Origin of the sequence: Nonlabens sp. (assembly GCF_051251825.1) — a bacterium.
GTDB lineage: Bacteria > Bacteroidota > Bacteroidia > Flavobacteriales > Flavobacteriaceae > Nonlabens.
In genome coordinates, this window is the sequence record NZ_JBPOGG010000005.1 from 1 (window position 1) to 57,671 (window position 57,671).

57 protein-coding genes (1 of these 57 running past the window's edge) are annotated in these 57,671 nt (G+C 34.6%); 42 read left to right on the plus strand and 15 right to left on the minus strand.

Annotated features, from left to right (window positions below; translation table 11 throughout):
- Positions 1-114: 114 nt before the first annotated feature.
- The 5 genes from ACSHWW_RS07620 to ACSHWW_RS07640 all read right to left on the minus strand — a co-directional run bounded on the left by ACSHWW_RS07620 (position 115) and on the right by ACSHWW_RS07640 (position 4,510).
- Positions 115-279 (minus strand): hypothetical protein, encoded by a 165-nt coding sequence (locus tag ACSHWW_RS07620; RefSeq protein ID WP_435681840.1) that lies wholly within the window; start codon positions 277-279, stop codon positions 115-117.
- Positions 267-968 carry an ABC transporter ATP-binding protein gene (locus tag ACSHWW_RS07625; protein ID WP_435681841.1) on the minus strand — a complete coding sequence of 234 codons (702 nt, stop codon included), beginning with the start codon at positions 966-968 and terminating at the stop codon, positions 267-269. The genes ACSHWW_RS07620 and ACSHWW_RS07625 overlap by 13 nt, the downstream gene beginning before the upstream one ends.
- A 57-nt stretch (positions 969-1,025) precedes the next feature.
- The gene (locus ACSHWW_RS07630; RefSeq protein WP_435681842.1) at positions 1,026-1,796 is read right to left on the minus strand and encodes an O-methyltransferase; all 771 of its coding nucleotides are present in this window, start codon (positions 1,794-1,796) and stop codon (positions 1,026-1,028) included.
- A 230-nt stretch (positions 1,797-2,026) separates the two neighbouring features.
- A complete protein-coding gene (locus tag ACSHWW_RS07635) occupies positions 2,027-2,362 on the minus strand; it encodes a GIY-YIG nuclease family protein (RefSeq protein WP_435681843.1) in 336 nt (111 codons plus the stop codon).
- A gap of 267 nt (positions 2,363-2,629) precedes the next feature.
- Entirely contained in the window at positions 2,630-4,510 is a 1,881-nt protein-coding gene (locus tag ACSHWW_RS07640) for an ABC-F family ATP-binding cassette domain-containing protein (protein ID WP_435681844.1), read from the minus strand.
- 810 nt (positions 4,511-5,320) lie between these two features.
- Between ACSHWW_RS07640 and ACSHWW_RS07645 the strand changes: the two genes are divergently transcribed.
- The 35 genes from ACSHWW_RS07645 to ACSHWW_RS07815 all read left to right on the plus strand — a co-directional run bounded on the left by ACSHWW_RS07645 (position 5,321) and on the right by ACSHWW_RS07815 (position 43,779).
- Complete coding sequence (locus tag ACSHWW_RS07645; RefSeq protein ID WP_435681845.1) at positions 5,321-6,127, plus strand: polysaccharide biosynthesis/export family protein; 807 nt, start codon at positions 5,321-5,323, stop codon at positions 6,125-6,127.
- 1 nt (position 6,128) lies between these two features.
- The gene (locus ACSHWW_RS07650; protein ID WP_435681846.1) at positions 6,129-8,588 is read left to right on the plus strand and encodes a polysaccharide biosynthesis tyrosine autokinase; all 2,460 of its coding nucleotides are present in this window, start codon (positions 6,129-6,131) and stop codon (positions 8,586-8,588) included.
- A 38-nt stretch (positions 8,589-8,626) separates the two neighbouring features.
- A complete protein-coding gene (locus tag ACSHWW_RS07655; RefSeq protein ID WP_435681847.1) occupies positions 8,627-9,484 on the plus strand; it encodes an ABC transporter permease in 858 nt (285 codons plus the stop codon).
- Entirely contained in the window at positions 9,484-10,311 is an 828-nt protein-coding gene (locus ACSHWW_RS07660; RefSeq protein ID WP_435681848.1) for a polysaccharide pyruvyl transferase family protein, read from the plus strand. Before ACSHWW_RS07655 ends, ACSHWW_RS07660 begins: the two co-directional genes overlap by 1 nt.
- Positions 10,308-11,573: an ABC transporter ATP-binding protein gene (locus ACSHWW_RS07665; RefSeq protein WP_435681849.1), complete on the plus strand. Its 1,266-nt coding sequence runs from the start codon at positions 10,308-10,310 to the stop codon at positions 11,571-11,573. The genes ACSHWW_RS07660 and ACSHWW_RS07665 overlap by 4 nt, the downstream gene beginning before the upstream one ends.
- A gap of 9 nt (positions 11,574-11,582) precedes the next feature.
- Entirely contained in the window at positions 11,583-13,250 is a 1,668-nt protein-coding gene (locus tag ACSHWW_RS07670) for an N-acetylneuraminate synthase family protein (protein ID WP_435681850.1), read from the plus strand.
- On the plus strand, positions 13,247-14,281 hold the full coding sequence (locus tag ACSHWW_RS07675; protein ID WP_435681851.1) for an N-acetylneuraminate synthase family protein: 1,035 nt from the start codon (positions 13,247-13,249) through the stop codon (positions 14,279-14,281). The genes ACSHWW_RS07670 and ACSHWW_RS07675 overlap by 4 nt, the downstream gene beginning before the upstream one ends.
- Position 14,282: 1 nt before the next feature.
- Positions 14,283-15,032 (plus strand): crotonobetainyl-CoA--carnitine CoA-transferase, encoded by a 750-nt coding sequence (locus tag ACSHWW_RS07680; RefSeq protein WP_435681852.1) that lies wholly within the window; start codon positions 14,283-14,285, stop codon positions 15,030-15,032.
- Positions 15,033-15,527: a KdsC family phosphatase gene (locus ACSHWW_RS07685; protein WP_435681853.1), complete on the plus strand. Its 495-nt coding sequence runs from the start codon at positions 15,033-15,035 to the stop codon at positions 15,525-15,527.
- 6 nt (positions 15,528-15,533) lie between these two features.
- The gene (locus tag ACSHWW_RS07690; RefSeq protein ID WP_435681854.1) at positions 15,534-16,919 is read left to right on the plus strand and encodes a hypothetical protein; all 1,386 of its coding nucleotides are present in this window, start codon (positions 15,534-15,536) and stop codon (positions 16,917-16,919) included.
- A complete protein-coding gene (locus ACSHWW_RS07695; protein ID WP_435681855.1) occupies positions 16,919-18,097 on the plus strand; it encodes a glycosyltransferase family 4 protein in 1,179 nt (392 codons plus the stop codon). Before ACSHWW_RS07690 ends, ACSHWW_RS07695 begins: the two co-directional genes overlap by 1 nt.
- A 9-nt stretch (positions 18,098-18,106) precedes the next feature.
- Complete coding sequence (locus tag ACSHWW_RS07700) at positions 18,107-18,895, plus strand: glycosyltransferase family 2 protein (RefSeq protein ID WP_435681856.1); 789 nt, start codon at positions 18,107-18,109, stop codon at positions 18,893-18,895.
- The gene (locus ACSHWW_RS07705) at positions 18,888-19,703 is read left to right on the plus strand and encodes a glycosyltransferase (protein ID WP_435681857.1); all 816 of its coding nucleotides are present in this window, start codon (positions 18,888-18,890) and stop codon (positions 19,701-19,703) included. The genes ACSHWW_RS07700 and ACSHWW_RS07705 overlap by 8 nt, the downstream gene beginning before the upstream one ends.
- Positions 19,703-20,539, plus strand: a complete 837-nt coding sequence (locus ACSHWW_RS07710) for a glycosyltransferase family 2 protein (RefSeq protein ID WP_435681858.1) — start codon at positions 19,703-19,705, stop codon at positions 20,537-20,539. Before ACSHWW_RS07705 ends, ACSHWW_RS07710 begins: the two co-directional genes overlap by 1 nt.
- Positions 20,540-20,574: 35 nt before the next feature.
- Positions 20,575-21,483, plus strand: coding sequence for a hypothetical protein (locus ACSHWW_RS07715; protein WP_435681859.1), 909 nt, complete (start codon positions 20,575-20,577; stop codon positions 21,481-21,483).
- A gap of 13 nt (positions 21,484-21,496) precedes the next feature.
- Positions 21,497-22,753 (plus strand): UDP-glycosyltransferase, encoded by a 1,257-nt coding sequence (locus ACSHWW_RS07720; protein ID WP_435681860.1) that lies wholly within the window; start codon positions 21,497-21,499, stop codon positions 22,751-22,753.
- Complete coding sequence (locus ACSHWW_RS07725; RefSeq protein WP_435681861.1) at positions 22,743-23,837, plus strand: glycosyltransferase family 2 protein; 1,095 nt, start codon at positions 22,743-22,745, stop codon at positions 23,835-23,837. The genes ACSHWW_RS07720 and ACSHWW_RS07725 overlap by 11 nt, the downstream gene beginning before the upstream one ends.
- Entirely contained in the window at positions 23,834-24,967 is a 1,134-nt protein-coding gene (locus tag ACSHWW_RS07730; protein ID WP_435681862.1) for a glycosyltransferase family 4 protein, read from the plus strand. Before ACSHWW_RS07725 ends, ACSHWW_RS07730 begins: the two co-directional genes overlap by 4 nt.
- Before the next feature lies 1 nt (position 24,968).
- Positions 24,969-25,916, plus strand: a complete 948-nt coding sequence (locus ACSHWW_RS07735; RefSeq protein WP_435681863.1) for a glycosyltransferase family 10 domain-containing protein — start codon at positions 24,969-24,971, stop codon at positions 25,914-25,916.
- 9 nt (positions 25,917-25,925) lie between these two features.
- Complete coding sequence (locus ACSHWW_RS07740) at positions 25,926-26,684, plus strand: hypothetical protein (protein ID WP_435681864.1); 759 nt, start codon at positions 25,926-25,928, stop codon at positions 26,682-26,684.
- Positions 26,685-26,686: 2 nt separating this feature from the next.
- The gene (locus ACSHWW_RS07745; protein ID WP_435681865.1) at positions 26,687-27,412 is read left to right on the plus strand and encodes a hypothetical protein; all 726 of its coding nucleotides are present in this window, start codon (positions 26,687-26,689) and stop codon (positions 27,410-27,412) included.
- Between the two features lie 119 nt (positions 27,413-27,531).
- A complete protein-coding gene (locus ACSHWW_RS07750; protein ID WP_435681866.1) occupies positions 27,532-28,197 on the plus strand; it encodes a cytidylyltransferase domain-containing protein in 666 nt (221 codons plus the stop codon).
- Positions 28,194-28,976 carry a glycosyltransferase family 2 protein gene (locus ACSHWW_RS07755; protein WP_435681867.1) on the plus strand — a complete coding sequence of 261 codons (783 nt, stop codon included), beginning with the start codon at positions 28,194-28,196 and terminating at the stop codon, positions 28,974-28,976. Before ACSHWW_RS07750 ends, ACSHWW_RS07755 begins: the two co-directional genes overlap by 4 nt.
- Positions 28,977-28,980: 4 nt before the next feature.
- Positions 28,981-30,024: an N-acetylneuraminate synthase family protein gene (locus ACSHWW_RS07760; RefSeq protein ID WP_435681868.1), complete on the plus strand. Its 1,044-nt coding sequence runs from the start codon at positions 28,981-28,983 to the stop codon at positions 30,022-30,024.
- A gap of 3 nt (positions 30,025-30,027) precedes the next feature.
- Positions 30,028-31,158 carry a UDP-N-acetylglucosamine 2-epimerase gene (neuC, locus tag ACSHWW_RS07765; protein ID WP_435681869.1) on the plus strand — a complete coding sequence of 377 codons (1,131 nt, stop codon included), beginning with the start codon at positions 30,028-30,030 and terminating at the stop codon, positions 31,156-31,158.
- Positions 31,151-32,548 carry a UDP-glycosyltransferase gene (locus ACSHWW_RS07770; RefSeq protein WP_435681870.1) on the plus strand — a complete coding sequence of 466 codons (1,398 nt, stop codon included), beginning with the start codon at positions 31,151-31,153 and terminating at the stop codon, positions 32,546-32,548. The genes neuC and ACSHWW_RS07770 overlap by 8 nt, the downstream gene beginning before the upstream one ends.
- On the plus strand, positions 32,518-33,675 hold the full coding sequence (locus ACSHWW_RS07775; protein ID WP_435681871.1) for a glycosyltransferase family 4 protein: 1,158 nt from the start codon (positions 32,518-32,520) through the stop codon (positions 33,673-33,675). The genes ACSHWW_RS07770 and ACSHWW_RS07775 overlap by 31 nt, the downstream gene beginning before the upstream one ends.
- A 2-nt stretch (positions 33,676-33,677) precedes the next feature.
- On the plus strand, positions 33,678-35,147 hold the full coding sequence (locus ACSHWW_RS07780) for a glycosyltransferase family 2 protein (protein WP_435681872.1): 1,470 nt from the start codon (positions 33,678-33,680) through the stop codon (positions 35,145-35,147).
- Complete coding sequence (locus ACSHWW_RS07785; protein ID WP_435681873.1) at positions 35,144-36,175, plus strand: exostosin domain-containing protein; 1,032 nt, start codon at positions 35,144-35,146, stop codon at positions 36,173-36,175. Before ACSHWW_RS07780 ends, ACSHWW_RS07785 begins: the two co-directional genes overlap by 4 nt.
- Before the next feature lies 1 nt (position 36,176).
- Positions 36,177-37,466 (plus strand): glycosyltransferase family 2 protein, encoded by a 1,290-nt coding sequence (locus ACSHWW_RS07790; RefSeq protein WP_435681874.1) that lies wholly within the window; start codon positions 36,177-36,179, stop codon positions 37,464-37,466.
- On the plus strand, positions 37,463-38,911 hold the full coding sequence (locus tag ACSHWW_RS07795) for a glycosyltransferase (RefSeq protein ID WP_435681875.1): 1,449 nt from the start codon (positions 37,463-37,465) through the stop codon (positions 38,909-38,911). Before ACSHWW_RS07790 ends, ACSHWW_RS07795 begins: the two co-directional genes overlap by 4 nt.
- Positions 38,908-39,975: a glycosyltransferase gene (locus tag ACSHWW_RS07800; protein WP_435681876.1), complete on the plus strand. Its 1,068-nt coding sequence runs from the start codon at positions 38,908-38,910 to the stop codon at positions 39,973-39,975. Before ACSHWW_RS07795 ends, ACSHWW_RS07800 begins: the two co-directional genes overlap by 4 nt.
- A complete protein-coding gene (locus ACSHWW_RS07805; protein WP_435681877.1) occupies positions 39,975-41,345 on the plus strand; it encodes an O-antigen ligase family protein in 1,371 nt (456 codons plus the stop codon). Before ACSHWW_RS07800 ends, ACSHWW_RS07805 begins: the two co-directional genes overlap by 1 nt.
- On the plus strand, positions 41,342-42,358 hold the full coding sequence (locus tag ACSHWW_RS07810) for a glycosyltransferase family 4 protein (RefSeq protein WP_435681878.1): 1,017 nt from the start codon (positions 41,342-41,344) through the stop codon (positions 42,356-42,358). Before ACSHWW_RS07805 ends, ACSHWW_RS07810 begins: the two co-directional genes overlap by 4 nt.
- Positions 42,359-42,387: 29 nt before the next feature.
- Entirely contained in the window at positions 42,388-43,779 is a 1,392-nt protein-coding gene (locus tag ACSHWW_RS07815; RefSeq protein WP_435681879.1) for a sugar transferase, read from the plus strand.
- A gap of 228 nt (positions 43,780-44,007) precedes the next feature.
- On the opposite strand, the gene lnt is transcribed toward ACSHWW_RS07815, so the two are convergent.
- Both lnt and ACSHWW_RS07825 read right to left on the minus strand, forming a co-directional pair.
- Complete coding sequence (lnt, locus tag ACSHWW_RS07820) at positions 44,008-45,618, minus strand: apolipoprotein N-acyltransferase (protein ID WP_435681880.1); 1,611 nt, start codon at positions 45,616-45,618, stop codon at positions 44,008-44,010.
- Positions 45,619-45,672: 54 nt separating this feature from the next.
- Complete coding sequence (locus ACSHWW_RS07825) at positions 45,673-46,755, minus strand: PorV/PorQ family protein (RefSeq protein WP_435681881.1); 1,083 nt, start codon at positions 46,753-46,755, stop codon at positions 45,673-45,675.
- A gap of 108 nt (positions 46,756-46,863) precedes the next feature.
- On the opposite strand from ACSHWW_RS07825, the gene ACSHWW_RS07830 reads away from it, so the two are divergent.
- Positions 46,864-47,625 (plus strand): CDP-alcohol phosphatidyltransferase family protein, encoded by a 762-nt coding sequence (locus tag ACSHWW_RS07830; RefSeq protein ID WP_435681882.1) that lies wholly within the window; start codon positions 46,864-46,866, stop codon positions 47,623-47,625.
- Positions 47,626-47,672: 47 nt separating this feature from the next.
- Here ACSHWW_RS07830 and ACSHWW_RS07835 read toward each other — a convergent pair whose 3' ends face one another.
- From ACSHWW_RS07835 to lptB, 3 genes are all read right to left on the minus strand, one after another.
- Positions 47,673-48,062, minus strand: a complete 390-nt coding sequence (locus ACSHWW_RS07835) for a DUF6768 family protein (RefSeq protein ID WP_435681883.1) — start codon at positions 48,060-48,062, stop codon at positions 47,673-47,675.
- Between the two features lie 4 nt (positions 48,063-48,066).
- Positions 48,067-48,591 carry an RNA polymerase sigma factor gene (locus ACSHWW_RS07840; protein WP_435681884.1) on the minus strand — a complete coding sequence of 175 codons (525 nt, stop codon included), beginning with the start codon at positions 48,589-48,591 and terminating at the stop codon, positions 48,067-48,069.
- A gap of 124 nt (positions 48,592-48,715) precedes the next feature.
- Entirely contained in the window at positions 48,716-49,462 is a 747-nt protein-coding gene (gene lptB, locus ACSHWW_RS07845; RefSeq protein WP_435681885.1) for an LPS export ABC transporter ATP-binding protein, read from the minus strand.
- Positions 49,463-49,599: 137 nt separating this feature from the next.
- Here lptB and ACSHWW_RS07850 point away from each other — a divergent pair, with 137 nt between their 5' ends.
- The 6 genes from ACSHWW_RS07850 (at position 49,600) to ACSHWW_RS07875 (ending at position 53,076) form a co-directional block, all read left to right on the plus strand.
- On the plus strand, positions 49,600-49,830 hold the full coding sequence (locus ACSHWW_RS07850; protein ID WP_435681886.1) for a hypothetical protein: 231 nt from the start codon (positions 49,600-49,602) through the stop codon (positions 49,828-49,830).
- A complete protein-coding gene (locus tag ACSHWW_RS07855; protein WP_435681887.1) occupies positions 49,830-50,408 on the plus strand; it encodes a phosphatase PAP2 family protein in 579 nt (192 codons plus the stop codon). The genes ACSHWW_RS07850 and ACSHWW_RS07855 overlap by 1 nt, the downstream gene beginning before the upstream one ends.
- A 58-nt stretch (positions 50,409-50,466) precedes the next feature.
- Complete coding sequence (locus ACSHWW_RS07860; RefSeq protein ID WP_435681888.1) at positions 50,467-50,916, plus strand: OsmC family protein; 450 nt, start codon at positions 50,467-50,469, stop codon at positions 50,914-50,916.
- 94 nt (positions 50,917-51,010) lie between these two features.
- Positions 51,011-51,865 (plus strand): YHYH protein, encoded by an 855-nt coding sequence (locus ACSHWW_RS07865; RefSeq protein ID WP_435681889.1) that lies wholly within the window; start codon positions 51,011-51,013, stop codon positions 51,863-51,865.
- Positions 51,866-51,980: 115 nt separating this feature from the next.
- Entirely contained in the window at positions 51,981-52,433 is a 453-nt protein-coding gene (locus ACSHWW_RS07870) for a toxin-antitoxin system YwqK family antitoxin (RefSeq protein WP_435681890.1), read from the plus strand.
- Positions 52,420-53,076: an SCO family protein gene (locus ACSHWW_RS07875; protein WP_435681891.1), complete on the plus strand. Its 657-nt coding sequence runs from the start codon at positions 52,420-52,422 to the stop codon at positions 53,074-53,076. Before ACSHWW_RS07870 ends, ACSHWW_RS07875 begins: the two co-directional genes overlap by 14 nt.
- A gap of 29 nt (positions 53,077-53,105) precedes the next feature.
- Here ACSHWW_RS07875 and ACSHWW_RS07880 read toward each other — a convergent pair whose 3' ends face one another.
- From ACSHWW_RS07880 to ACSHWW_RS07900, 5 genes are all read right to left on the minus strand, one after another.
- Complete coding sequence (locus tag ACSHWW_RS07880) at positions 53,106-53,729, minus strand: MarC family protein (RefSeq protein WP_435681892.1); 624 nt, start codon at positions 53,727-53,729, stop codon at positions 53,106-53,108.
- A gap of 158 nt (positions 53,730-53,887) precedes the next feature.
- Positions 53,888-56,194 (minus strand): acyl-CoA dehydrogenase family protein, encoded by a 2,307-nt coding sequence (locus ACSHWW_RS07885; protein ID WP_435681893.1) that lies wholly within the window; start codon positions 56,192-56,194, stop codon positions 53,888-53,890.
- 162 nt (positions 56,195-56,356) lie between these two features.
- Positions 56,357-56,662, minus strand: a complete 306-nt coding sequence (locus ACSHWW_RS07890) for a hypothetical protein (protein ID WP_435681894.1) — start codon at positions 56,660-56,662, stop codon at positions 56,357-56,359.
- 105 nt (positions 56,663-56,767) lie between these two features.
- Positions 56,768-57,502 (minus strand): flavodoxin family protein, encoded by a 735-nt coding sequence (locus ACSHWW_RS07895; protein WP_435681895.1) that lies wholly within the window; start codon positions 57,500-57,502, stop codon positions 56,768-56,770.
- Positions 57,503-57,578: 76 nt separating this feature from the next.
- A protein-coding gene (locus ACSHWW_RS07900; protein WP_435681896.1) for a M1 family metallopeptidase crosses the window boundary here: on the minus strand, positions 57,579-57,671 show its end. 1,761 nt of this gene lie beyond the right edge of the window; 93 of the gene's 1,854 nt are visible here — the last part of the coding sequence; its start codon lies beyond the right edge, outside the window; it ends in the stop codon at positions 57,579-57,581.

Below are 57,671 nucleotides of genomic sequence, written 5' to 3' on the forward strand. Positions count from 1 at the left end.
TAAATACTAAATACTAAATACTAAATACTAAATACTAAATACTAAATACTAAATACTAAATACTAAATACTAAATACTAAATACAGGACTGCCTACTGCCTACTAAGAACCTGCCTACTTTTCTTCTCTCTTCCGTTCCTCAAGTCGTGCTTTAAAACTACGTCTATCTTTAGTTCTAGAACGTCCATGGGTTTTGCGATTCCATAAAAGGAACACAAAAAAGGCAATAACTACAGCTCCTATATAAAGCCAGTCGGTGTAATTACTTATTCCTTCCATGGTTTATTACGTACATCAGTTTCTATAATTCCATCTCGTAAACGGATGACTCTATGAGCATGCTCAGCGATTTCTTCTTCGTGAGTTACGAGAATAACGGTATTACCATCGGCATGGATTTTATCAAAAAGTGCCATGATTTCCACACCAGTTTTAGAATCTAGATTTCCGGTAGGCTCATCGGCTAGTATGATGGATGGGTTATTAACTAGCGCTCTTCCTACTGCAACACGCTGGCGCTGTCCACCAGAAAGTTGGTTAGGCTGGTGATCCATACGATCTCCTAGGCCTACACTTTCAAGCACTTCGGTCGCTCGAGCATTACGTTGTTTTTTAGATTTCCCAGCATATACCATCGGTAATGCTACATTATCCAGTGCCGTAGTTCTAGGTAACAGGTTGAAAGTTTGGAAAACAAATCCTATTTCGGTATTTCTAATATTGGCCAGTTGATCATCGCTCAAGCTAGAAACATCAGTACCGTTCAATTTATAAGAACCAGCAGTAGGTGTATCTAGACAACCCAGCAAGTTCATTAAAGTAGATTTACCAGAACCCGATGGTCCCATAAGTGCTACATAATCACCACGTTTGATCTCGAGGTCTATTCCTTTGAGAACTTTTACAACTTCTTGTCCTAGTTTAAAATTACGCACAATACCGCGCACATCAATAACATTATCGCTCATAAGGTAAAAGTATAGAATTAAGCTCCTTTCTCATAGGACGTTTTAAATCTCTTAACGTTACAATTTGATGTAAAAACGTTCCTGCAATTGTTCTTTACGTAAAAATAACAAGCCTAAATCATATAAATCTACACTTGCCGTAACCTGTGAATGATGACATAATTGATCCCATGCCGCAGTCATATCGCCAGACCAGTAAATATCATCTAGGACAAAAACAGTGTTATTATGAGCAAATCTCAAACAGCTCTCAAAATAGGCTAGGGTAGCAGCACCATCGTGGTGTCCATCGATGTAAATCAAGTCATAACTGCTATCATGATCAGCCAGAAAATCTGTAAACTTTGAACAAATACTAATAATATTTTTTAATCCCAAATCGTTAAAGGATTGAACGGCAAATTGCTGTACTTCAGGACTTCCTTCCACGGTTGTGATATGAACATCGGGTTTTGAAATCGCCATCGCTTGCGTAGCAATTCCCAGAGAAGTTCCCAACTCCAGCACCTGTTGCACCTTAAAATAGGAGCACAATCGCATAAGTAAAGCTGCTGATTTTTGATCACTAGAATTGTGCTTGAGAATATCACTGACTTTGCGCACGTTTGATTTAAAAACTCTGCTGCCAGCACCATAATCTTTTATGTTAAGGATCGTGTGATTGTATTGTAAGCTTTCGCGAAAGCGTAACATTTCACCATACTGCTCATAATGATCTTTATCTCTTAAACATTTTTTCTCCAGTGTAAATACAAACGGCGAGTGAATCCCATGTAAATGAAAGGATTTGAGACTGTGTTTTATGTAATGTTTGAGTTGGTGGAGCAACTTGTTGGTTTATGGTTTGTTGTTTGTGGTTTGTTGTTTATTTGAACCTCAATGTCAGTTCGAGCGCAGTCGAGGACAGGTTGACAATCGCAAAGCTAATTTAAAAACAATGAAGCAGTGATCTATCGTGGTGTTGTAGCTGAAATTTTTTCTTGACAATTTAACTTCTCCAATGTCAGTTCGAGCGCAGTTTGCCTTTTCCAGCAGGCAGGTCGAGAACAGTTTATATTCTACAAAACTAGTTTAAAATCTGGACCATATTTATAATGCGTCCAATTTCTGCATTCTGCCAAAATAACTAGCATATCAAAATCACCTGTTGCTAAGGCTCTTTTCTTTTTTGAACTCCACTTTTTAATTTTCTTTTCAAAGTAAATTGCCTGTAATACATCGTTAAAACATTCTGAGAAAATGAGTTTCACAGGTCTTCTAGTTGATGTGTAAGTATGTTCTTTAGTTCCTTTTTGATGTTCAATGAATCTTCTTTCTAAGTCGTTTGTGATACCTGTGTAAATAGAATTATCTGAACATTCTAATAAGTAAACATAGTATTGGTAAGAAAACATAACTACAAGTTAATAAAAACTATTTAGATTCTCAATTGTTCTCGACCTGCCTTTGCCGGCAGGCAGGCTGCGCTCGAACTGACATATCGGTTTTGAGTAAGTTAAGAGTTTTAAATTGTTCTCGACCTGCCTTTGCTAGTAGGCAGGCTGCGCTCGAACTGACAAGATTGTTAAAAGGGTTAGAGTAATTCTAAACTGTTCTCGACCTGCCTTTGCCGGCAGGCAGGCTGCGCTCGAACTGACATTCAATTTCAAGTTCAATTTCTATTACCCAATAGCCTCAGTAAGTTCCAGCCACTCCATTTCTTTTTCTTCTAGATCAGCTTTTACTTGATCGAGTTTGATGGAGTTTGCGGCGAGTTCTTCTGGTGTGAGTGTGGTGTCTAGAAATGATTCTTGGAGTTTAGCACGCTGCTCTTCAAGTTTTTTAATATTGTTTTCTAGTCTGGAAATTTCTTTCTGCTGCTCGCGAGTAGGTCCTGCAGCTGCAACTTTTTTCTTTTCTACGGGTTTTGGTGCGATTACCTTTTCGCCTTGAGCGGTATCATCCTTATCAAGTGCAAGGTCTGTATTTCCTACATAAGCGCGGAAATCACTGTAGTTTCCAGGGAAATCTGTAACGGTTCCTGACTGGTTGAACACAAATAAATGATCCACAATCTTATCCATAAAATAACGGTCGTGACTCACTACGATCAGACAACCTGGGAAATCCATAAGGAAATTCTCGAGAATATTCAAAGTAGGAATATCAAGGTCGTTTGTAGGTTCATCAAGAATTAAAAAATTAGGATTCTGAATCAAAACGGTACACAAATACAATCGCTTGCGCTCGCCACCACTGAGTTTTTCTACAAAATCATGCTTCTTTTTGCTATCAAACATAAATCGCTCCAGCAGCTGACTCGCACTGATGATTTTACCTTTATTCAGCGGTATGTACTCTCCATATTCTTTAATCACATCAATCACCTTCTGACCTGGTTTGATGTCGATTCCGTTTTGCGTGTAGTAACCTATTTTAACGGTTTCACCAGTGACTACTTTTCCAGAGTCTGGCTGCAAATTACCGGTTAACATATTGAGGAATGTTGATTTCCCAGTTCCGTTTTTACCTATGATTCCTATACGTTCTCCTTTAATGAAATTATAAGAGAAGTTATCGATAAGGTTTTTACCTGGGAACGATTTTGAGATTTTATGAAGTTCTACGACTTTAGTTCCTAGACGTTCCATGTTAATCTCTAGCTCTACTTTATGGTCTTTACGACGGTTGTGAGCAGCTTCTTTAATCTGGTAAAAATCGTCGATACGAGATTTAGACTTAGTCGTACGCGCTTTAGGCTGACGACGCATCCATTGCAATTCTTTTTTATAGAGCTGTTGTGCCTTTTCTTGAGTGGTTTGCTCAATCTCTAGACGTTCCTCTTTTTTCTCAACATAGTAAGAATAGTTTCCTTTATAGGTATAAAGTTTACCGTTATCCAGTTCTATAATCTCATTACACACACGATCTAGGAAATAACGGTCGTGCGTTACCATGAGAATGGTATAATTTTCTTGCTTGAAATATTCTTCTAACCATTCAATCATTTCAAGATCCAGGTGGTTAGTAGGCTCATCCATAATGAGCAATTGAGGATCTGAGATTAGCGCGATCGCCATTGCAATACGTTTCTTCTGTCCACCACTGAGGTTAGCTACTTTTTGAGAAAGGTCGTCGAGTTTAAGTTTAGAAAGAATTTGCTTGTACTTGGTTTCAAAATCCCAAGCATTGGCAGCGTCCATCGCGTCAAAAGCCGCCTGGTACTTATCTGCATCTTCCATGTTTTGCAAGGCTTTCTCGTAGTTTGCAATAATTCTTATGGTAGGAATGTCTGAATCCAGAATAACTTCTTCAATCGTAGAATTAGGATTCAAGTCTGGTTCTTGTAGTAAAAATGCCATGCGCAAATCATTACGTCTATTCACGCTTCCTGTATTAGGTGGTTCTTTACCTATTATAATATCGAGTAAAGACGTTTTACCGAATCCGTTTTTTGCAACAAAACCTATTTTCTGACCTTCATTTATCCCAAGCGAGATATTATCAAACAACACACGTTCCCCAAAGCTACGAGAGACGTTTTCAACAGATATATAGTTCATGAATTCCTAAGTTTTAAGAGATTGCAATGATACGAGTTTTTAAGGTGAGTTAAAGGTTCTAGGTTGATGGTTTAAAGTCGTAGGTGTTTGATTTTTTAATCTCTTTTCACTTCGTGAAAATTTGATTTTGGATTGTCTAATTTTTTATTGGAGATTCAAGACTTCAGACTAAGAATTCAAATTTCGTTAATCGTTAATCGTTAATCGTTAATCGTTAATCGTTAATCGTTTATCGTTAATCGTTAATCAATGTTTGATATTTAAGCAAACAGGCTGCGCTCGAGCTGACATCGGAGTTGTAAACTAGAGGAAGAAAGCAAATCTCATGACTCAAAAACTCAAATTGGTATTCCATGTATAGTCAAGACTGTTGACTAATTTTCAAGTTCTAAAACATAAAACTCCTTCCCTTGAAGGAAGGCTGGGATGGGTGTTTCAAGAATGACTTTTTAAATCTCAAAGCGTTAATCGTTAATCAGTTTCGATATTCAACAGATAAAACCGTTCTCGACCTGCCTCTGCCGGCAGACAGACTCTCGCTCGAACCGACATAAAAAATCATTTCCTAATATGTAAGATTCCCACCTAAATCTAAACTTAAACTTAAATTGAAACTTAAATTGAAACTGCTCTCGAACTGACATTGTAACTGCGACTGAAAACTGAGACTGCAACTGAACACTGCGACTCAATACTGCGACTGAAAACTAGCAATCCATTCATTTCAACGAGTAGCTCATAGAATAGGTTCTACTAAATAGGCATTTTCACTAGATAACTTTATATTTACCGCTTATTCTAATTTAGTATATGCGTTCCCTAATAGGTTTATTAATAGTGATACTGGTTCTTATGGTAAGTTCCTGTATTCCTACCCGTAAAATCACATATTTACAGGAGTCAGATTCTGTTAAGAATGATTCCTTAATTACCATTCAAAAAGTACAGCCACCTTATAGATTACAAATCAATGATATTTTGAGCATACAAATCAAAGCTCCTTATGATCCTCAGCTGGTATCGATGTTTAACGTTTCAGCAAATAGTAACGGAAATGCAAGTATTCAACAAGCTGGCGGACTTTATTTTAGTGGATACACCATTGATCAACATGGTGATATAAGAGTACCACAATTAGGGAAAATTAAAGCACTAGGGTTAACACTTGAAGAATTAAGAGAACTCATTGAAAAAAGATTGCTATCCGAGTATTTTAAAGAAAATGCAGACTTATTTGTTACTGTGCGCCTTGGTGGCTTGCGATATGTAATGGCTGGAGAAGTAAGTGGTAAAGGAGAACAAACAATTTATAGGGATCAAGTGTCCATAGTTGAAGCCATAGCAAATGGTGGTGGTGTACCTATAACTGGTGATTTGACTAATGTGAGAATCGTCAGGCAATATCCTGATGGTGTTAAAGTACATCACCTAGATCTTACACAACTTGAAGTGATTTACTCACCATACTACTATATTCAACCTAACGATATGATTGTAGTAGATCCTTTACCACAGAAATCTCTGGGGACAGGTACAACTGGGCTGGCATCTTTTACAACTATAATTTCCGTTGTGACCACCTTGGTGACTACCGTATTATTCTTTACACGTTTATAAGATGGAAGAAGAAAGAGAAATTAATTCCTTATCTGGGATATTTGATATCAGACAGTTTTTTACAAAACTGATCAAATTGTGGTGGTTATTCATTCTTTGTCTAGGAATAGGCTTGGGTTATGCTCATTATAAAAACCAATTTATTCAAACGGTTTATAGTGCTAACTCCTTGATAAGTATTAAAGATAATTCAAATCCATTATTTACTAGTAATACTAGTTTAACCTTCAATTGGGGTGGAACAACTGATAAAGTGACAACAGCAATTGTACAGTTCAAGTCTCGCACGCACGCAGAGCAAGTTGTGGATGAGTTGCAGTATTATATCAATTACGTAAAAGAAGGTGATTATTATAATACTGATGCCTATAAGAAAACACCGTTCTTTATCTATGCAGATACGAGTTCAGCACAACTTTATGGGAAAAATATAAGAATTAAAGTTCTAGATCAAGAGCGTTTTGAGCTTTTTACAGATTTTTCTAGCTCAACAGCGAGCGGTTATGATTACGCTAGTAAAAAACCAGTGCCTGTTAATGTGCCGCAAGGACCTTGGAAAAAGCAATTCAAATTTGGCGATAAAATAGATTTACCATTTCTTAAAGTAGTCATTGACAAAAGAGGTGAGCAAATAAAGAAGGGAGAATGGCTTTTTAATTTTGGAAATTATTGGGGAACTGTAAATCGTTACAAAGCGATTTCCATAAGACAGGAGCCAAAAGGATCTTCAATATTACTGCTTAGTTTATCTGGTAAAAACAAACAGCGACTTATAGATTATATCAACACCAGTTCCGTCATTCTAGAAAGAGGTGAGCTGGAGCGCAAGAATAAATATGCGGTCAGTACCATTCAATACATTGATAGTTCACTAATCGTTCAAGAAAAGATGTTGAAAAAGTCTGAGAAAGATTTAGACGACTTCAGAGATAAATCTCAAATGCTCGATGCAACTGTCCAAAATTCGGATTTTAATAAAAAGCTCACTGAATTTGAAATTCAAAAACGCGGTATTCAAAACAAATTAAATTATTACGATAATTTAAAAAGCTACTTACAAAATAAAACGGACTATACCGCTATTCAAGCACCATCAGTAGTTGGTATAGGAGAAGGAAGTATATCTGCGGCAGTTGCTCGCTTAATTACATTGAGTGAGGAACGTAAAAAAAGAGAGTTTGCTATGCGTGCAGATGCTCCTGTGTTTCGTGAAATAGATCGAGATATTAATGCTGTAAAACAAGTGATATATGAAAATATCACCAGCTCTAAATCACTTTTAAGTCAAGAAATTAATGATCTCTATGGTCAAATTAATAAAGTGGAAGCACAAATTAAAAAATTACCAAAAGAGCAACAAGAATTTCTCAAAATCCAGAGACAGTTTGATGTGAATCAAAACACCTATAATATCTTCATGGCCAAGAAAGCCGAAGCTGAACTCATCAAAGCTGCAAATGTATCAGACGTTTATGTAATAGATGAGGCTAAAGATACCGGTGGCGGTGGTGCTAGTAAGGACTTGAATATCAACTATCTAATGGCGCTGCTTGTAGGGATCGCTATTCCTATAACAGTAGCATTCATACTCACACTACTTGATTTTTATGTCCATTCTCCTAAGGATATTGAAAAATTGTCTAAAATACCACTCATAGGTGTAATAGGTAAAATGGATCACCCTACTAATTTGATTGTTAAGGATAAGCCTAAATCTACCATTGCAGAATCCTTCAGAGGAATACGGTCCAGTTTACATTTTATTTATGATCAAGATTCCTTAGATGGATCTCGTACTATAATGGTAACCAGTAGTGTAAGTGGAGAAGGTAAAACCTTTACTAGTATCAACCTTGCAACTGTTTTTGCTTTGAGTGGAAAACGTACCTTACTGGTAGGAATGGATTTGAGGAAACCTAAAATATTTGACGATTTTGGAATCGATAATGATTTAGGGGTTTCTAATTACCTCGTAAATGATTGTAATTTAAATGAAATTATACGTTCTGCGGGAATGGAAAATTTAGATATAGCATTGTCAGGTCCAGTACCACCTAATCCTAGTGAGTTGATCATGTCCAGGAGAGCAGGAGAAATGATTGAGCAATTTAAAAAAGACTATGACTACATCATTCTAGACACGCCACCACTAGGACTAGTGGCTGATGCGCTCGAGATTGCTAAGTATGCCGACGCCTCTTTGTACATGGTGCGTCAGGGATATACTAAGAAAGGAATGCTTGATGTAGTGAATGAAAAATATAATCGTGAAGAGATTAAGAACCTTAGTTTTGTATTTAACTACTTTAATGAGCGTGGTAAATATGGTTATGGTTATGGCTACGGTTATGGTTATGGCTATGGAGCTTATGGAAATGGGTATCATGAAAATGACATGAAAGACGGTTTTTTAACACGAGTTAAAAAAATTATCAAGGCAATTCTCATCCCTAATAAATAGTTTAATTCCGCTTTTGCGAAAGCGTTTAATAAGAGATAATGGCTCAAAAACAAGAATGGCTTTATGAAATAAAACCTAAGGGCAAACTAATAGATTTGAATTTAGTCGAGATATGGAGCTATAGAGATTTACTTGTTCTTTTTATAAAAAGAGATATCGTTACTGTTTATAAGCAAACCATTCTAGGGCCATTATGGTTTTTAATTCAACCACTTTTTACGAGTGTGGTTTTTACTCTGGTATTTAATGAAGTGGCAGGAATAGACAATGGTGCGATTCCTAACTTTTTATTCAACTTAACCGGTTTAACGCTGTGGAGTTACTTCAAGGAATCGTTGAACGCGACCAGTAATACTTTTAAGTCAAATGCTGGACTCTTCGGTAAAGTGTATTTTCCACGATTTATCGCGCCAGCATCTAAGGTGCTGTCGGGACTTTTTAAATTTGGAATACAATTATTAATCTTGATTATTTTTTATGTCTATTATGCTGTTAATGGCATGGAAGTGCGCCCATCATTTTACCTTATTTTATTGCCAATAGTTATACTCAATGTCATTTTATTGGCTATGGGAATAGGAATGATTCTATCTGCCTTTACCACTAAATATAGAGATTTATCTATTCTTATAGGTTTTGGGTTAAATCTTGTGATGTATTTAAGTGCTGTCATGTACTCTATGGAGGCCGCTCAAGATAAATTAAAGGATTATTATTGGGCAGTAGAGTGGAATCCGCTAGCGCATATTATAGAGAGTTATCGTACGATATGGTTTGATAATCTTGAGATTCACTGGACTGGAATTTATGTAGGGCTTGGACTAGGACTGATGTTGTTTTTTATAGGTCTTGTTGTTTTTAATAAGACCGAAAAAACCTTTATAGATACCGTATAATGGGAAAAACGATACGTTTATACTGGTGGAGCGAGATTTATATCCAGAAAAAGGATTATGAAAACTATGGTGATTTATTAGGGAAATATCTGGTAGAAAAAATAGCAGGTAAAAAAGTAATATGGCAACGTGCTCACAAGTTTTACTTGAAAAATTACTGGAAACCGCTATATGTGACTATAGGTAGTATTCTAGAACATATTGGGTCGCATTGCACCGTTTGGGGTAGTGGCATTATCTCTAGAAAGGCACAAGTGGCTAGTGGAACATTTTTGGCGGTGAGAGGTCCGCTTTCGCGCAAGCGTATTCAAGAACTAGGTTACGATTGTCCGGCAGTTTATGGAGATCCTGCTTTACTGCTGCCATTACATTATCGTCCACGAGTAGAAAAAAAATATCAACTAGGAATCGTGCCACATATCAATGATTATGAACATGTGCTGGAATGGTATAAGGATCATGATCGCATAAAAATCATTAACTTTAAAACCAATGATGTAGAGCATACGACAAACGAGATTTTATCTTGTAAACATATTTTATCTTCATCTTTACACGGAATTATAGTAGCGCATGCATATCAAATTCCGGCGGTGCAAGTACAATTCTCTGACCGTATTTATGGTGATGGAGTGAAATATCACGATTATTTAATGTCTGTAGGACTTGATCCTTATGATCCAGAATTTATGAATGAATCCCTAGAGATTGAAATTTGTATAGAAAAAGTAACCCGTCACGAGCAGCGATTGCCACAAGCTGCCGCGATTCTAGAAATACAAGAAAATTTAATGCAAGTATGTCCTTTTAAATCTACCGACTCATGAGCGATGATGATATCATTTTAAAAGCAGAAAACATTTCTAAACAGTACCGTCTGGGACTGGTAGGAACTGGTACTATCGCACATGATTTAAACAGAATGTGGCACAGAGTGCGAGGCAAGGAAGATCCATATTTACAAATAGGAGCGATAAACGACCGAAGCGCCACAGCAAGTTCTGACTATGTATGGGCATTGAGAGATATTAACTTTGAGGTTAAACGTGGCGAAATTCTAGGAATTATAGGCAAAAATGGAGCAGGAAAATCTACACTTCTTAAAATTTTATCTCGAGTAACTAGCCCTACTACAGGATTTATTAAAACCAAAGGTCGCATTGCGAGTTTACTAGAAGTAGGAACCGGCATGCATCCAGAACTTACTGGTAGAGAAAATATTTTTCTCAACGGCGCCATACTGGGAATGACCAAAGATGAAATCACCAGTAAGATAGATGAGATCGTAGAATTCTCGGGTTGTCAAATGTATATAGACACACCGGTTAAACGTTACTCGAGCGGTATGCGTGTGCGATTAGGATTTGCCGTAGCGGCGTTTCTAGAACCCGATATTTTGGTAGTAGATGAGGTGCTTGCTGTCGGTGATGCTGAGTTCCAGAAAAAGGCTATTGGAAAAATGCAAGATATTTCAAATACGGGTGGAAGGACTGTGCTATTTGTGAGTCATGATATGGCAGCCATAAACAGATTATGTCCTAGATGTATTTTATTGAAGAACGGTTCAATTGTTGCTCATGATATAACCAGTAATGTGTTAGATCAATATTTAGCTGATAATACCGAAGGATTTAAAGTTCAGGTGCAACCGGAAAACTTAGTTGATAAAGATCTAAAATTAATTAGTGTATCTCTAAATCTAGAGAATGGAACTTTAGTAAAGGGTATTCATGATGTGTACACCGACTTTTATATTAATTTCAGAATCAAATGTGAGAAGGTCATTAGAAAACCTTTGATATCGTTTCACTTTAAAAATAGTAGAGATGAGTTTGTGATATTTTCAGATATTAATGATAATAATAGTAATGTTTTACCTGAGAAACCTGGATATTATAATTACTCTATTAAAATAGAGCAACCATTACTCAAACCAGACAGATATTACTTGTACGTAGGAATCGTTAATAATGATACTGGTCAAACAAATCATTTTCCAAGTTTGCTGAATTTTGAGTTGCAAGATTCTAAAAATGTTCGATCAAAAAGGGCTGGTTATATTTATAAAAAATTTAAATGGAATTCTTAAAGTTTGTGTATGAAAATAATAGCTGAAAGTGCTTTTAATCATCAAGGTTCATTAACTTATTTGAAAAATCTTGCTAATGAAGCAAGGAAATCAGGTGCTGATTTTTTTACTTGTCAAGTAATGAACGTGGAGGCATTTTGCACTCAAGATTATTCTAAATATACCTTATATAAAGAAACTGAATTTAGTAAGAAAGAATGGATTGAGTTATTTGATTATTGTAATGATATATCTTTAGATGTTATTCCGTGTGTTTTAGATGAAGAATCTTTTTCCTTATGCTATTCATACGGTTATAGACTGATAAAAATTCATGCTACAGACATTACTAATAAACCATTATTAGAAGAGATTGCTCAAAAAAGTGATTGTAGAGTAATTCTTGAAACTCAATGTGCTACACTTCTTGAAGTTAAATTAGGTATCAATATTTTAGGAGAAGATAAAGTAGAAGCATTATTTTCTGGCTATAGTAATTATCCATCTGAGGTAGAAGAATTAAACTTAAATGTATTAGATACATTTAAAAATGATTTTGGTTTTCATGTAGGGTTTGCAGACCATACTATTGATACTCAAAACGTACCTTTAATGCTGCTAGCTAAAGGATGTAGATATATTGAAAAGCATATCACATTGTCTAGAAATCATAGGAATTTTGACTGGCAAGTATCTTTGTATCCACATGAGTTTGCTTCAATGGTGCATACCATCAGACAATATGAATTGGCATTAGGTAATGGAGTAAAACATCCCACAGAAAATGAAAAGGCCTTCAGGAATATCATGTACAAAAAGGTAGTTCCAAATTCAAACACTTTGAAGAGGTCAGATAAAGGTCAGCATTTTATAGAAAATAAAATTAACACATTTGATCAAAATAATATTGTTGTAGCAGTCATTGCAAGGTTAAAGTCACAACGATTGAAAAATAAGGTCCTCTTACCTTTTGGTGGTGATAAAATGATTGTGAGCTTATATCAGAGGTTATCGCTGGCTAATAAAATAAAGAAAGTATTTCTTACTACTAGTAACTTGAATGAGGATAAACCTTTGGTGAATTTATTTCAAGAAAAAAATCTTAAGGTATTTGAAGGTCATCCTATTTCTGTTATTGATAGGATGCTCGATTTAGCAATGGAAGAACAAGCTTCTGCTATTTTTAGAGTTACCGGAGATAACCCTTTTACAGATCCACAATTATTAGACGAGATGGTCGAGTTGCTTCACTTACATGATTTGGACTATGTTAAAGTTAATGGAGTACCTTTTGGAGTAGGAGCAGAACTTTTTTCAACTAAATATTTGTGGAATTTATATCTACAATTAGATGACACTATGACTTCTGAGTATTTGTCTTGGTATGTTCTGAATGATGAAGATATAAGAATGGGTGCTATTGACGTAGAAATGAATAACGAATCTGAATTGGTTAACCTATCGGTTGATTATGAAGAAGATTATTTAAGATGTTTGAATCTTTTAAATAACATAGGGAAAAAGAATTTGAATGAAGTCACGTTAAAAGATATCGACGATAATCTTGAAAATTGTGACAAAGTAGATGTCGAAAAGGAAATAAAATTACCTAAAGGTCAAAAAATTAAAATGAAGGAGTATATTAAATCTTTTAAAGAGAAAAACTGCATTGCGCGAAAAATATATATTATCAAATGACCTATGTAATTGGTGAGATTGGACAGAATCATAATGGATCAACAGACTTAGCTAAAGTTATAATTGATCTTATTACTAAACCTAGAAAAGAAGGTTATTTTGATATTCCCTTTAAAGGAATGGATGCTATTAAATTAACAAAAAGAGATTTAAAATATGAATTGTCTGATTCACAAATGAACAGACCTTATAATAACCCAAATAGTTTTGGAAAAACATATGGTGAACATAGAGATTTTCTTGAATTAAATGATGAAGAGCATTTTGAGATCTACTTACACGCTAAGAGTAAAGGCTTAGATTTTGTAGAAACCCTTTGCGCACCTTCTTGCCTCTCTATGCTTAAATTCTTTACACCAGATAAATTAAAAGTAGCGAGTAGAGATCTAACTAATTTGCCATTACTCGAAGCTTTAGCGGAAACTAAGTTGCCAATAATATTATCCACTGGTATGGCTGGTAAGAAAGAGTTGGATGACGCTCTTGAAGTTCTTACAAAATTTCATGAGGATATTGCAATTTTACACTGTGTTTCTGAATACCCTACTCAACCTAAGAATACTAATCTCAATACAATTCCTTATTTAAAAAAATTATATCCTCAATATACGATTGGTTATTCAGATCACACAATTGGTATCACAGCGCCAGTAGTAGCAATGTCTCTCGGTGCCGAGATAATTGAAAAGCATATAACCTTAGATAGAGGGATGAAAGGAACTGATCAAGCTGGATCCTTAGGGCCAGAAGGCGTTTACCGAATGATGCGAGACATAAGAATTATAGAAGAATCGATGGGAGAAGAGAAAATCTTCATTGCCGATAGTGTTAAAACTGCTAGAGAAAAATTAGAACGCTCGATTGCATCAAATAAAAAGCTACTTAAAGGTCATGTAATTACTGAAGATGATATTCATCTTTTATCTCCAGGAAATGGTATTAAATGGACTAATCGCGAAGAAATTATAGGTAAAACCTTATTGACGGACATGCCATCAAACGAGATTTTACTAATGGAAAATCTTAAATAATATGGCAATTAAAACTAAAACCTTAGCTTCTAATTCAGAGTTGCAAAAAAGAGAAGAATTTCAACGATTGTATGAGCAATGTCCCATTCCTATTAATGAAAGATTATCAAATCTTGGACTTTTTGTAAAAAGGCAAGACTTTACAAAACAATTATTCTTGAATGACCTCTATAGTAAAATAAAAGATGTTCATGGAGTAATAATGGAATTTGGTGTAAGATGGGGACAAAATTTAGTAACATTGAACAATTTGAGAGGAATTCATGAGCCATATAACTATAGCAGAAAAATCATTGGATTTGATACTTTTGAGGGTTTTGATAGCATAGATATAAAAGATGGTAATCATGAAATAATAGAAAAAGGTGCTTTTGGAGTATCTGAATTTTATGAAGACTACTTAAATAAAATACTTGCTTATCACGAAACTGAAAGTCCGCTTTCACAAATCCAAAAGAATTCAATTGTAAAAGGAAATGCAATTGAAACTTTAGCTAATTATTTACAGCAACACCCAGAAACAATTATCGCATTTGCATATTTTGATTTTGACATTTATCAACCTACAAAAGAATGCCTGCATTTGATAAAACCATATTTGACTAAGGGTAGTATAATTGGTTTTGATGAACTTGTTGATCCAAATTTTCCTGGAGAAACCATTGCTTTACGCGAAGTATTTGGCACGCATAATTATGCAATTAAAAGAAGCCCTTTTAGTGGTATTCAATCATATTTAATCTTTGAATAAATGAAATTACCGAAATTAGTTTTGACAGATATTGACGGTGTATGGACTGATGGAGGGATGTACTACGATCAAACAGGAAATGAATTTAAAAAATTTAATACTTCTGATAGTGCAGGAGTACTATTTTGTAAAAGACTAAATATTCCTGTAGGGATTATAACAGGAGAGAATACGAACATAGTCGCTAAACGAGCAGAAAAATTAAATATAAGCATATTACATCAAGGTATAGGAGATAAATTACCAGTAGCCTTACAAATCTGTAAAGATTTAAATATTCAAATTAGTGATGTAGCTTACATAGGAGATGATTTAGGTGATATCAGTTTATTAAGAGAAGCAGGTGTTAGTGCCAGTCCTGCTAATGCACCTGATTATATTAAAAAAATCACACATTTTACAACCCAAAAGGCAGGTGGAGAAGGTGCGTTTAGAGAGTTTGTTGAGACCATTTTAGGTAATGACAGAATTACCAATTTACTTACTCATTTTTAGTGTATAATGTTCAAAAACAGATCGGAATATATTGGTATTGTAGAGCAAATCAATAATTCAGTTATAGATATATTTGATTCTTTCTTTGGCATTAACATTGAATTTATTTTGAAAATTCAATTAAGTTATCAGCTTCATTTAGCCTATGCAAAAGGTAGTTTTCCTAATTTTAATGACTATAGACCTTTATATTTAAATAAATATGGAAGTGTATCAAGTTATTTTTATATCCTCAAATCCCTTTTTATTTTATCGTTAAAAATTTTTTACTTTAAGTTTTTTGTAAAGTTCTCTAAAAAACACATAGTTTTTGTCGGTAATACTACTCACAACACTTTATTGAATGATGAATGTCAAAATTTATACTTAAGTGCTTTTACAGAGAAATATTCGCCAAAAGATAGATTGTTACTTTACTTGGATGCGAAAAATAATAACGAGTTTAGTGATTTTTATTTGGATTTATTTATAGAATGGTATAAAATACTTTATTCTCTCAAATATTCATTTTCAAAAAAATCATTAAAGTTTTTTAAAAAATATGGTGATAGTATAAACTCGCACCTTCAATCTCATGTCGGTAAATCATTTAAGGGAATTGATGTTTTTTTAGCAGATCAAGTCGTTGAATATTTAGTACATAAAAATGCTTATCGACAATTATTATTGAAACTTAAACCATCGATTGTTCAAGGCTATTGTTTTTATGAAAATAGGATTAATGCAATGATCAGTGCTGCAAATTCATTAAATATAAAAACAATTGAATATCAACATAGTGCAATTTCTAATTCCCATTTTGCCTATTCAAAATGGGAAAGAGTAGATGAGCTATATTTACATTTTCCATCATACTTTTATGTATGGAATAAAAGTGATCTATTATTGATAAATGACAATTTTGTAGGAGTTTGTCATAAACCTCAAGGAAAAATAGTTGGGATTAAACATTTAGCACCGCTTCCAACTTTAGGAGAAAAAAAGCGAAACAAATTGTTGATTTGTTTACAGGGTATCTGGATGCCTCAATGGTTAGAGGATTTTATAATTAAAGATGATAATCATCAATGGTTCATACGTCTTCATCCCAGGTATCCTAATGATAAGACACAATTAAATAAGTTGGATAAGCTAAATAAAAAAAACCTATATATACATGAAGCAAATACTTCAGTTTTAGAAGAGTTGTTAAAGCAATCAATTGGTTTAATTACTTGTTTTTCAGGAACTGCTTTAGAAGCTTATAATTTAGGAATCGAAGTTTTAATTTATGGAGAGGAAGGCAAATCCGCTTTCAATAAATTTATTGAAGATGGACAATTTACTTACGTTTTTAACGAAAGGATTTTGGAAAATAAATTAAACCTATTAAAACCTTTAATAACCACTTAATGAAAATTTTATTTTTCACACATTATAGTTCACTCTACGGAGCTAACAGGTCGTTGATAGATATAATTGAAGGGTTAGAGAAATTTGGCGTTATTTCCACTGTAGTCATGCCTAATGGTGGAGATTTAACAAATGCTTTACTAAAAAAAAACATTCCATTTATAATTCATCACTTTAAGCCTTGGATCTTTATCGATGACGTCAAGCCAAATTCTTTGAAGTCAAAAATGATTCATTGTTGGGAAAAGCAGGAAAATAGAATTAAAATACAGAAATATAATAAGCAACAACTGTTAAATCTCAAAAGTAATATTTTAAAAGAAGAAGATTTTGATGTTGTTTATTCAAATACCTCTGTTTTTGACTTTGGATTCAATTATTCAGAATTAATTGATTCCAGACACGTTTGGCATCTTAGAGAAACTCCTCAACAATATCAATTTAAATGGATATATAAAAATAGTAGAATTACTAAATCTTTTAATGATTCTGATTTAATTATTTCAGTTTCCAATTATGTCAGAGAAAATTTCGTTAATAGTTTGGGCTTAAAGGACATCATTGTTGAATACAATTCAGTAATGAGCAAAGATCGCCTCTATTCTTTAGAAGCTTTAAGATCGAATATTAAAACTGAAAAAAGTAATTTTCTGACTTTTGGTTTAGTAGGTTTAATACATCCAAATAAAGGGCAAATAGAGGCTATAAAGGCTCTAAAAATTGTCGTAGAGAAATTCCCTTCATGTAAATTGTTAATTATAGGTGGTGGAGATGTGGATGAACTTTCAACGTTAGTACAGTCCTTAAACTTGGATAATAATGTAAGTATCATTGGAGAAGTAAATGATCCTTTTGAGTACTATTTAGAGATGGATGCTTATTTAATGTGTTCTAAAAAAGAAGGTCTCGGCAGAGTAACTTTGGAAGCAATGTCTGTTAGTTTACCTATTATCGCTTTTAATGATGGTGGTACAGCTGAAATTATCAAAGAAAATTATAATGGTTTGTTCTATCAAAATGGACATATTGAGTTAGCAGATAAAATGATTACCTTAATTACAAATAAAAATCTTCGGAAAAAATTAGGTGAAAATGGTAGAACATACTTTGAGGATAATTTTATTAATGAAATTTATGTTCACAAAATTCATAATCACTTATCTAAGTTGATAAATTAGATTCAAAGCATGTCTTTTTATACTATCTCAATCTTAACGATTAATTATAATGATGTATCAGGTCTTGAACGCACTATAAAAAGTGTTCAAAATCAATCAATTGCTCTCAAAGATCATATAATCATAGACGGCGGCAGTAATGATGGAAGTAAAGAATTAATTGAGAAACATAAAAGTTGCTTTAGTTACTGGATAAGTGAACCTGATAATGGAGTTTATGACGCCATGAATAAAGGTATTGAAAAAGCAAACGGAGATTATTTGCTTTTTTTAAATAGTGGAGATCATTTTAAAGATGATCATAGTTTATCAAAATTAGTCGCAGTTATAGATGAAACTGATCCAGTTGAATTAATTTATGGAAATATAGAGGTTGTAGCAGATCGTACTTGGATTAAAAAATATCCAGCTATACTTCATTTAGATTATTTTATTAAAGATAGTTTACCGCATCCTGCAACGCTTATTAGAAAAGATTGTTTTAATAACCAGCTTTATGATACTTCGTTAGATATAGTTGCAGACTGGAAGTTCTTCTTGTTAGGAATAGGTAAACAATCACTTAAATACCGTTATGTAGATGAAGTCATTAGTGTTTTTTACTACGACGGCATTAGCAGCCAACAGCATGCGCAAATTAGTAAAGAGCGTGCAAAAGTAATTCGTCAATATTTTCCTAATAAACTTAAATTACATTATTCATATTACCCTAGTAAGCTAAAAAAGAATTTCAGTCTTGCCAAAAAGAAAATGAATTCATTGATTAAAAAAATTAAAAATATAATAATAGATGGTTAAAGTTTCAGTAATCGTACCGTGCTATAATCAAGGTGAATTCCTTGACGAGTGCCTGCAGTCTGTTTTAAACCAAAGTTATGAAGATTGGGAATGCATTATCGTAAATGACGGTAGTACTGATAACTCTGAGGATATTCTTAGAAGATGGATACAAAATGATTCTAGGTTTTCCTTAATGTCCATAGAGAATGCTGGCGTGAGTAATGCTCGTAATCAGGGAATTACAAAAGCAAAAGGTGAATATATTTTACCACTCGATGCCGATGATTACATTCATGAAAATTATTTAGAAAGCGCATTTGATATTTTTAATACTTCTCCTTCATGTAAAGTAGTTTATGGAGCTGTTATGATGGTAGGTGAGAAGAATAAAAAATGGGAATTACCTGAATTCAGCATGAAGGAACTTGCTATTTCTAATATAATTCCTGTCAGTGGAATTTACAGAAAAGAAGAATGGCAACGAATAGGAGGATATGATGTTAAATTGGATAAAGGACTTGAGGATTGGGAGTTTTGGATTCATTTATTAAAAGATGATCCGGTTGTCAAATTCATTGATGAAATAAGTCTTTATTATCGCATCAAACCAGAGTCTCGCAATACTGGAGTGAATCAATTATTACAGGCCGAAATACAGTCTTATGTGTTTAATAAACATGCAAACTATTATATGAAGACCTTTGGTAGTTACCATGAATTATTAAAGAAGTTGAAGTATCAAGAAATGGAGTTGACCGGTTTTAAAAATAGTTTGAATTATAAGATTTTCAAATCGATAAGAAAGATTAAACAGCTATTTAAGTAATGGTTTCCATCATCATAGTTAATTATAATACACCTGATCTTGTTGCTCAAGCAGTTTCTTCCGTTTATAAGTATTTGGATTTGCAGTTATTTGAAGTGATCGTGGTGGATAACGCGAGTACAAAGGGTTCTATAGAAAATGCAATGGCTGCTTTTCCTGAAGTGATCTTAATAAAAAGTGAGGAGAATTTAGGCTTTGGTAGAGCAAATAATTTAGGATATCAACATGCTCAAGGTACATATATCCTATTACTCAACTCTGATGCTTATTTGGTTGACAGCAGCAGTATTCCTATGATGATGGACTATCTAGAGAAGCATGAACATGTGGGAATAGTAGGTCCTAACTTCATAAAAAAAGATGGTTCCCAAAATTATGCTTATGGTAATCTACTAGAGAAGCGCAAAATATGGAGCGATTTAGGGATTAATAAATTATCAATTGAAGAATCACGAATCTATGCGACCTATAAAGTATGTGATAAAGAAGCTTCAAAAGAGGTAGGTTATCTAGCTGCAGCTGGAATTCTTATTAAATCAACTGTAATTAAAGAGCTAGGATTGTTTGATCCTCATATTTTTTTATACTACGAAGATATGGAGCTGGGATGGAGATATTCCCAGCATAATTACAGTAGTGTTTTAATTCCAGAGGCTACCATTGTGCATTTAGGTGGTGGATCAGGTTCTTCTATTTCTCAAGAATTACAACAAAAAATATCAGATAGTAAATCATATTATATTAAAAAGAGATTTGGTGCTTTCTTTCTTTTAAAAGTTAAGTTGGTATCTTTCTTTTTGAAGGGTTATAAAAGGCTTAAAAGAAGAGTTTCATAAGTTGTATTTTTGAATCATAATCTATCATCGATAATTTGAAAAAAGTCCTATTATTTTCTTCTCTGTGTAAAGAAAAATCTATTCTTGAAATAGCTGTGCCTACATGGCTCACTCAAGAATGTGAAAATTTGCAACTAGACCTACTTTTTTATGATGATAATAAATCAGTAGAAGCTAGTGAGTACATTTCTAATTTAGCTCAAGAAAATAAAAGAGTTAATTTACTTGATGGTTTGTTTAAAGATGAGTCTGATTATAAAAATCATAATTGGACTTTTCATGCAGTAGATCGTATCATTACTATAAAAAATCAAGCTATTCAATATGCAATAGAAAATGAATATGATGCCTTGTTTTTAGTGGATGCCGATCTGGCGCTTCATCCACAAACTTTACAACATTTAGAATCCTTGAATAAAGATTTTGTTTTTGAAATCTTTTGGACTGTTTTTACAGATCAATTGTTTGCAAAACCCAATTGTTGGGATGTACATCCCTGGGATTATTTTAATACCGACTCCATTTTAAAGCTTAAAAAAGCAGGTACTTATGAAGTAGGAGCTGGTGGAGCTTGTACATTGATTTCACGTAACGCAATGTTAAAAGGTCTGTCCTTTGACCGTATAAATAATATGCCTTATAAAGGTGAGGACAGGCATATATGTAGTAGAGCGTCAGTCCTAGGAATTAAGATCTTTGTAGATACTCATCTTCCTGCGTTTCATATATTCAATAATTCACTGCTTGATCAAGCAAATCAATGGGTTCAAGAAAAATGTTCACCTCAATTTTTTAATGATTGGTTAGATGAAAAATGGGAAGAACACGTTTATAATTATTTAAAGCCTTCACAAAATATTACGCACAAAAATAATTTTCATAAAATGAAAATGGCACTTTATAAAGCAAAAAGAGCCTATATTAACTACATGAGATATTATTAAGATGGTCTTTAAAATGAATAAACCTTTTAAATTATTAATAGTAGCAGATACCTTAGACGTGGAGAAAAGCAGCGGTGCTAAAGGTAGAATAGCACTTATTAAAGGTTTTCTGGAACTAGGCTATCAACTTAAGGTGCTACATTATTCAAGGAAAGAGGTCGAAATTCAAGGCGTTTCATGTTTTTCCATACCTGAGAAAAAAAATACTGGATCTTATTTTAAAGCTAAGCTTCAATTGTTATATCAACGATTGTCTAAACACAATATCAACCATAGAATAGAAGCAAGAAAAGGTTTTTCATATACTCATGATTATGATGTTGCGAGTATTCAACACACCATTAAACAAGAAGCTCCAGAAAATTACGATTACATCGTTGCGTTGAGTTATGCAAGCAGTTTTAGAGCTCATAAGGCTATATTGCAATTACCAGAATGGCATCACAAATTTCTACCTTATATACATGATCCTTATCCTATGCATAGTTATCCTAGACCATATGATTGGGTAGAGCCTGGACACCAAAAAAAGCGTGACTTTTTTATAGCCTTATTTACAGCAGCCAGATCTATTATATATCCTAGTAAATTATTAGGAGATTGGATGGAGAGCTATTACCATAGTGGTAAAGGAAAAGCAGTCATTATACCTCATTTAATTTCACAGGACTTAAAAGATACTGGTATATTTCCAGCATACTTTGATCCATCATTATTTAATCTATTACATGCCGGTTCTCTAATGAGCGCTCGTAATCCTATTGCATTAATAAAAGCATTTTCTAGATTTATAAAAGCTAATCCTGAGGCTCAAAAAGATGCTCGTATGGTTATGGTAAGTGAAGATTCAGTATTCCATAAAGAAATGAAACAACTCGCTCAAGACACACCTCAAATTATTTTAAGCCCATCCAAAGAACCTTTTCAAAAAACCTTTAACATGCAGCAAAAAGCTGCAGTAAACGTAGTTCTAGAAGCTAAGGGTCCTGCGAGTCCATTTTTACCAGGCAAAGTGCCACATTGCGTTGCAGCAAATAAACCTATATTATTATTGGGACCATATTATAGCGAGACTAAACGTATATTAGGTAAAGATTACCCTTACTGGAGTGAAATAGATGATATAGACCAAATATGTGAAATGATTGAAGAGTTGTACCAAAAATGGCGACATCAAGATCAAAAACTATATTTGAATAGACCAGATGTTGAATCTTATTTAAGTGCTGCATCTGTAGTAAAAGCTTTTGAAATCATTCATGAATCATAATTCATTAACCATTATAATCCCTAATCGCAATCGCGATTTGAAACTGGTTCAAAAAAGCTTGAATTCTGTTTACGGTCAATTAGATGACCAGGTTCAATTGTATCTTGTCGATTACGGTAGTGAGCTGTCTTACCAACAAGAATTAGAAAAGCTGTTACAGTCCTTTCCTAGCATTACTCTTATTTTATGTCCTACGCAGCTGCAATTGTGGAGTAAATCAAGAAGTATCAACATAGTCCTTCAACAAGCAGAGACGACCCATTTTATGGTTTGCGATATGGACATGATATGGCATCCTCAATTTATCAAAGAACAGCTCTCTGGATTTTCAATAGAGCAATCCCTTTATTACAGTGTGGGAATCATGACCAAAGATGAAAGTGCTAAGGAACAATCATTTGACGAGTATGATATCAAATTCAAGACAGATGAAGATGCAACAGGAATAACTGTTTTTCCTACTCAACAACTTAAATCTATTAACGGATTTGACGAATTTTATCACGGTTGGGGCAGTGAAGATACTGATGTACATGTACGTTTAAAGAATACGGGATATCCAGTTACATTTTATGATAAGCAAGTTTATTTTAAACACCAATGGCATCCTAAAACATATAGGAGTAAAGAAAGTGTATTGCCTTTCCATGCCTACTTAGAACGCATCAATCATAGTTATTTTACTAGAGTTGGAAATTCTAATAAAACAAAGGCTAACGGCGTAAAACCTTGGGGACTACCTTTTGATTTAAATGCTTATGGAAACCTTGATATTCCTACTGAATCTATTAATTTATTTGCTACCTTAAATGATATTAAGGCTTTTACTCATTTTTTGAGTACAAATATTTTATCTCAAGTGATTCATCTCAAGGTTACTGCTCATCCTGAATTTAAAAGCATAAAAAGCATAGCAAAAAAAGCAGCTGGTAAAAAAACGCCTTTATTTATCACTATGGAACAGGCAAATGAAATGCTTCTGGAGGCTATTATTTTGAATCATCACGAGGCACCGCACAAATATAGTTTTGATAGAGATTCTGGGATTATAGATTTATATATTCATATTAACTCGGGTTCATGAAGATAATGATGGTCTCCATGAACTCTATACATTTCCGCCGCTGGTCTGACCAATTGCGGGAAAGTGGCCATGAAGTCTTTTGGTTTGATATTAAAGATCAAGGTTACGCGCCGTCTATGAGCTGGATGACTCAAATCACGGGATGGAAAAAAGGTTTTCTTAAAAAGAGAGGCCGCACTTTTTTAAAAAATAGACTTCCTAAATTATATAATGCACTAGTTCATAAATACGATACTTCTGTGGAACACGCTTTCGCGAAAGCGTTACAAGAAATACAGCCTGATTTAGTACATAGTTTTGCGTTATACGTATCCTGTACGCCTATTTTAAATATAATGAATGCGCACCCAAACGTTTCTTGGGTTTATTCATCTTGGGGCAGTGACTTGTTTTATTACCGAAATGAGCCCAGTTATTTAATAGATATTAAAGAAGTATTACCAAGACTGAATTACATGTTTGCAGATTGTAAGCGTGATCAACATATTGCCGATGAGTTAGGTTTTACTGGAAAGCATTTGGGAGTTATTCCTGGTGGTGGTGGATTTGATTTATCGTTATTTGAAAAGTATAAAACTCCATATAAGAAACGTAACATTATCGCCGTAAAAGGAAATCAAAATCGATCGGGTAGAGCAGTTCCCGTTTTAAAAGCTCTAGAATTATTGCATGAAGACTTACAAGACTATAAAATTATCGTTTTTGGTGCTGAAAATTTAGAGGTATTTGAATTTCAAAAGAACACTGAATTAGATATTCAAGTTTTAGGTTTAATGGAGTATGATCGTATTATTCAATTGCTGTGTACTAGTTTAATATATATCGGGAATTCTAATAGTGATGGAATGCCTAATACGTTGCTTGAAGCCATATGCGCTGGTGCTTTTCCTGTGCAGTCCAATCCTGGTAATGCTACTGCCGAAATTATTAAACATGGTGAAAACGGTTTACTTATAGACGACTGTGAAAATATCGAACAAATCAAAGATGTGATTACATTTTTTTTACAATCAGATTCCTTAGGAAAGAATGGTATTGCTTTTAACGATGTTCATATAGTACCACAATTGTCTAGAACGACAGTTCAGGATAAGGTTCTAGAAACTTATAATTCTATAAAAGAAAAGTAGTATGATTAAAGTCTTTGCCACTAAAAATATGCATTACACACCGTTCAATGGTTTTCACAAGTCGGATCTTCCATTTCTCAAAGAAAGCGGTGTTGAGATGGTTCAGGAACCTAAAATGGCAGATGTTATTGTTTCACAACAAGTGAAACAGTTAAAACCTTATTTTAGAAAATATTTCAATACCAAGAAATATTTGATTTGGACATTAGAACCTAGGTATAATATTCACCCTACTTCTATTAAAAAGGTATATTTAGGTCTTATGAAAATTAATATCATGAATGTTTACACAGGAGATGTATTTGCAAGTCCGTTGAGTTTTCATGCAGGAAAGATTGATCGCTCATTAAGACCTATAAGTGAAGAGTTTACTTTTTCAAATAAAACATTAGTAGGTCTTATGTCATTTTATAAAGGTCTCAATACTGAAGAAATATGGTATAAAGGCGAAGATGTAGATCTCATTAAAAAAAGGACTGCTATCGCCTTGTACGGACATGAAAAAGGGTTGATGCATGTTTACGGTAAAGGTTGGCCTGAAAAAATGTCTCGCGAGGACAGTAGAGACGGCGATTGGGTGAATACAAAAACGGGTATTTTAGAACCGTATCATTTTAATCTTGCTTTTGAAAATACAGTCGCTCCACGATATACGACTGAAAAAATATGGGATAGTATTGCAAATTATTGCTTACCCATTTATTATGGGGCAGGAACTAATATTTATGATCTTTTTCCTGAGAATTCATTTATTGATTACTCTAAGATGAATAATCCAGAAAAACTTTTCAATTTTATTCAAGATATGAGTGAAGCAGAGTTTATAAGGAGAATGAATAAATGCATTAAAGTTTATAATAAAATAAGCGATTTAAGTATTGAAGAAAAGCTGAGGTATAGAAAAAAGAGTTTAAATTCAATCATAATGAAACTTCACCAAATTAATTAAATCTCATCAATGAAGCATTTGCTTAAGAAAATAATAGGAGTTAAAAACTTAAATAGTCTCAGACGTTTCAAAAAGCGGCACTCTAAGCCTAGTAAGTCTATTCATTTTTTAACTAAAAAAAAGCATAGAAGAACCTTAGTAGACATTGCTAATTATTATGGAACAGATAAAGTCGATAAAGTACACCAATTTAAAAACAAGAGTTACATTGATATTTATGATAGTTACTTTAAAGATAAAAGAGATGATGAAATCTCGTTTCTTGAAATAGGTGTAAAAGAGGGCTATAGTCTTGAAACATGGAATTCTTATTTTACTAACGGTAAAATAAAGGGTCTAGATATAGATCCTAGATGTAAAAAATTTGAAAAAAAAGGTATTGAAATAGCTATAGGAAGTCAAATTGATATTGATTTTTTGAAAAAGGCTTTTATAGATATACCTGAGTTTGACGTTATACTAGATGATGGTGCTCATGTAAACCATATGATTAAAAAAACTTTCAACTATCTATTTTATGATCGCCTCAAATCAGGTGGAATGTATATCATAGAAGATTTAGGATGTAGCTATTCAAAGTTGCAAACAGAACATAATGTAAAGGAATCTTGGCCAGGGATGAAATATAACGGTAATGAAACTTTAGATAATGACCGTTCTGAAATGGATACATTCTTCAATCAATTAATTTATGATTTAGATCACTTAAAAGGTGAAGTATTTTCAATTCATTTTTACTCGCGTATTTGTATTATAACTAAATGCTAATTATGAAAAAGATAATTGCGTTTAGTTTGTATGGTCATCAAGAAATTTATTGTAATGGAGCATTGGAAAACGTTATGATTGCTAAAGATTTATTTCCTGATTGGATTTGTAGATTTTATATTGACAACACTGTACCTGAAGAATGTATCAATAGTTTAAAACAGCTTGGATCTGAAATTGAAATTAGAACCAACAATGTTGGTATATCTGGAATGTTCTGGCGCTTCGAACCGCTTTTTGAAACAAATACAATAATGTTGTCAAGAGACGCAGACTCCAGATTAAGTTTGAGAGAAAAAGAAGCAGTAGAAGAGTGGTTGCAAAGTGGAAAGAGCTTTCATATCATTAGAGATCACCCTATGCATGCTGCAAAAATTATGGGAGGAATGTTTGGAAGTAGAAACTCATTGAAATTACGTAAGGCTTTAAAAGTTTTTCAAGGTTTTCAAAGAACAGCAAATTATGGTGATGATCAGCATTTTCTTTCTCGCGTTATATATCCTATAATTAAGAATGATGTTTTAATTCATTCATCTGGAATTAAATATGATAATGAAATTATTAATAAAATTCAATTAGCGAAAAATAACAACAACTTTATTGGTCAGAGCTATAGAGGTTTAACCTCTAATCCTCAGGATCCCGATATTTCGAAACATTTAAAGTCCACTAAAAAAGAACGATTTCAAGTTTTTTATTATCGATTGCTTATGGCCTTGAAGAGTTAAAGTCTTAAATTGAATTTGAAAGAAAAATTAACATTCACTTAATTTTCAATGATAATATAAAATGGTTAAAGCTTATAAGTTAGATACGTTACTTAAATTTGAAAATACCAATTAATATTATGAAGTCAGTCATTATAATCCCTGCTCGTGGTGGCTCAAAAAGGCTGCCCGGGAAAAACTTGAAACTATTAGAAGGGAAACCACTGATTGATTACTCGATTGAATATGCTTTGGAAAATAGAGGGTTAGTTGATGAAATTGTAGTAAGTAGTGATGATGAAGCTATACTTTCACATGCGCAATCTATGGGTGTAAATATTCATGTGAGGAATTCAGATCTAGCTACAGACTTTGCGACAACAGCGAGTGTTCTTAAAAATGTTGTAGAAGAGTCAGCATTTAACTATGATAACGTCATTTTACTGCAGCCCACAAATCCTTTTAGGCCAGCCCAATTACTTGACGATTCTTTGGAACTATTTAATAACTCAAATGCCAGTAGTTTTTTTACGGTAAGTACTCTTCATGACAAACTTGGAACAATTACGGATGATAATTTCAAACCAGCAAATTATAAATTTGGAGAAAGATCTCAAGACTTAAATCCGCTCTATTATGAGAACGGTCTGCTGTATATTACTAAGTCAGAATCGATCTTAAAAGGAGAAATAATGACTGAAGATAATATCGTTCAGGTGATTGATCATTTAGTAGCTCAAGTTGATATCGATACGCTTGTTGATTTTGAATTTGCAGCCTTTGTGCATAAAAAATGGATTAAATGATTCGATATAGTATAGTCATAAGAGTGAAAAATGAATTCAGTGCGCTGGAGCTATTACTTAAAGTACTCGTTAAGCAGTATATAAATGATATTAAAGAAATTATTATAGTAGATAATAATTCTACTGACGGTAGTCGTGAACTAGCAGCTGATTATGGATGTGTGATTGTACCTATTCATAAGTTTACTTATGGTAAAGCGATCAATAATGGAATCCAAGTTAGTCAATCAGATCATATAATATTATTAAGCGCTCACAGTATTCCCATAGGAGATTCTTTTTTTAAAAGTCTATCAAAACAAATCTCTAACAATGAGAAAATAGGAGCGGCTCGTTTTATCAATAGCGCTACAAATTATAAAAGAGCTTTATCAAACGATTTTAAAATAAAAAATCCCTTGACACAAGGACTAACAGCATCTTGCGCTTATGTTTATAAAGGAGCATGGAATGAAATTAAGTTTGATGAGCAGATCATCGCTTGTGAGGATAAGTTGTGGTCTAACGAGATAATGAATGCTGGATATCAAATTGTTGAAATAACGGAGACCTTTTTCTATTCTATAAAACGTTCAGAAAAAGCGATCTTAAATAGAATGCGTAATGAAGAAATAGCTTCACATCAAATGTTGCAGACTAAGCCTATATCGATAACAAGAGCATTCCTTATTTTTGTAAAAAATAGTACCGTAGGTTTATTGAGAGTGATTATACATCACATCAAGTTTCATTACATGAAATTTAAAAATCAACGATTCATCAATAAATATCTCAAATAGTACAATGAATCACCCTTATATAGAAATTTCAGGACGTAAAATAGGCAAGGATTATGCACCTTTAGTTATCGCAGAGCTAGGAATTAATCATGAAGGCAGTCTTAAAGCCGCAATGGAAATGGTAGATGCTGCTGCTAGAGCTGGTGTTGAGGTATTAAAGCATCAAACCCATATTGTAGAGGACGAGATGACTGGGGCTGCAAAAAAAGTAATTCCTGGAAATGCAGATGTATCTATTTATGAAATTATGGAACGTTGCGCACTGAATGAAAAAGATGAGCGTGCTTTAAAAAAATATGTAGAAGAGAAAGGAATGATTTTTATTTCTACTCCATTTTCTAGAGCTGCCGCAAATCGATTACAGTCTATGGATGTTGCTGCATATAAAATAGGCAGCGGTGAGTGTAATAATTATCCCTTATTAGAGCATATTGCTAGTTTTAATAAACCAGTAATTCTAAGCACAGGAATGAATACCATAGAAAGTGTATCCAAGGCTGTTGCTATATTTAAAAAAAATGACGTGCCACTTGCCATTTTACATACCACTAACTTATATCCCACACCGGCACATTTAGTACGTTATGGTGCGATGATGGAAATGCATCAAGCCTTCCCAAATTTAGTCTTTGGACTATCTGATCATACTACTTCAAATCTAGCTTGTTTAGGAGCTGTAGCATTAGGTGCCTCCATACTAGAAAGACACTTCACAGATCACATGCTGCGCACAGGTCCAGACATCATTTGTTCTATGGATGAGAAAGAAACAAAAGATTTAATAGAAGCAAGTGCAATAATGCAACAAATGAGAGGTGGAACCAAGGAACCAGCTCTGGAAGAAAAAGTAACCATAGATTTTGCCTTTGCTACTGTTTGCTCCATTAAACCTATTAAAAAAGGAGAAACGTTTACTAAGGAAAATATTTGGGTAAAAAGACCTGGAACAGGTGAGATTCTTGCTGAATTTTATGATGACATATTAGGTAAAATTGCCACACGAGATATTCAGAATGATCAACAATTATTTAAAAAAGACGTGTCTTAAATAATGCGTGATATAAAAAAAATAACTTTTGTAACTGGAACTAGAGCTGATTTTGGTAAGATAAAATCACTAATCAGTTCACTTGAAGCGCATTCTCAATTTGAATGTTATCTATTTGTTACAGGAATGCATTTAATGCCCAAGTATGGAGAAACTGTTATTGAAATAGAGCGTTCTGGTTTTGGTAACATTTTTAAATTTGAAAATTTTACGTCAGAGGAAACAATGGATCTAACTCTGGCAAAAACGATTAACGGTTTTAGTCACTATGTGAAGGACTTACAGCCCGACCTTATTATCGTCCACGGTGATCGTGTTGAAGCACTTGCTGGTGCAACTGTAGGCGCTTTAAATAACATACTCGTCGCACATATAGAAGGTGGTGAGTTAAGTGGCACTATTGATGAACTAATAAGACATAGTGTCTCTAAATTGTCTCATATCCACTATGTGTCTAATTCTAGAGCAAAGGAACGTCTTATTCAAATGGGAGAATTACCAGCGTCTATTGAAGTAATCGGTTCACCAGACGTAGATATTATGTTCTCTGACCAGCTACCTTCTATTGAAGAGGTTAAGACTTACTATGATATCGCTTTTGATACATTTGCCATATGTATGTTTCACCCTATAACTACTGAGATTGAATTATTAAAAACTCAAATAGACGCTTTATATGACGCGCTTGTTCAATCGGGTAAAAACTATTTAGTCATTTATCCAAATAATGATCATGGCTCCAGCGTCATATTAGAGAGCATGAAGAGATTAGATGGCAATTTAAAATTTAGAATTATTCCATCGTTGAGGTTTGAATATTTTCTTGTCGCTCTTAAAAATGCAGAATTTATAATAGGAAATAGCAGTGCTGGTGTGAGGGAAGCTCCATATTATGGTGTTCCTACGATTAATATAGGGACGAGACAGCTTAATAGAGTTACCAGTGATGAGATTATTAATATAGGCTCAACAACTCAAGAAATTGTGAATGCGATTCTTAATGTAAACTACAATCAGATGGGAATAGATACCCAATTTGGTGCTGGAGATAGTGCATCATTGTTCATGAACTCTTTAGAACATTCAAATTTATGGAGCATTAATCACCAAAAGCAATTTGTAGATAATGAATAAAAAAGTTTTTATTCTATTACCAGATGGTGTAGGATTGCGCAATTTTGCTCTCACTCAATTTAAAGAAGTAGGAGAACAGCATGGTTTTAATATCACCTACTGGAACAATACAAATTTTTCCATTGAAAGTGAGCTGGGCTACCCAGAACTCAAAATAAATAGCACGCGCATTCATCCTAAAACGCCTGTGATAAGTCACGCACGAAAACGCGTAGAGTTGGCTATATCACACAAGCGCACTCAAGATGAAGTATATTCCACTTACAGATTTCCCTTAAAATGGAATTCGTTGAAAAACATCGCTAAAAGTGCTTTTGTAAAATTCCATGAAACCTATAGCGCATCTCCTAAAGGATGGCAACGCCTCATGGATCAAATGAATGCCGCAGAGCGATCCACACAGCGCTATCAAGAAGTAAAAGCACAATTAGAAGAACATCAACCTGATCTCATTTTTTGCACCACACAACGAGCTACCCAAGCTATAGCTCCATTACTAGCGGCACAGGATTTAGGGATTAAAACTGCCTGCTGGATTTACAGCTGGGATAATTTACCTAAAGGTATGACCACGGTAGAAACACACTTTTACTTTGTTTGGTCTGAATTGATGAAAGCTCAATTATTAGAATATTATCCTAAAACCAGAGAAAATCAAATCTTTGTTACAGGAACACCGCAATTTGAGCCTCATTATGATGGTTCTTTATTGCATTCGCGAAAGCGTTTTTGTGAACAGTATGGTTTAAAAGAACAAACTAAGTACATCTGTTTCTCTGGTGATGATGTGACGACTTCACCTTTAGATCATCTGTATTTGCGAGATCTAGCTCAGGCAGTAGATCGACTTAATGCAGGTTCTAGTGATTACGGAATTATCTTTAGACGAGTGCCTACTGACCTAAGTGCCAGATATGATGATGTTTTAAAGGAATTTAAACATCTTATAATCCCTATAGAGCCTCTGTGGATTTCTAAAGGAAATAACTGGAATCAAGTACAACCTACACGAGAAGATATGGCAATATTTTCAAATGTTTGCGAGCATTCCATTATGGTTTGCAATATAGGAAGCAGCACAATATTTGATTTTATCATACATAATAAGTTGTGCCTTTATTTTAACTATGAGCAAGAACTAGTCCTTGCCGGAAAAGTAAAAGGAATTAAGCAATGTTATGATTATGTGCATTTTAAGAGTATGCCACAAAATGCAGTGTGCTGGATAAATTCAGTTCAAGAAATAGAAAATAAGATTTTAGCAACAATAAAAGATGTGAATCATCAATCAGAAATCACTAAAAAATGGTACAGAATTATTAATAAACCAGAATCTCCTGAGAACGCTAGCGAGCGTATTTGGAATGGACTGAAAAAGATCTTGTCATAATGCACATCGCTTTCCTTACACCAGAGTATCCACATGAAAAAGTGCGTCATAGCGCCGGGATAGGAACGAGTATAAAAAATCTTGCTACAGCTCTGGTTGAAGAAGGTCACCAGGTTACCTTATTTATTTATGGACAGCAGCAACATCAAATTTTTACTGATAAAAAGATTCAATTTCACCTTATTCAACATAAAAAATACCATTTAGGTGGCTTTTATTTATATAGAAAATTTGTTCAAGGTTACATTAATAATAACTGTCAGAATATTGATATTTTAGAAGCGCCTGACTGGACAGGAATTACTGCATTCTGTAATTATAAAACACCTCTAGTAATTAGATTACATGGAAGCGATACTTATTTTTGTCATCTAGAAAATAGACCACAAAAGAAGAAAAACTTTTTATTTGAAAAATGGGCATTAAAAAGTGCACAAGCTATTACAAGCGTAAGTAATTATACTGCAGAGGTAACCAAAGAATTGTTTCAACTCAATACATCTATTACCACTATTCCTAATTTTATAGAACTAGACCATTTTCAAAAAGATAGCTCAGTCTCCACAGAGAATTATATATTGAACTTTGGATCCGTAATTAGAAAAAAAGGTGTGATAGCACTGGCAAAGGCTTTTGATCAACTTGCCTCTCATAATTCTAAGATCAGATTAATGTATCTAGGAAAGGACGTTAAGGATATCACGACGGGTAAGATGACCAGTGAATTGATTAAAAAACAATTGAGCGACGAGCACTTTGAAAGAGTTACCTTTATTGACCAAGTTCCATATTCAAAGGTGCAAGAGTATATTAATAAAGCGCTAGTTGTTTGTTTACCTAGTTATGCCGAAGCATTTCCCATGACTTGGTTAGAAGCGATGGCTCTAGAAAAACCTCTTATCACTAGCGATATAGGTTGGGCAAAAGAACTAATGGTCCATGAATCTACTGGTTTAATGGTGCACCCAGATCAAACTAGTGAATTTGTTCAAGCCCTAGATAGAATGATAAATGATCGAGAATTTGCGGTTCAATGTGGTACACAAGCTCGTAAGCATTTAGAAGCTCATTTTTCCAAAACTCAAATCATAGAAAAGAATTTAGCGTTTTACAAGAGTAGTATCTAAGTATGATCCATTTAAAATATAAAAATGAAAAAGTAACCAGCACTTCATATTTTGATGAGCCTCTAATTAACGCAATTCAAAAAACGGCAAGACAACATCCTGAAGATTACATCATCGTATCAAAAGAAGGTTTAGATATATCTGTTTTTAAAGAAAAAATAAAAGAAATCTTAAATCCTTACACGATTATTTCCTCTTCAAAGATGATTTCTAAGGATTTAGGATATATTGAGGATGGTCCGTTTATCAATATTTCTATTGAAAATATCTACCCTACTTGGATAAAAAGTAATACCGTAGTTTGTCTTAGCTCTAGAATTATTAACCAAGTTAAAAATCAAATTTCACCTCACAGCTCTTTTTTCTACTGGATAAATTCTATAGCCAAATTATCTAGGCCATTAGGTGTATTGAATTATCAAATTCCTTTTACAACTCTTAAGGAAGATCAATTCAACACATCTGAATTGTATCGTTTTGTAAAGCAACATTATAAAACACGCTGGATTTTTCTCCTCTTGATAAGTCATAGTTGGTATGAAAAACGTTTTCCTATTTACGCTTTCGCGAAAGCGTTATTCTTCAAAAGACGCAGTTTAAAACTGGATGTGCCAGCTTTACAAGAACAGAAAATCGCAAATCATTTAGATTCTTTTCAATACGACGTAGTGATTCCTACCATGGGAAGATCCACTTATCTAAAAGACGTTTTAGAAGATTTAAATCACCAAAACATTAAGCCACAAACAGTCATAATTGTAGAGCAAAATAACGATGAAAATTCTGTAAGTGATTTAGATTATTTGCAAACTGAATCTTATAAGTTTAAGGTGATTCATGAATTTACTCATATTGCTGGAGCTTGCAGAGCACGTAATGAAGCGATATCCTTAACCACTTCACCATGGGTACTACTATTTGATGATGATGTACGTATTCAATCAAATTTTACTGTGTTAGTAAAAGAATTTATTGAAAAAACTAAGGCAAAATGCATCACATTTGCTTGCATACAAAAAGGAGAAGTTGAGCTTATGCAAGCTTTTAAACAGTGGGAATCTTTTGGTTCAGGTTGCTCTATTGTTCATAGAGACATTATTGAGCAATGTAAATTTGATATGGCACTAGAACACGGTTACGGAGAAGATGTGGATTATGGTATGCAAATACGCAACGCTGGATATGATATCCTATATGCACCTCAAATTCAAATCTTACATTTAAAAGCACCAGTAGGTGGTTTTAGAAAACCTCATGTTTTTCCATGGCAAAAAGAAGAAATACAGCCTAAACCTTCACCACAAATCATGTATCATCGCAAGAAGAATTATTCTCAACATCAGTTGCTGGGTTATAAAATGATACAGTTCTTTAAGACCTATGGAGTTTTTGGGACTAAAAATCCATGGAAGCATTTTAAGAGATATCAAGCGGCGTGGAATGAGAGTGAAAAATGGGCTAGTCAATTATGATAAAGCTATACACATATAAAGAATTACTCATTCCAGAGAATAGAACAGCGGTATTTCCACTACTTTTTGATTTATACTATTATGAGAATGCGCATCCTTCAGTGACGCAATACTATCAGTTAGTAGATGAACCTAGCGAGGCTCATGTTTTTATTTTTCCTGTGAACTATTTCACGATAAAACAAAAAGGCTATTTAGAGCTTTTTAAAGCTGCATATCAACTAGCAGTATCACAAGGTAAAAAGTTGATGGTGTACACTGGTGGTGATTATGGAAAAACTTTTAAGGATGACAATATTATTACTTGGCGTAATGCAGGATTTAAATCTAGTAACCATCATCAAACGATTATCATCCCGTCGTTTATAAAGGATCCTATAGAACGTGATGACGTGAATTTTAACATTCATCTATATAAAACACAACCACAAATTTCTTTTACGGGATTTGCCACTAACAGTTGGAAAGAGAAATTAAGAATTCTACTATCTACGGCAAAGGGTAACTTGAAAAGAGCGCAGGGAAGAAACCGTAGTGATAAACAGTCTTTCTATAATGCAGCACGAAAAAGATTTACATTTTTAAATGAGTTAGAGAATAACTCAAAAATAAATACAGATTTTATCTATAGAGAGAAATATCGTGCAGGCGCTGTCACTTTTGAACAACGTGAACAAACCACCGCAGAGTTTTTTAAAAATTTAAATGATTCTCCATATACCTTTTGTTTACGTGGTGCTGGTAATTTTTCAGTACGTTTTTATGAATCTCTTGCCTTAGGACGTATTCCAGTACTTATTGATACTGATGTAGTTTTACCTTTAGAAGATTTGATTGATTGGGATCAACATATATGTCGTGTTTTACCTCATGAAAATCTAGAAGAAAAATTATGGAATTTTCATAAAAGTCTAAAACCAGATCAATTTGAAGAACTACAAAAATCAAATAGAAGGCTTTATGAAGATTACTTAGTCAGACACGCCTTTTTTTGTAAGTTGCATGATTCATTAAAAGCACTATTGTAATTTGAAACTTTCGCTCATCATTTGTACTTACATGCGGCCAGAACCATTACGCAGGTTACTGGAGTCAGTCCTATCACAAACTCAAGTACCTGATGAGGTATTAATCATCGATGGGTCTACTGACGATGATACACAATTGATGCTAGAAAAAATCACTTCTAGGTTTGAACAAAATGCAAGGTCTGAGGCTCTCGAAGACGGTTTTTTAAGTTCAGAATTCAAAGTTCAGAGTTTAGAGTTGAGTGGAGAAATGTCAAATCCTAACGCTCCATCAAATGCCAGTTCGAGCGAAGCCTGCCTGCAGGCAAAGGCAGGTCGAGAACGATTTATAGATAATTCCAATTCAAGTTCCAATCCAAATGCGAGGTCTGAGGCACTCGAAGACCGACTTTCAAGTTCGATTTCAAGTTCAAATGAAACCTACCCTTTAGGGTTAGGGAAAGGTTTCGATTCAACCTCAATCATTTCCTATCACAAAGTTCCACCAGAACATCGCGGTCTTACCAAGCAACGCAATTACGGAATAGAACGAGTGCAAGAGGATATGGAAATTGTCGCATTTCTAGATGATGATACAATCCTTCAAGAAAATTACTTTAAAAATTTAATTCAAGCATTTAAAGATTTACCTGATGCTGCAGGCATAGGAGGAATAGCAACTAATGAAAATAGATGGCAGCTCAAAACCCAAAAACAATACGATAAAAATAATTTTTATCAATTTGAAGAATATGTTGTAAAAGAATCATCACGAAATGTATTACGTAATAAACTCAAACTCGCATCAAATGAGCTACCTGGAGTTATGCCTAAATATTCTCATGGGCGTACATTTTCCTATCCCATTACTGGAAAAAACTATCCTGTAGATTTGATTGTAGGTATGAGTATGGCCTTTAGAAAAAATGTAGTAGATCAAATCAAGTTTTCTAAATATTTTGAAGGTTATGGATTATATGAAGATGCAGATTTTTCATTGAGAGCTCTTAGATTTGGACAAAATTATCTTGCCACAAGTGTATTGCTAGAACACCATCACGATGCTGCAGGAAGACCTAATAAATATAATTATGGTAAAATGGTTGTACGCAATGGCTGGTATGTATGGCGATTAAAATATCCTGATCCATCTCTTAAAAACAATTTCAAATGGTATCAAATTACCATTTTACTTACTACTATAAGATTTCTCAATATCTTTACTACAGCCCAGCGCAAAGAAGCTCTCACTGAGTTCTTAGGTAGAGCTGCTGGAATAATTAGTTTATGGTTCAATAAGCCTAAATTATGAAGTTCATCGTTATAACAGATGCTCATTTAGTTGTTCAAAAGGGTCAAAAAGTTGCTTATGCACCTTACGTTCGTGAGATGGATTTGTGGATGTCTCATTTAGATGACGTAACTTTTGTCTGTCCTGATAGAATCAATGGCACTCTTTTATCACTACCATTTAAAAAGCAGGAATTTCATCAAATAGGTTTAAGGAGACTTGAGTTTCATACTTTTTTATCGGCTCTAATTTCCTTTTTTACTATTCCTTATCAAGCCATTGTTTTGTGGAACGCTATGCGCAAGGCAGACCATATCCATTTAAGGTGTCCAGGGAATTTAGCATTGCTAGCAAGCCTTGTACAAATCACGCTTCCGCGAAAGCGTAAAACTGTAAAATATGCCGGTAATTTCAGTCCTAGTGCATCACAACCACTATCATATCGCTGGCAGAAGAAAATTTTATCCAACACTGTACTAACTAAAAATATAGATGTTTTAGTCTATGGAGAGTGGCCCAACCAAACTAAAAATATCAAGCCGTTTTTTACCGCTACATATTCTGAAAAAGAAAAAGGAAGATTTGAAAAAGAATTTAAAGAACCGTACCAATTTATTTTTGTGGGAACACTATCTCAAAACAAGAATCCGAAATTGCTGGTGGAATTAGTAAAGCAGTTAATTAAAAACGGAATTCTGTGTCAAGCACACTTTTACGGTGATGGTCCCATGATGGAAGAGCTTAAAGAACAAAGTTCAGAGTTGATAGTTCAAAGTGAGAATTTATCGCCTAATAGATTGTTAGATAATGAAAAAGTTTCCCCTTTGGGGAAATGTCCGCAGGACAATGGGGTATTTTCTTTTTACGGCAACCAGCCCAGCGAAGTCGTCAAACAAGCCTATAAAAAAGCACATTTCTCTTTTCTGGCTTCTCAAAGTGAAGGCTGGCCTAAAGCTGTTGCAGAGTCCATGTGGTATGGCTGCATTCCCATCGCAACACCAGTAAGCTGTGTCCCGTGGATGGTAGGAATAGGTGAAAGTTTAAGGTTTAATGTTCAAGGTTCCACATCAACTGCGAGGTCTGAGGCTCGCGAAGACCGATTTTCAAGTTCCGCTTTAAGTTCAAAGTTCAGAGTTCAGAGTTCAGAGTTGAGAGGAGAAATCTCAAATTCAAGTTCAAGTTCAAATTCCAACCAAAATGCGAGGTCTGAGGCACTCGAAGACCGACATTCAAGTTCAAGTTCAAGTGAAACCTACTCTTTAGGGCTAGGGAAAGGTTTTGATTCTAATGACATAGGATCACGAGGGATCATTTTTAAAGAGGTGCATCAAACGACGCAACTCATTAAAGAACTCATTGAGCAACAAGAAAAAATGACCTTAATGTCACAAAATGCTCAAGACTGGTCACAAGAATACACGCTCGATAAATTTGAAAGGGAAATAGTTAAATTGCTCCAATCATGAGAGTAATCCAAATCATAGATAGTCTAGATGCTGGTGGAGCAGAACGCATGGCGGTACAAATTGCAAACGAGCTACACGCTGCTGGACACGAATCCCATTTGTGTACTACAAGAAAAGAAGGATTACTTAAAGAAACGATTCATGATGCTGTAGGTTATATATTTTTAGAGAAAAAAGGCAAGTTTGGCATTAAAGCTATGACCAAATTAAAAACCTATATCGTCAAGAATAATATTGAAATCATTCATGCACATAGTACTTCTTTTTTCACAGCAAGTGTTATTAAATGGTGGCTACCTGACTTAAAATTAATATGGCACGATCACTACGGTAATGCTGAAGAAGTAGAACAACGCAGCGCTAGAGTCCTTAAAAAATGTTCGAGATTCTTTAACGGAATCATCAGTGTGAATGAGAAGTTGCAAGATTGGTCGATTCGTAATTTAAAACCGATTCAAGTGGAATATTTCAGAAATTTTGTATCTGCTCCACAAAATCAAGATTTGTTAAAACCACTACCAGGAGAAAACGGTAAACGTATAGTTCATTTGGCAAATTTAAGACCTCAAAAAGATCATGTAACTCTTTTAAAAGCTTTTGAAATTGTAAAGAAACAGATACCAGATTGGAATTTACTTTTAGTAGGAATGGATTTTAAAGATGATTATGCTGAACGAGTGAAGCAAGAGATTATCGACAGGAAGTTAGAGGAACAGGTATTTTTATTAGGTTCAAGAAATGACACGACCGCTATTTTGCAAGATTGTGATATAGCTATACTTTCTTCAAAGTCAGAAGGTCTTCCCGTAGCTTTATTAGAGTATGGAATGGCAGCCTTACCAGTCATAGCTACAGATGTAGGTGCATGTCGTGAAGTTTTAAATAATCACGGTAAAATAGTCGTAGCGCAAGATCCAACTGACCTAGCTGCTCAGATACTTTCTTATATGGAGAATCTTGACGATGCAAAAGTAGCAGGACTTTCGTTTCAACAACATGTAATGACTACCTTTGGAGCCGCTACTTATATAAAGAAACTAGAGCTGTTTTATAGTTCCCTGTAATGATTCAATTTGAGAAGTTACCATATCCATTATTAATTGCTGGTCATATCATATTGACCATCTTTATGATAGCGCTACCTTTTTTAATTCCGCTGTTTTTTTATGCTGCTATTGGTTACTTCGGTCTTAGAGTATTATTGCAAAAAGATACTGGGCAAGAGGCTTTACTTGCTTGTGCATACTTGGTTACTCTAGAGGTTTTTTTAAGAATGAATAAAGCGCTTATATTTTATGAAATGATGAAATACCTTGTCATTGTTTTCATGATGTTAGGTATCATACTTCGCGGCTTTTCATTAAAATCTATTCCTTATGTATTTTACTTGCTACTACTCGTTCCTAGTATTATAGTAGCTGCAGGAAACATTCCTTTAGGAGAAAGTTTACGTAAAGCGGTTGCCTTTAATTTAAGCGGTCCGGTAACTCTGGGAATTACCGCAATCTATTGCTATCAAAGGCCTATTAATACTAAACGGCTCGATGAAATTTTGAAACTTGCGGTAGGGCCTATTGTTATGATTACCATTTATTTATTTTTAGTAACACCAGACATAAGAGATATTGTTACAAATACAGCATCTAATTTTGCTACTTCGGGTGGATATGGACCTAATCAAGTAGCTACGGTGTTGGGAATAGGTATGTTTATCACTTTTGTGCGATTTTTAAGAGTCAAAAATCTGGCTATTAATGTACTTGATATTGTGTTGTTTTTAGGGATGACTTACCGAGCTTGGGTAACTTTTTCTAGAGGTGGAGTTTACACTGCATTCCTTATGATTATTGCTGTGATAGGTACTTTATTTTTATTAAAAAGGAGTGAGTTTAAAGTGTCATTTATTCCTAAATTAGGAGTTATTGCTCTAGGATTAATGCTTGCATGGGGTTATACTTCTCTAGTAACAAATGGTTTAATAGATAAGCGTTATGCAAATGAAGACGCAGCAGGAAGAGCAAAAGAAGATCTTTCTACTGGTAGGACAGAGTTAATTACAATCGAGTTAGAGGCTTTTCTTGAAAATCCTATTGCGGGAATAGGAGCAGGACAAGTAAAGTATTATCGAGAAAAAAAAGATGGGATTGTTGCCGCCTCTCATAATGAAACAAGTAGGTTATTGTCAGAACATGGCACCATTGGGATAATTTCTCTTTTTGTGTTGATTTTGACACCTTTGTTTTATAGACTTTTCCATAGAGGTAATATTTATTTCTACGCTTTTTTAATATTTTGGATAGCAACTATTAACCATAGTGCGATGCGTATTGCAGCTCCAGCTTTTTTCTATGGCATGGCGTTGCTTTATGTAAGACCAGAGGCCAAAAAGAAACTAATTCCACAAGGTAACTCACAAAAAATCATAGCGACGTGAGCAAGAACATACTCTACATCGGGAATAAACTTGCTGGTAAAGGTCGTACGGTAACTACTATAGATGTGCTCGGCCCATTATTGAAAAAGGAAGGATTCCAGTTGCGTTATGCATCCTCAGTGCAAAATGTCAGTGCACGTATGTTACATATGTTGCGAGTGACTTTTTTAAGTAGAAACTGGGCTCATTTTGTGCTTATTGATACTTATTCTACCCGTAATTTTTGGTACTCGATTACTATAGGAAGACTTTGTAAGTCTCTTAAAATTAAATATATACCTATTTTGCATGGTGGTAACCTTCCGGAACGTGTTACTAAAAATCCTAAAGCGATTAAAGCGTTTATAGAAAACGCTCATCAAGTGGTGAGTCCGAGTGATTACTTGATACACGCTTTCGCGAAAGCAGGATACCAACAACTCATCAAAATACCGAATCATATCGATATTAACCAATATGACTTTAAACATAGAGCCGTGTTGCAACCCAAATTGTTATGGGTAAGATCATTTGATAAAATCTACAATCCCGAGATGGCGATTGATGTCCTAGAAATTTTATCAAAAAAGTATCCCGAAGCAAAATTATGCATGGTAGGACCAGACAAAGATGGATCGATGAACACCTGTATTTCACTGGCAGCACAAAAGAATTTAAACGTAGAATTTACTGGATTACTCGATAAAGAGGACTGGATTGCTATGAGTACCGACTATGATATTTTTATCAATACGTCTCACTTTGACAATCTACCGGTCAGTATTATTGAGGCAATGGCATTAGGATTACCTGTAATCTCTACAAACGTGGGCGGAATCCCTTATTTAATTGATAATGAATTGAATGGATTGCTTCTTGAACCTTATCAAGCTGAACGAGCAGCAGACTTAATTGATGACTTAATCCAACAAAGAATCAACTCAGAGAAAATGGCTCATCAAGCTAGAAATACTGCACTAGAATTTGATTGGAATAAAGTAAAACAGTCTTGGCTTCAATTATTACACTGGTAATCTTATCTTTATAGTCCCTAAAATGAATCATGTCCCAACCAGGTTCCATACACTTTGAAATATCAGAGCGCAAGATTTTATTGCGCATTATTGATGTAGCTATAGTTCTAGGTGCTTTACATTTAGTAGGAGTTGTTTTTGATTTTGATTATTTTAAAATTAATGAAGAGCATTGGTCATGGATTATTGTTTTAGGTAGTTATCTTTTGTTTTTTGCGACCGTTTTTGAACTGTATCATTTACAACGAGCCAGTCGTGTAACAGCAACCTTGAGAGGTGTAGTCTTCACGAGTTCGTTAACCTCGCTATTTTATTTGTTAACACCATTTTTCACGCCATCACTACCCGAGAATAGATTGCAAATTCTCTATTTCTATCTTGCAATCACGCTGTCATTACTAATATGGCGAGCGATTTATTTGAAGTTATTTTCCAGTTCAAGATTTTACAAAAACATCTTAATCATTGCCGATGCTACTGACGCCGCTCAGGTGGCTAATACATTGCAAGAAGCAGATCCTAATTATAAAATTGCAGGATATATTAACACCGATATAGAATTACAAATAGGTCACGATGATCGTATAAATGTTTTAACCATTCAAGAGGCAAAAGACCGACTTGAAGGTCAGGAAGTGAGCGAAATAGTAATCGCATCTTCTCATGTAGAAGGTATAACACCGGAACTTTACGACTGGCTTATTGAGCTTGTTGAGAATGGATTTTCAGTAAGAGAGTACACTCAGATTTATGAAGAGATTACAAATCGTGTTCCTGTACAATATGTAGGTAAGGATTTTTATAAATACTTCCCATTTGCGCGTAATAATAATAATAAGTTGTACATGGTATATCATCGCTGTTTTGATATTCTGTTTTCCGTTCTGGGGATTCTTATTGGAATTATTATAGTACCATTTATTTTTCTAGGAAACCTTATTGGGAATCGAGGTTCACTTTTTTATAAGCAACGACGAGTAGGGAAAAATCGCAAGCACTTTCAGATTTATAAGTTCCGTACGATGGTTAAGAATGCAGAGGCTTATGGAGCGCAGTTTGCTTCAAAAAACGATAGTAGAATTACACCTTTTGGTAAGTTCTTAAGAAAAACGAGGCTTGATGAATTTCCCCAATTTTACAATATTTTAAAAGGCGAAATGAGTATTATCGGACCGCGACCAGAACGACCTATTTTTGTAAAAGAACTATCTAAGAAAATCCCTTTTTATGAAACTCGTCACGTTGTAAAACCTGGACTTACTGGTTGGGCACAAGTAAAAACTAAATACGGCGAGACAGAAGCTGATAGTTTGAGAAAACTTCAATACGATTTGTATTATATCAAACACCGTAGTGTATTCCTGGATCTGAGAATTGTAGTGAAAACATTGAGTACGATTATCTTCTTTAAAGGACAATAGACTCAGTAGGCAGTCTTTGAGTCGGCAGTAGGCAGTCTGAAACTGAACTCGAAACTGAACTAGAATTTTAATCTAAATAAATAGAAGAACCTCAAAACCGCTAATAGATATTCAATTAATTTAACTTCGGCCTCACTGGAGAGGACTGAGGTGAGACTTTTAGTAGAAATTTTTCGATTATCCACTAATTAAAGACTGAAGACTGAGGACTAAAAAACTAAAGACTAATTAAAGAGAACGTTTCTTCCTGCGTCTTGCAAACCCAAATAAAAACGTAAAAACACCCATAAACATAGCGATACGAGCGATATAATTCCCATGCAGTGTATAGAAGGTTATGTCACTACGCTTTCTCACCATACCTTTAATGATGCCTTGCTTTTCATATCCAAGTGACTGAACAATGTCGCCTTGATGATTGATGATGGCGCTTATTCCAGTGTTAGCACTTCTAGTAATCCATCTTCTATTTTCAATGGCACGCAATCGAGCGAGACTTAAATGCTGTTTGTGACCTTGTGTATTTCCCCACCAGGCGTCATTAGTAATTATGGTTAGAAAGTCCGCACCGTTTTTAACGTAATCAGTAACATATTCTCCATAAACAGATTCATAGCAAATGATAGGTGCAACTCGTGTTCCATTTGATGAGGTGAACACGCTGCGTTCTTCTTGTGTAGTTTTGGTGGCATTTGTTCCACCTAAATCAATCATCGCGTCTCCTAAAATAGGTTCTAGAATTCCTTTATATGGGAAGTTTTCAATTCCCACGACCAGTTTTGATTTATGATACAGCTCTATAGAACCACGCTGATTAAAAAACATAGCGCTATTAAAATCATTATAATAAGTCACTCCATCTTTTGCAAGATTGGTTTGAATAGTTGCTCTTTCCTTATTTTTAAATACATCAAGTAATGATATTCCACCTAGATAACTCACATTAGGATAAGCCGCAAAATTACTTCGCAGCGTTCTTAAAGTAGGATGATAACCTACCTGACTCAGCCTCAAATTATCTGCAATCACTGTTTCTGGTGTGATAACAAATTGTGTGTTTTGAGTAAGTTCTGGCAGTGCTAACTCTGTAATGAGTTCAACTACTTTGTCATTAGTCGTGGTGTATTTTTCCTCGTAAGGATCTATGTTAGGTTGCACGATGACAACTTCAGTGCCGCCGCCTTTGTACAGCTCGAAATAGGTCGCTTCAATTACTAATGAAACTAATATGGGAACTAGTATGATAATTACTGGAAGAATCGCTTTTATGAGCACTGTTTTTATGGTGAAACCTTTTTCGCGTAAGCTAGAAACCGCATAAAAAATAACAATATTTAATATCCAAATCCACAGCGCACCGCCAAAGGTTCCCGTGTATTCATACCATTGAATCCAACTCGTATATTCACTAAATCCATTACCTAGATTAAGCCATGGCCAAGAGAAATCCCAGTGCAAGTGTAAGTATTCAAAGCTGATCCATAAACAAACAAGAAAAGTAAACGCTGCGCCTTGAGAAACTTTGCGAGCAAACCTGTGATAGCATAGAAATACCAGAGCCATTAATAAACTATTCACTAGAACGGCAAACCACATCCCAAATGCTGTAGAATAATACAGCCAACCAGTAGTCGCAAGATTCCATATGAAAAAGGTCAAATAAGCATGCCCTAAAACGCGCCATCCTTTGTTCCTTATAGTAGAGTCACGTAATTTCTTTTCGGCAAAAAGTAGTGGGACAAAAGCTCCAAATAATAGTAAAGGCAAACCATAAGTAGGCCATCCTAACCACAGTAAAATACCTGATATTATTGCTAAAAGAATGTTGCTATACTTCATAAGAAATCTAAGATGCTAAGGTATTAATCTTGATTTGATTATGAAACTTCATGGTTATCTTGAAAATGTAGAAAGGTCTACTTTAATGGAAAAAATATTTGAGTAAAGTGCTTCGCTAGAATCTCCTATATCAGTGAGTGCATAATCTACGGCGATTCCTTTGTACTTAAATCCTATACCTATATTGGGTTGGAAATTTACGTTATCACTACCGTCGAGTTGTTGCACATTTTGAAAATTTCCCATTCCAGCTCTTACAAATACCAGATCTGTAAATCCATATTGCAACCCTAAGGCTGGAGTGGCACTCACAGAACTACTAGATATGATATCATTGGTTTGTATAAAACGCATGTTCAAATCAACCTCGGCAGTAAGAACGTGGTCGTAATGAAATGTAAATGTGCGTGCGAGACCTAGCTGTAATTTGGGCAATGTAATTTCGGTAGTTTCTGGTAGGTCTTGATTTTGATTAGCCACGGCTCCTTGAACTTCGGCATATTTATCTTCATCGATAGTCCAGGTGTTATAGGTGGTTGTAATATCTCTCGCCATAATTCCTATTTCCCAATCTCCACGTTTTAATTGCGCTCCTACATCAAACCCAAAACCCCATGAATTTGCAAATTCTCCTATAACACGTCTAATCACTTTTACGTTTGCTCCATACGTGAATCCGTCCAGTTGCGCTTCGCGAGCATAAGAAAGTGTAAAGGCCCAGTCAGCGGTTGAGAAAGTAGAAATACGATCGTAATTAATATTTCCTTGTTGATCGATGAGTTGCGTGGTGTTTAAAATATCATCTACTGAAAAACGGATAACTGAAAATCCAAAAGCACTAAAATCATCTATAGGCATCGCAAACGCACCATAATTATACTGTGCGATGTTTGCAAAATAATTGGCATGCATCACACTTATTTCTCGTTCCTTAACTCTCATGAGCCCAGCAGGATTCCAGTATCCAGCGTTTACATCGTTAGTGCTTGCGACCACGGCGTTGCTCATTCCTAGTGCTGCGGCATCGACTCCTATGTTAAGGAATTCGTTAGAGTAGGCTCTGGAGGTTTGTGAATACGCTTTCGCGAAAGCGAGAACACAACACAACACAATAATAAAATGCACTTTTCTGATCATAAGCAATAGAGCTGCAAATATCTAGGTTTCTCACTAAATAACTAGCAAATGCGCAGGATATTGCATAGGAATTCCAACAAGTAGCGTAGAAATCTGCATATTTGTATCATGAAGAAATGGATTCCTAATTTAATAACGATGCTTAACCTGCTAAGTGGTTGCATCGCTGTAGTTTATGCTTTTAAAGATGAATTGATTCTGGCAGGAATATTTGTAGCGCTAGGAATACTATTTGATTTCTTTGATGGACTGGCCGCTCGTTTACTCAATGTAAGTGGCGAACTAGGGAAACAGCTCGATTCACTAGCAGACATGGTTACCAGTGGAGTAGTGCCAGGTATAGTTATGTGCCAGCTCCTGGCAGATGCTACTGGTCATTCCTCAAATTTCTTTACCGTAGATGCTGATCTGGGCTGGAGTAGTGCTACCAGTTTATTCAAGGAAATTACCTTTTTAGGCTTTTTAATCACCGCTGCAAGCGCCTACAGACTTGCTAAGTTTAACATAGATACTAGACAAACCGATTCCTTTATAGGAGTTCCTACTCCAGCAAATGCTATTTTAATCATTTCTCTGGGAATTATTGCGCAGATTACTCATAACGATTTGATATTTAGTATATTGAGTAATCCGTACATCTTAATAGGTATAACACTTTTAAGTTGTTATTTATTAAATGCTGAATTGCCTTTATTTGCCTTAAAGTTTAAGAGCTTTGGCTGGAAGACAAATGAGATCCGATGGATTTTTATAGTCCTGTGTGTTGTTATGATTATAACTCTTAAAATCTATGCGGTTCCTTGTATTATTGTTCTTTATGTGTTGATGAGCGTGTTCAATAATGTGATGAATAAGTCTAAAGTTACTTAGTCTTTTGTTTTGTAAGGGCAGACATAAGTCTGCCCGTATAAGTTAATTTATTTCTCTGCTAATTTGCTAGCCAGAGATGATACCTGAAGTTCTAGTCTTTTTATTTCTCGGGTGACTACGTTTCTATGCATGTGCATCCACATGTGGATTTTAATAACGCTCATGGTGATGAATGCAATTAATATAATTCCTAAGTAAATAATTAGATTGTTTGTATTTTCTTCATCAAAAGTTTGAATGATACAGTAAATAAGAACTCCAAAAACAAGAGCATTAAAGATATTCATTGCTAGAACGAGCCAGCTGTTTTTACCTTTATATAATCCTTTGATCATTCCGAAGAGATTCTGTTCCTCTAATCCATCATAAAATTTAGCTTCTTCCTCATTTAAAGTTTCTTTAATAAGTTGATCTATGTCTTCCATTTTAGTCTTCATAATATTATTTTTTAATGATTTGTTTTAATTCTTCTCGTGCGTTGAATAATCTAGACTTTACTGTTCCAGTTGATATTTCTAGAATTTCGCCTATTTCTTTTACACTGTGTTGCTCTAAATAGAAAAGGCGTATCACATGCTGTTTTTCTATAGATAGTTGATAAATAGCTTGTAATAACCTCTGTTTATGTTCTGGCAATTCATCATCTACATTGTCTGAAGATTTTTCAGAGGCTGTAGCCCATTCTAAAGATTTCTGTTTTTCTAGATTGGTTCTATGTAGAAGATCTATAGATTTAGAATACACAATTTTTAAAGCCCAATATTTGAATTTACTAGGTTGTTGAAGTGTATGTAATTTATTGATGATGACCACCCAACTTTCTTGAGCTATATCTTTAGCAACATCAGGATCCTTTACGATCCAGTATGCTTTTTCACAAAAGGTTTGATGCCATCTTTTTACCAGCAGTGGTAAAACCTTTTTATCGCCGTTTAGATATTTCTCTATTATGGTGGAGTCAGTCACATTTAGTTTTTAATCATCTATCAAGATAGACTACATACTAAAGACGGACAAATTGTAAAAAGGTTCATTTATTTAAAAAGAATTTGAAAATAAATGATAGTAAAAAGTTAATTTCAAGAATGAATTAATCCACAAACAACTTCTTTTTACGTAGTTCAAAGTTCTGACCCAAGTACACACGACGTACTACTTCATCCTCAGCAAGTTCTTCTGGACTACCGTGTTTGAGAATATTCCCTTCAAACATTAAATAAGTACGATCTGTTATGGCAAGCGTTTCTTGAACATTATGGTCTGTAATAAGAATACCTATGTTCTTTTTAGTCAGTTGCGCAACGATACGTTGAATATCCTCAACCGCTACAGGATCTACTCCTGCAAATGGTTCATCGAGTAATATAAAAGTAGGATCTGTGGCGAGTGCGCGAGCAATCTCAGTACGGCGGCGTTCTCCACCACTTAATAAATCACCATTACGGTTGCGACGATCTTGCAAGCTGAATTCTTCCAGCAGTTTCTCGCAGCGCTCTTTTTGTTCTTGTTTAGAAAGATCAGTAAGCTGCAACACACCTAAGATATTTTCCTCAACCGTTAGTTTTCTAAAAATAGAAGCTTCTTGTGCTAGGTAACCTATACCGTTTTGAGCACGTTTATACATAGGATACTGAGTGATTTTTTTATCATCCAGCCACACATCACCACCAGTAGGTTTTACCAGTCCTACGGTCATGTAGAATGAGGTCGTTTTACCAGCACCATTAGGTCCTAGCAAGCCTACAATCTCGCCTTGGTTAACTTCAAAAGATACTCCTTTTACTACCGGTCTGCCTTTATAGGACTTCTGTAAATTATCTGCTCTTAGTTGTTGCATAAAACAAAGATACTTTTTATAATTCTGAATTTAGAATTTCTTAGATTGCACTATAATTAAAACAGAAATATTGAGCGAAGTAACTAAATAGGTTCATATCTATGTAAACTCTGAACTCATAAATCATAATTTGTCAAATGGCTTTCCCAAGATTCCTCATGGGCGATAACGCTCATCATCCCGAAGATATTTTTGTAGTACACCTCGATTATCCACGATTTGTGATTAATCTTAAAGATGACACGCTAGAGTTTCTTGAAGATATCGAGAAAAAAGATGCTGAAGAACTTGAAGAAGAAACTAAAAACCTCGTAGAAGAAGCCAGCCGATTCTATGATGAGCAATGTGCTATCTACGATAAAGAATAATGGAAGATATTAAGCAACTGGACTGGGACATTATGCTTTTCCTCAATGATTGGGGAAATGATACGGTTGACTTAATCTTTAATATTATTACCTATAAATATTATGCGATTCCGCTTTATGCTTACTTACTTTATCTCCTGTATAAGAAATTATCACGACGTGAATTAATCATAGCACTGTTAACCATAGTAGTTTTAGTTGCTGCTAGCGACCAGATTGCTATGCTTTTTAAAAACACACTCGTCCAGCGATTACGTCCATTCCGTGAGCCTGGTTTAGAAGGTTTAATTTCCAAAGTCGGTAAAAGTGGTGGAACTTATGGGTTTTACAGTGGTCATGCTAGTAATGCCATGGCGCTCGCTGTGTTCCTGTGGCATTTATTGAAGAAATCTCATAAAACTGTAGCTATTCTACTATTTGTATGGGCCATTTTAGTCGCATATAGTCGTGTCTATTTGGGCGTTCATTATCCTGGAGACGTGTTGATGGGTATGTTTATGGGAACTATTATAGGCTGGTTATGTTTTAAGCTATATGGATTTTTAGTTTTACGCTTTCGCGAAAGCGTAGTTCCATAAACTTAATGCTATTCAATAACAGGACGTTGCTATTTACAGCTCAAGAGATTTTCTAGATATGAAAAAAGAATTCCGTTTTGAAGTGCAAACTCAATGGCAGCAAGGGCAGTTTGAAAACCCAAAAACTCATGTTTCCATTATTGATGGGAAACAAGAAATAATCGTCTCAGCCGCACGAGAATTTAAGGGAGAAGCCACAGCTTATAATCCAGAAGATTTACTATTGAGTGCGTTATCATCTTGTCACATGATGTCTTATTTCTATGTATGCCAGCAACATGGTGTTAAGATCATAGAATATAAGGACTGTGCCATAGGAACGCTGGAATTGCGCTCAGATATGAGTGGTGGTTTTAGTAAAGTAGTTTTGAATCCTGTAGTAACCTTGAAGGATCCTTCACAAGAATTACTAGCGATGAGTTTGCATGAACAAGCGCACAAACTTTGTTTTATAGCAAACTCTGTAAAATTTGATATTGATATTCAGTCAGTTATAAATTTCATATAGTTTTTTTAAGAGTGAATTAAACCATTGAGTAAATGCAGAGTCATAGATTCATAATTAACTAATAACAACTGCAAAGTTGTACAATCTTGAAACTATGAATATTTTAACAAACAAATCAATTCTTACCTATATAGGCATCGCGGCTTTATCTATTGCTGGAATTTATTCTTGTACGTCTAGTGAAGACGATAATGGTGGCACTGATGATGGCGGTGGTAGTGGATCTACAGAATTGCACGCAGCTTTTGCAGATTTTGATGCTAACAATGTAACGATTATGATGAGCGGTACATCTTCGGTAAATATTGAGACTAATGGTTTACCTAACCATACATCTCCATACTGGTCTAACACAACTGCACGAAGTGCTGTTGATCCTATGGGAAATACTTTAACTACACCTGCAGCTAGTTCTGATCATCCACTTTTTGTAGCTCCTACCGTTACTAGTTATGCTCAAATGGCTCCAGGAAACATAGATGATTTTAATGGTTCTTATTCTTTAACAGTTCCAGCTAGTCCGACGGTAGCTAGTACATCCTCTGCAACTGGTTTAGGAGCGATAGGAATTGCAGTAAGTGGTTCAGTTATTTATAATGATGAAGAAGGTCCTAACATTCCTCTTGATAATGCAGTAGGATCATTAGATTATACTGCAGCACATACGGGACCACAGAGTTATCACTACCATTTAGAGCCTAAAGCTTGGTCAGATGATGATAACGCTCTTATAGGAATTATAAGCGATGGATTCTTTATCTACGGTAGAAAATGTGCTTCTACAGGTACTTATCCAACAGATTTAGACGCTTCTGGTGGACATACTTCAACAACACAACATACTACTACTGCTGAGTATCATTACCATATTCAGAATACGGTTTATTTAAATCAATACTACATTATATTCCCTGGAAATTATCAAGGCACGCCTAATAACATACAGTAGTTTTATACTCTTACTTCTCATAGTAGGTTGTAAAAAGGAAGACCAAGTTGGTCCTATAACCGAACTTGTAGAAGTTGAAAAATCTTTTTTAGAATTAAGACCTAATGAAGGGCTCATGTATTATCACAATGGGCCCTTTACAGGTTATGCAACACAGCATTATCCTGACGGCATTGCTTCTGAAAAGATTTCATATCTCAACGGATTAAGACATGGTTTGTATCAAAAGTGGTTTCCTAATGGGATAATGAGTTTTGAATCTAATTATGAAACTGGTCTGCAACAAGGGAAAACAATTTCGTGGTGGAGTAATGGGAATAAACGCTCCGAGAATAATTATGTCAACGGTGTAGCCCAAGGAAAGCAGTTTCAATGGTACACAAATGGATCTATTTTTAAGGAAATTCAATTAGTTGATGGATTAGAGCAAGGAATGCAAAAATCGTATAGACAAAACGGTAAACTTTATAATAACTATGAAGCAAAAAATGGAAGAATTTTTGGCCTTAAAAAAGCAACGCTTTGTTTCTCTCTTGAGAATCAAGAAGTCGTTAGTGATACTTTGTAGTATTATTTTAATTACAAGTTGTGGATCTAAGGAAGAAACTCCAGCTGTGGTTAAAGAAGGGGAAAGTAGAGTAGAGGCATTACCTTATTATAAGGAAGCTACATTTACACCGCACTGGTTATCAAGAGATAGTGACTCATTAAAAGAATTTCATAGCATCCCAGATTTCAATTTTGTAAATCAAAACGGTGATTCTATTACTCAAGATACATTTAAAGATAAAATCTATGTAACGGATTTCTTTTTTACGGTTTGTCCTGGAATTTGCCCAGCGATGACTAAAAATATGAATCGACTACAAGAGGAATTTATTAATGATGATGAAATTTTATTACTCTCACATTCCGTAACTCCAGATTATGATACTCCTGCAGTCTTAAAAGAATATGCAACGCGTAAAAACGTAAATTCTAGTAGATGGCATCTTGTTACCGGTGATAAAGAAATGATTTACGATTTAGGTAGAAATCAATATTTTGTTGAAGAAGATTTAGGCACTGCAAAAGACGTTAACGATTTTCTACATACTGAAAACTTTATTCTAGTAGATAAAAACAAATATATCCGTGGAATCTACAACGGTTTGAATAAAGCCTCTATAGATCAATTAATTGCGGATGTGAAGACCTTGCAAGCTGAGTAATTAAGGCGTATTAAAATTGTTCGATCTTCTTAATTCAATACATCAAAGGTTAACTTCAATCCTTGAATAATCATGCTCGTTCCTATAATAGCAATGATCAATCCCATTAATTTTCCAATTACCGAAATCACGTTATCACCTATTTTTTTTGCGATGAATTCACTCATACTAAATGCGAGGTAATTCAAAAAACACATGAGTGCAAACACAACGATAATCACTGCGATATTAAGATAGGAAGTTGTATTTGCTACAAAGTTAGTGGCTGTAACAATAGTTCCAGGTCCTGCTAAAATAGGTATCGCTAGAGGAGAGATAGCAATATTCTCATCATAATTCACCGTTTTAAGACGTTTAATATTAGATTTTTTAGACTGCAACATCTCAAATCCTACAAAGAATATTAAAATTCCACCAGTTATTTTAAATGCTGGTATAGTAATCCCAAATAAATCAAAGATGTAATTACCAACTAAAACAAATGTGGTAACAATTATAAAAGCTACTAAGACGGCTTTTAAGTTAATACGTTGTTTGGTCTCTTTATCGGCACCTTCAGTTAAGGTGAGAAAAATAGGCATATTAGATATAGGATTCATAATGGCAAAAAAGCCAGTGAATACACTAATTGCAAACGTTAATAAATCATTCATTCGACTACAGTCTTACGTGGTAAAGAAATATTAGGATGATGATAGTACCTCCTAATTTTCAGCGTGCAAAAGTACTCAAAATGTATAGTTATAAATTAAAATCTACTGATTATGTGATAATTTTAATAGTAGCATTAAATTAAAATCAAAATTATGAATTAATAAAATTTCAAAGCACTTTCCGTCATGTGTTTTGGGATGTCAAAGGCATCTACTAAATGCTGGCTTTCATCTTTAAGTGTTGCACAGAGTTTGCTTAGAAGTTTATTGATCGCTAGTGACTTAGAGCCCGATAAATAATCATGTTCTAGATACCAACCTTTATTTTTTTGTATCGTATTTAGTGCGTAAAGATTTTTTAGTGCAGTCAGTATTTCTTGAACTCTAGCATCATCTTGTTCTTCAATAGTTGCAATAAATCGTTCCAAAACGATACGATCTATGTAAGCACTTGCCATGTCTATCAAATGTACTTGAACATCCAGGAATGCATCATAACTGTCCATTCCATTTTTGATTTTCTTACTCAAACGCATTGCGAGCGTTCGTAAAGAAAATTCTTCTCGATATGTAAAGGCAGCTAACTGAAATTCATCACCTAATAAATGGGCCTCAGAACTGTCTCTAGTCACTAAAGGATTTAACTCGCTTAAAGTTGTTGAAGCAATACTAGAAATGTATTTCAACGTATCCCACCAGTCCATTTTTCCAAACTGTTTTTTGAAATAAGTCAATCGGCTTTTTGCGGTGAGTTGCAACAATACCGTATTATCACCTTCAAATGTTGTGAAAATATCAGAGTCAGCTTTTAAGAGGTCAAAGTACATTTCACTTAAATATCCTTTTCCACCACAAGCTTCTCTACAGGTTTGAATGGTCGCCGTAGTATTCCAAGTGCTCAATGCTTTTAAACCAGCTGCAAGTGCCTCGATTTGTTGAGCATCATGATCTGAGTTGCTAGTGTATTCTTTTAATAAATGATCATGAGCAAAATCATACGCATAAGCATTGGCAATTAAAGGCATTAACTTTTTTTGATGCGTAGGATAATCCATTATCGACTGCTCTGGTTTTCCTGGTGGACCAAATTGTTTACGATCCAATGCAAAATAAACTGCCATGTTCAAGGCTTTTTTAGAAGCAGTATTTCCAGAGATAGGAACACAAAGTCGGCCACCGACTAATGTTCCCAACATGGTAAAAAATCTTCTCGATGGACTACTTATAGGACTAGTGTACTGTCCATCTTCATCAACATCTCCATATTTGTTGAGCAAATTTTCCTTAGGAATGCTGATGGAATCGAAATGCAAGGTTCCATTATCCACACCATTCAAGCCCATTTTATGACCATTATCTCCTATGGTTATCCCAGGCATGGTCGCGCCTTGTTGATTTCTGATAGGAACTAAAAATGCATGGATTCCATGTTCCTCGTCATTGACAATCAATTGAGCAAATACAGTAGCCATTTGAGCATGCATAGCTGCATTGCCTATGTAGGTTTTTCTATCGTTTTGCGATGGAGTATTGATAACAAACGTGTTACTTTCTGGCTGGTAAATCGCGGTGGTTTGTAAAGCTTTTACATTACTGCCATGATGCATTTCAGTCATGGCAAAACAGCCTGGTAACTCCATCGTACCTATGTCTTTTAAATATTTATCATGGTGGAATTCAGTACCAAGTGATGCGACACTACCACCAAATAAGCCAAAATGAACACCAAATTTAATCGTTAAGCTTAAATCGTATTTAGAAATCTCTTCAAATATGGACGCATACTGAACCATGGAATCAGCTCCGCCATACTTCTTTGGGTAAGCAAGATTACCTAAGCCGGCATCTGCTAGTTCTTTACACCACTTGAATACTTTTTCTTTACGAGTTTTTAAATCATCATCATAGCTTTCAATAGCTTCTTTATGTGGATCTAAGATCTCTTGAACTTTCTTTTTTAAATCTGCATTTCCATGTTGCATTAGTACCTTAAGAGATTCTACATAAGAATGATTGGGTTTGATAGAAACAGGTTCTGCTTTTGATGAAACTGGATTCATTTGATATACTGATCGGATTGCCTCATGACTCGCAATACCTAAGTAGTTCTCTATGTTTAATACAGACTGCTTTGTTTCGTTATTTGACCATTCTTCACTATCTGGTTTTTTTGCCAATACTATTCCAAGAGAAAACATATCTAATTTCTCTGTTGTATTTAAAACATCAGCATGTTGTTTAATGTAATTTTTCCAATAGGCCAGTTCTCTAGCCGTTGGTGGATTATTAGGATCTAACCATGTATAAACCATTTTCTTTGTTCCAAGCTTGATCTTATCATTCTCCTCAATTTGCTGCTTGATGTATTCAATTTCATGTTCTTCTAGTACGCCATCTGCCCAAGCGATGTATAGTAATGGTAAGAACGGTAATAAGGAATCTTGAATGCTGATGGAAGTGTTCATAATACTAAAATTGGGTTCAAGTTATTTAATAAATAGTAAGATTCTTTGCAATTACTTACTAGAATGCATTAATTTTTGTTAAAACCATAAACGTGCAAATATTTTAATTCAGTCTTTGTTTAGAAATTTCTAATCAATTGAATTCAAAGAGCTATCATCTAATTATTGATGATATGTGGTATTATGAACTAGAACATTTCCGCAAGTTTTACAATTTGATGGAGTTCCAGCTCCGCCTGCACAACCACTGGCACATGTGTAATGCCATATTCCGGCAGCATTTTGTGCTGGTTCCGTATTATTCTGTGCTGCTGGGTTCATAGCATTTTGAAAACTAGCTGGAGTTACTTTAGCAGGTTTTACGGGAGCTGTAGTTTCCTTAGGATTTGCATTTTCGGCATCTTTACAAGACGTTAAGAATAGTGTAAATCCTATTAAGATGATAGTAACGATTTTAAGAAATTTCATAAACGAGTGTTTTAAAAGCAATATAATTCAAATTCAGGGTTTCTATAATAAATCAGTATTCAAAAAATACACGATTAAAAAGCATGAGATATCTCAAAAAACAATCTAGCGATACTCAGGATTTTCAAATTCCCATCGTTTTCCATCGTCCCATTCTTCACGTGAATTTCCATAGCTAGGATAACCATTATTCTTTTTGAGCATAGCGGCTAGATGCAGTAAATTATAAGTCATAAAGGTTGTGTTTCTATTTGTGAAATCACTGTCAAAACCTACTGGTTCATCTAGTTTTTCACCTTTCCATTCTGTATCTCCATAACTAGGTCCAGGACCTACTTTACCTAACCATCCACAATCTGCTTGCGGCGGGATAGAGTATCCTACGTGCTGCAACGAGTATAATATTCCCATCGCACAGTGCTTGACTCCATCTTCATTACCGGTAATCATACAACCGGCTACTTTACCATAATAGTAGTACTGACCTTTATCGTTGGTTTTACCACTCATGGCATAGAGTCGCTCGATAAGTTTTTGTGCTTCGCTTGATTTTTCTCCTAGCCATATAGGAGTTCCCACGATGAGGATATCTGCGTCCATGATTCTTTTAGAAATAGATGGCCACTCATCCTTTTTCCAGCCATGTTCAGTCATGTCTGGATACACACCGCTGGCCACTTGATGATCTATCAGCCGTATTTCATCTATTGTAACATTTTCCTTTCTCATGATTTCCTTTGAGACATCCATGAGCGTGGAAGTATGACTCTTGTCGGGTGACTTTTTAAGAGTACAGTTGATGTAAATTACTTTTAGATCACTAAAATTTGGCTTTTCCATGGTATAGTTGTTTGATTTTGTTTAAAATACAAAATCTGCTATCCATGATTGATTAAGACTATCTTAAAATTTAGATTTACAATCCTAGCATCTCATCCACCGTATTTGCTGTGACTGAGTGATAATTCCCGCGAGCGGTTTTGTATATTTTTAGTGCTTCGTCTGTTCT

Bases quoted from the DNA above. Each gene is read 5' to 3' on its own strand.
- ACSHWW_RS07655 (WP_435681847.1), top strand. From the start codon at position 8,627: ATGGCTCAAAAACAAGAATGGCTTTATGAAATAAAACCTAAGGGCAAA.
- ACSHWW_RS07735 (WP_435681863.1), top strand. From the start codon at position 24,969: ATGATTAAAGTCTTTGCCACTAAAAATATGCATTACACACCGTTCAAT.
- ACSHWW_RS07685 (WP_435681853.1), top strand. From the start codon at position 15,033: ATGAAATTACCGAAATTAGTTTTGACAGATATTGACGGTGTATGGACT.
- ACSHWW_RS07850 (WP_435681886.1), top strand. From the start codon at position 49,600: ATGGCTTTCCCAAGATTCCTCATGGGCGATAACGCTCATCATCCCGAA.
- neuC (WP_435681869.1), top strand. From the start codon at position 30,028: ATGCGTGATATAAAAAAAATAACTTTTGTAACTGGAACTAGAGCTGAT.
- ACSHWW_RS07870 (WP_435681890.1), top strand. From the start codon at position 51,981: ATGTATTATCACAATGGGCCCTTTACAGGTTATGCAACACAGCATTAT.
- ACSHWW_RS07730 (WP_435681862.1), top strand. From the start codon at position 23,834: ATGAAGATAATGATGGTCTCCATGAACTCTATACATTTCCGCCGCTGG.
- ACSHWW_RS07780 (WP_435681872.1), top strand. From the start codon at position 33,678: ATGATCCATTTAAAATATAAAAATGAAAAAGTAACCAGCACTTCATAT.
- ACSHWW_RS07670 (WP_435681850.1), top strand. From the start codon at position 11,583: ATGAAAATAATAGCTGAAAGTGCTTTTAATCATCAAGGTTCATTAACT.
- ACSHWW_RS07890 (WP_435681894.1), bottom strand. From the start codon at position 56,662: ATGAAATTTCTTAAAATCGTTACTATCATCTTAATAGGATTTACACTA.
- ACSHWW_RS07650 (WP_435681846.1), top strand. From the start codon at position 6,129: ATGGAAGAAGAAAGAGAAATTAATTCCTTATCTGGGATATTTGATATC.
- ACSHWW_RS07740 (WP_435681864.1), top strand. From the start codon at position 25,926: ATGAAGCATTTGCTTAAGAAAATAATAGGAGTTAAAAACTTAAATAGT.
- ACSHWW_RS07725 (WP_435681861.1), top strand. From the start codon at position 22,743: ATGAATCATAATTCATTAACCATTATAATCCCTAATCGCAATCGCGAT.
- lptB (WP_435681885.1), bottom strand. From the start codon at position 49,462: ATGCAACAACTAAGAGCAGATAATTTACAGAAGTCCTATAAAGGCAGA.
- ACSHWW_RS07750 (WP_435681866.1), top strand. From the start codon at position 27,532: ATGAAGTCAGTCATTATAATCCCTGCTCGTGGTGGCTCAAAAAGGCTG.
- ACSHWW_RS07805 (WP_435681877.1), top strand. From the start codon at position 39,975: ATGATTCAATTTGAGAAGTTACCATATCCATTATTAATTGCTGGTCAT.
- ACSHWW_RS07695 (WP_435681855.1), top strand. From the start codon at position 16,919: ATGAAAATTTTATTTTTCACACATTATAGTTCACTCTACGGAGCTAAC.
- ACSHWW_RS07755 (WP_435681867.1), top strand. From the start codon at position 28,194: ATGATTCGATATAGTATAGTCATAAGAGTGAAAAATGAATTCAGTGCG.
- ACSHWW_RS07680 (WP_435681852.1), top strand. From the start codon at position 14,283: ATGGCAATTAAAACTAAAACCTTAGCTTCTAATTCAGAGTTGCAAAAA.
- ACSHWW_RS07625 (WP_435681841.1), bottom strand. From the start codon at position 968: ATGAGCGATAATGTTATTGATGTGCGCGGTATTGTGCGTAATTTTAAA.
- ACSHWW_RS07815 (WP_435681879.1), top strand. From the start codon at position 42,388: ATGTCCCAACCAGGTTCCATACACTTTGAAATATCAGAGCGCAAGATT.
- ACSHWW_RS07895 (WP_435681895.1), bottom strand. From the start codon at position 57,502: ATGGAAAAGCCAAATTTTAGTGATCTAAAAGTAATTTACATCAACTGT.
- ACSHWW_RS07800 (WP_435681876.1), top strand. From the start codon at position 38,908: ATGAGAGTAATCCAAATCATAGATAGTCTAGATGCTGGTGGAGCAGAA.
- ACSHWW_RS07860 (WP_435681888.1), top strand. From the start codon at position 50,467: ATGAAAAAAGAATTCCGTTTTGAAGTGCAAACTCAATGGCAGCAAGGG.
- ACSHWW_RS07885 (WP_435681893.1), bottom strand. From the start codon at position 56,194: ATGAACACTTCCATCAGCATTCAAGATTCCTTATTACCGTTCTTACCA.
- ACSHWW_RS07770 (WP_435681870.1), top strand. From the start codon at position 31,151: ATGAATAAAAAAGTTTTTATTCTATTACCAGATGGTGTAGGATTGCGC.
- ACSHWW_RS07665 (WP_435681849.1), top strand. From the start codon at position 10,308: ATGAGCGATGATGATATCATTTTAAAAGCAGAAAACATTTCTAAACAG.
- ACSHWW_RS07675 (WP_435681851.1), top strand. From the start codon at position 13,247: ATGACCTATGTAATTGGTGAGATTGGACAGAATCATAATGGATCAACA.
- ACSHWW_RS07710 (WP_435681858.1), top strand. From the start codon at position 19,703: ATGGTTTCCATCATCATAGTTAATTATAATACACCTGATCTTGTTGCT.
- ACSHWW_RS07880 (WP_435681892.1), bottom strand. From the start codon at position 53,729: ATGAATGATTTATTAACGTTTGCAATTAGTGTATTCACTGGCTTTTTT.
- ACSHWW_RS07835 (WP_435681883.1), bottom strand. From the start codon at position 48,062: ATGAAGACTAAAATGGAAGACATAGATCAACTTATTAAAGAAACTTTA.
- ACSHWW_RS07705 (WP_435681857.1), top strand. From the start codon at position 18,888: ATGGTTAAAGTTTCAGTAATCGTACCGTGCTATAATCAAGGTGAATTC.
- ACSHWW_RS07635 (WP_435681843.1), bottom strand. From the start codon at position 2,362: ATGTTTTCTTACCAATACTATGTTTACTTATTAGAATGTTCAGATAAT.
- ACSHWW_RS07785 (WP_435681873.1), top strand. From the start codon at position 35,144: ATGATAAAGCTATACACATATAAAGAATTACTCATTCCAGAGAATAGA.
- ACSHWW_RS07620 (WP_435681840.1), bottom strand. From the start codon at position 279: ATGGAAGGAATAAGTAATTACACCGACTGGCTTTATATAGGAGCTGTA.
- ACSHWW_RS07855 (WP_435681887.1), top strand. From the start codon at position 49,830: ATGGAAGATATTAAGCAACTGGACTGGGACATTATGCTTTTCCTCAAT.
- ACSHWW_RS07645 (WP_435681845.1), top strand. From the start codon at position 5,321: ATGCGTTCCCTAATAGGTTTATTAATAGTGATACTGGTTCTTATGGTA.
- ACSHWW_RS07825 (WP_435681881.1), bottom strand. From the start codon at position 46,755: ATGATCAGAAAAGTGCATTTTATTATTGTGTTGTGTTGTGTTCTCGCT.
- ACSHWW_RS07745 (WP_435681865.1), top strand. From the start codon at position 26,687: ATGAAAAAGATAATTGCGTTTAGTTTGTATGGTCATCAAGAAATTTAT.
- ACSHWW_RS07720 (WP_435681860.1), top strand. From the start codon at position 21,497: ATGAATAAACCTTTTAAATTATTAATAGTAGCAGATACCTTAGACGTG.
- ACSHWW_RS07760 (WP_435681868.1), top strand. From the start codon at position 28,981: ATGAATCACCCTTATATAGAAATTTCAGGACGTAAAATAGGCAAGGAT.
- ACSHWW_RS07795 (WP_435681875.1), top strand. From the start codon at position 37,463: ATGAAGTTCATCGTTATAACAGATGCTCATTTAGTTGTTCAAAAGGGT.
- ACSHWW_RS07660 (WP_435681848.1), top strand. From the start codon at position 9,484: ATGGGAAAAACGATACGTTTATACTGGTGGAGCGAGATTTATATCCAG.
- lnt (WP_435681880.1), bottom strand. From the start codon at position 45,618: ATGAAGTATAGCAACATTCTTTTAGCAATAATATCAGGTATTTTACTG.
- ACSHWW_RS07830 (WP_435681882.1), top strand. From the start codon at position 46,864: ATGAAGAAATGGATTCCTAATTTAATAACGATGCTTAACCTGCTAAGT.
- ACSHWW_RS07640 (WP_435681844.1), bottom strand. From the start codon at position 4,510: ATGAACTATATATCTGTTGAAAACGTCTCTCGTAGCTTTGGGGAACGT.
- ACSHWW_RS07865 (WP_435681889.1), top strand. From the start codon at position 51,011: ATGAATATTTTAACAAACAAATCAATTCTTACCTATATAGGCATCGCG.
- ACSHWW_RS07690 (WP_435681854.1), top strand. From the start codon at position 15,534: ATGTTCAAAAACAGATCGGAATATATTGGTATTGTAGAGCAAATCAAT.
- ACSHWW_RS07700 (WP_435681856.1), top strand. From the start codon at position 18,107: ATGTCTTTTTATACTATCTCAATCTTAACGATTAATTATAATGATGTA.